Origin of the sequence: Francisella hispaniensis FSC454, assembly GCF_001885235.1 — a bacterium.
GTDB lineage: Bacteria > Pseudomonadota > Gammaproteobacteria > Francisellales > Francisellaceae > Francisella > Francisella hispaniensis.
Window position 1 is genome coordinate 749,731 of sequence record NZ_CP018093.1, and the last position, 57,671, is coordinate 807,401.

Here is a 57,671-nt window from a genome sequence, read left to right on the forward strand (position 1 = left end):
TTATATCTCTAAAAGTATATTTTCTAAGTTCTTTAGGTATTTTTGAAATATACTCTAGATAATTTTTATATGGTCTTTTCATTCTCCATGGTTTACCAGGACTACCAGCATAATGTATTATAGCTGGATTATTTTTAGCCTCTAACAACTCATCATCAGAATAAATTTCTTTTAAAAAGATATATTCTGGAGCTTCTTGTATAGTATTTAGATAATATATACTTTGTAGTGTTACATATTTAAATGGTAGCGATTTAATTTTATTACAAGTTAGATTTAGAACATCTAAGTCTCGAAACTTTAGCCTTGTGTTAAACTTATACATAGTATCAAAGCAACGGTTTATAAAATTATTTTCTCTCATTAGTTTTGTATTCATTACCATAAAACCTGGCCAGTATATATAAGAATTATTATTTTCCTCAAAATATTTATGCTGAATCATATTTTGTTGATGCTTTTCTGCGATAACACCAGCCCACTCATAACTAGTTAAGTCAGTATTATAGACTTCACTCATATCTGACTGAAAGAGCACGTCTACATCAGAGTATATGACTTTATCATATTGAGGTAAAAGTTTTGGTATTAATAATCGATAGAAAGTTATTATCCATCCTCTACGAGTATCAATAGGTACACCTTTAAAAATTGATTCATCTATCACGTCAAAAGAAATGGTATGTTTGGTATTTTCCACCATTCTGTTAAAAGCACTAATAGACTTTTTGCTAATATTAGGATGATACACATAAATATCATAACAAGTATCTGGGTTAGCATAGTCTATTAAGCTCTTGATTGTGACCGCGCCGCCTAAAATAATATTTTTATCAAAAGTAAAAACTATGGGTATTTTATTCATTGCTAGTGTATCCTTTGATTAATCTTTGTAAGTTAATTTTTGAATTTAGATATAATTGACTAGTATAGTCTTCTAAATTTTGTTTAATTTGTTTATATTGTCCAGCTGACATATTTATTGCTTTTATCATTGCATCACTGTATTGAGAATCTTGAGAATATAAAATAGCATTATTTGAATTAAAACCATTTATCGGCGCAAAATCTTCCCTAATAATTATTGGTTTTAAAAAACCATAGACAAGTTGAAAAGTACCACTGGTTTTAGATGTGATGTATTTTCTATGCTCTGGGTTATCTTCGTAAGCAGAGAGAATAAAGTCAGCATTCTCAATTTCATCATACATCTTATCGAAATCTAGACGTCTTTTAATGTCAAAAAAACCTTGTAACTGAACTGGTAAATCTTTTATATTTCCTTTGCCAATAACTGTGATTTTAAAGTTTGTAATACCTTTATCTAAAAGTTCTTTTGCAGCATTTGTGAGTAGTTTGGTGCTTTTTCTCTTCTCAGATAAAGCACCAATAGTTATAAATTTTGTAAGTTCATTTTTATCAGTTAATTTAACACTCCCAAAATAATGAGGGTTAACTGGAACTGTGATAGTATTTTTATAATCCATAGTCCTTAAAGTAATAATATCTTTGCGAGGGTTAGAATTGTTATCAATATAGCTATCAATTTCATGTTCAACAAAAAAAAGTTTACGCTTGTCAACTTGATTATGAAAAGAGTCATATACTTGGTTTAAATTTTTACCATCATAAAGTTTACCAATAGTCGTTATCAAAACTCCTTCGACATCTTCAAGAGAGTCTCTTTTAAAGTATTTATAAATCTGTCTTTTAGACATTTTATTATATGAAATATTTTCGTTATCAAATCTGTAAAAAAGACCTTCTTTATATCTTTTAGGATTTATAAGTATTGAAACATGGTAGCCTAAATCAAGTAAATATTTTGTAAATCCTGGAACAATTTCGGCATGACTATGAGAGCAAGGCTCCCAAATTAAGAAGGTATTATTCCCTTTGATTATTGGTTTTTTACAACAAAATAAGTTCTTAAGTTTTTTTAAAACTATCATAAAAAAAACATATCTAAAAAAGGTGATATGCTAAGTATTATAGCATTTAAAATAGAGAATAATTATAAACTAGGTTTCATGAACAAAATTTTTGCATAAATATGTTAAGTGTATTTAAATAGTTTTGCGAAACAAACAAAACACTTAACACAGATGAAATATTACATATCAGAATCTAACTGGTCAACTATTTTGACTTTTCTTAAATCTCAAAAAGGTCTACACACAAAAGATACCAAAAAACTTAGAGTATTTATCGAAGCTGTATTTTACATTCTGAAAACTGGAGCTCAATGGGGTTATCTTCATGAGGATTATGGTAATAGTAGAACAATCCATAAACGTTATAAATACTGGGCAGATAAAGGTATTTGGTCTAATTTAATGAGTTATATTTCTGTGAACAGTTCATGGTTGATTTATTATCTGTAAAAGCACATGCTTGTGCTAGTAGTTATGAGATAAATAGTAATAAAATACATGCTCTTGGTAGAAGTGCTGGAGGTTTTACAACTAAAATACATACTGTAACTGATGCACTAGGTAACCCTGTTAGATTTATATTATCAGTTGGTAATGTACATGACATAATTCCCTCACAAGATTTATTGAAAGGTATAAAAAATGCTCAAATATTGGCAGATAAGGCTTATTTTTCTGAAGATAACATAAAGTTTCTTATAAAAAATGGTAATATAGCTATTATTCCAGCTAAGGAAAATTATACTAAAGATCATAGTAGGTTCCATGAACAAAATTTTTTGAAAAAAGTTGTTAAGTATATTTAAATATTTTTTGCGAAAAAAACACACTTAACTATATGGAATATTATATATCAGAAACAAATTGGTCAACTATTTTAAAATTTTTAAAATCTCAAAAAGGTCTACATACAAAAAATGTTTTTAAACTTAGAAGATTTATAGAAGCCGTCTTTTACATTCTCAAAACAGGTGCTCAATGGAAATACCTTCATAAAGAATATGACTGTAGCAGAGCATTGCATAAGCGTTATAAATACTGGGCTGACAAAGGTGTATGGTGTGATTTAATGACTTATGTTTCAGAGGTTGACTCTCAACAATTTATGATTGATTCATTATCAGTAAAATTTCATGCTTGTGCATGTGGATATGAAATAAATGGTAATGAAATTCATGCCTTAGGCAGAAGTGTTGGTGGACTTTCAACTAAGATACATACCTTGACTGATGCTCTAGGAAATCCTGTGAAATTTATGCTTACAGCTGGTAATGTACATGACATTGTTCCCTCTTTAGAGCTTTTAGACGGCATAAAAAATGCTCATATTTTAGCTGATAAAGCTTATTTTTCTGAAGAAAATATAAAAATCTTAGCTGAAAATGGAAACATTGTTGTTATCCCAGCCAAATAAAATTACACAAAAAAGCATAATATTGATTGGCATATTTACAAAGAAAGACACTTAATTGAGAACTTTTTCTCTAGATTTGATAAGACTTGCTCTGCATTTCTGGGATTTATTGCTTTGGCAAGTACTCTTATTTGGCTAAGATATTTTTTTGTTCATGGAACCTAGTTTAGTTTAACCTCAGTTCGGAATTAAAAGTATTGTAAATTAAAGGCTTGAGAGTATTCTTAGGTTAAAATAAGCGAAAAACCTTTAAATTCTGACAATAATGATAGATCAACTTATCTTAACCTTTTGTCGTATAGACGACTTTTGTATTATTTATCATAAAGAATTACAAAGCAAGTCTATTAATTACAAAAAGAAAACAGTTGGCCTAAAACCAAGTTTATCTTTAAGTGAAATAATGACTATTTTGATCATGTATCAAGCTGTTAGATATAAAGATTTTAAAACTTACTATGTTGAGTTTATAAAAATTTACTGGAAACATTACTTTCCTACAGCTCCATCTTATAACCGTTTTGTAGAATTAATAGATATAGCAATGTCACCGTTAATAGCATTTATATCAAGCAACCGTGGCAAATATACAGTATAGATGCTACTAAATTACCTGTTTGTCATAATTTAAGAGAGTCAAGACACAAGGTGTTTAAGGGTTTAGCAGCTAAAGGTAAGACTAGTACTAGATGGTTCTTTGGTTTCAAGCTTCATTTACTGACTAACCATATTGGTGAAATTGTTAGTACCAATATTAGCCCAGGAAATAAAGATGATAGGAGTTTCTTGACTAAATTATGTCATGGACTTAAAGGAATAGTATTTGGTGATAGAGGTTATATTTCTAAAGACAAAGCTCAACTACTTGAGCAACAAGGCTTAAAGTTTATAACCACTTTAAAAAAAGAATATGAAAAAAGTTCCTAGATCTAGATTTGAAAAAACTATGTTAGCTAAAAGATCGATCATTGAGACTATTTTTGATTATCTCAAAAATAATCTAACCTTATGGCATACAAGACATAGATCTATTAATAATGCTTTTACTCACCCTCATGGCTGCTTTAGCTCAGTTTATTATTAAACCAATTAAAATCAATAATTATAAATATTTAGACATGAAATAATTATCGAACTGAGGTTAGTTTAAGTGTTATTGTGATTTATCTATAAGTTTTGATTAGCTTGTAAATATTCTAAGTTTGTTTTAGTATGGCACTAATAGAATATTTTAATATAGATAAATCGTGGAAACTAAAAATATCAAGGATGTTGATGTTATAGCTTTATCGCTAGGACGTAGATTCTCTGGGATTAATGCAAGTATGTTAGCTGTTATGCCAGCACAAACTAAACTAGTAAACATTGTTGGGATGGGCTTTAATATTGATTCTAAAGACATTAAGAAAATTAGATTTAGAGATTTTTTATTTAAATGTTGGCGTGATAAATGGCGTATTTGGCATGCACGTAGAAATATAGATATGCTTATAGGCATAATATTAAAGTATATTTTTAGATATAAGATAATATTGGTTTTTACTTCTGTAGCTCAGAGGCATCATAAAAAGCTTACAAAGTTTTATATAAACAGAATGTCAGCAGTTATATGCCCATCTGAAATATCAGCAAAATACTTAGAGAAAAAGCCCTATATAGTACCTCACGGAGTAAATACACAAGTTTTTTATCCAGCTGAAGATAGGCAACAACAATGGCAAGACAAAAAAATGCCTGGCAAACATGCTATAGGGATATTTGGTAGAATTAGGGAAACTAAAGGAACTAAAGAATTTATCGAGGCAACAATAGTAACTCTAAAAAAATATCCTGATTGGACAGCAGTAGTTATTGGTGAGGCAACTCCAAGAGATTTAGATTTTAAGAAAGAGCTAGAGCAAAAAGTAAAAGAAGCTGGATTAGATAAGCAGATAGTTTTTACTGGTTTTATAGCTGATAGCAATGAGATTCCTAGTTGGTATAGAGCTTTAGATATTGTCGTTTGTGCTAGCCATAAAGAGGGCTTTGGTTTGCCAGCTCTTGAAGCAATGGCTTCAAAATGCGCTGTAATTGCAACTAAAGCAGGTGCTTGGCCAGAGATTATCACAGATAGTCAAAATGGTTATTTAGTTGAACCCAAATCAAGCCAACAGATTGTAGATAAGTTAGATATTCTAATTTCTGATAGCCAGTTAAGATATACAATAGCACAAAATGGCTACGATTTGGTAACTACAAAATATAAGATTCAAAATGAAGCTGAAGGAATTCAGCAAGTTTATGATCGACTTTTAGCTAAAAAAAGAGTTTAGCTACTTGATAAGATTAGCCGATATATTATTATTTGGATAAGGTAATTTGTCTATATCAATAACGAACTGTTTAGAATTACTTTGATCTAATGTGTTTAAATCAATTTCCACAGCATTATTAGGGGAATTATAGCTTTTAATATAAAGTTTGTTATTGTTAAGGTCTTTTATTACTGTAAATGCAGTATGATCAAACATTGTCTGATTTCCAAGCTTTTCAGTAATTGTTCCTTTAGTTATATCAACGTTATTAAGGATATGGGTAACTTTAGTGACAAGATTTTCATTGTTATCACCTTTATTATTAGCATAATATCCAAGTATTGCCGTCTTGATAAATCTTGATGGTGGCGAGTAATCTCCAGGTAAGCCTAAAAAGCCATTACCCTGACCAAGTGAGTTTATATCTTGGATATCTTTGTTTTGTGAAGGATCTATAGCATCACTTATTTTCACTCTAATTATTGTTTGATTACTTAAATTTAAGTAGTTTCGCAAGTTTATAAGATGCCAATCATAAGTAGGAGCATTTGTCATTACTTTGACATTTGAATTGACATCATATAGTTTTACTTTTCCTTTTATATATTCAACAACTAGCCCTTTACCACTTCTATCAGTAATTAAAAAGTGTAATTGTGGCGCAACTCCATTAATCATAGTACTTTTATCTGACCAGACTTTGTATTGTTGTAGCGCTTGTTTGACTTGCTCTACATTGGTATACTCGCTTAAGATTAACGTACTAATTTGATTTATAGAGGCATATTTTTTATCTGTATTGGTTACTTTTTGATATTCGGCAAATCCTGGCATATAGTTTGCACTAATGCTAAGACCTTGATCATTCTGACCATCAACTAAAAATTCTTGATTAGCATTTACAAGGCCAGTAGCAATTATTGAGTATTTAGAAGAATAGCTAATTTTGGCTAAGTTTAAATTACTTGGCGCAGTTAGATAATGCTTGGTTCCTTTGGGTATATAAATGAGTTGCCAGCTCCAATTAAATCCCCACTCCATAGTTCTGCCAGAAACGGTGTGACCATTTTTAACTAATGTCAGAGCCGTACATGCTAATGATTGTGAAATTAGCATTAACAGAGTAGTACAACAGACAAAAAATTTTTTTATTATAATTTTCATGGTTATCTCTTTTGATATTAGTAATATGGACTACTTCTATACTAACATAGTTTGAATAACTAGATACTATTGATATTTTAATAACTCTCGATAATATTTAATAGCTAATTTAAAAGCCACATATAACTTTTACTAAGCTGCTTATTTATTTATAATCTATTTATCGTTAATTTTACTAGTTAATCAATGCAACAAAATTATCACTCGAGAAAACATCCTAAAGCTTTATGGTACATTATTGCGATATACATGTGGGAATATTTTAGCTTCTATGGTATGAGGGCGCTTTTGATATTGTACTTGGTAGATCACCTTAAACTTGGTGATACTACTTCGTATGCTATAGCAGGAGCTTATATAACTTTGGTATATTTGTCGCCTATAGTCGGTGGAGTTGTTGCCGATAGAGTATTAGGTTATAAAAAAGCAGTGATTTATGGTGCGGTACTTATGTCTATTGGCCATATTATTCTTGGCTTTGGCGGCGATACTAAATTATATCTTGGCATGGCATTTATAGTTTGTGGTTATGGCTTTTTTAAGAGTAATGTATCTTGCCTGTTAGGGCAGCAGTATAATTCTGATGATCCAAATAAAGATTCAGCTTTCACTCTACTATATTTAGGTGGAAATTTTGGTGGTATATTTGCACCTATGCTATGTGGTTTAGTAGCACATTATTATGGTTGGCATTATGGCTTTGGTATTGCTGGTATTGGTATGATATTTGGTTTGGCCGTATTTATACAAGGTTCTAAATATATCCCAGATATTCTTCCACAGAAAACCTTATCCAAACAGCTAGAAAATCTAGTTGTAGTTTTTAGTATATTTTTAATACTGACTTTAAGTTATTTGGCTTTAGAATATCTTTTTGATGGTTATCTATTAGCAGTAGTGACATGTATCGCGGTAATAGCTTTTGTGATCATCTTTATCAAAACAGATACTAGTACACGTAAATCATTAATTTCTCTATTGCCTTTTTATATTTTTGGCATAGTTTTCTGGGTATTTGACGAGCAGTTATATACTTCGGTAGAAATTTTTATACATAGAAATGTAGATACATATTTATGGGGAATTGATATTCCTGCGAGTACTTTTACTTCGATGAATTCACTTTCAATTTTGTTCGGTGGTCTAATTCTTGCATGGATTTGGAAAAAAGTAAAATCACTCGATGATGATTTTGGTAGAATGATAAAGTTCTCATTTGGTTTTATATTTCAACTATTATGTTTTGTTTTATTTTTTATAGCAGCCAAAAATGCCAGTGTAGATGGCACAACGTCAGCTTTACTTGTCATAATAGCTTTAGCTTTTTTAGGTGTATCAGAGTTATTTATAGATCCTATTGCGCTTTCAGAAATTACATCTGTAAAAGATAAAAAAGATACAGGCTTCTTAGCAGCATCTTATATGCTTTTTACAGGAAGTGTTGCTGGATTTATTGGTGCTAAGGTTGCTGATTTGGCAGCTTTTCAGGGTACTCCTAGTAACCTTGATCTAGTCAAACAGGCACAATTATTTCAAGGTTTATTTACCAATATAATGGCTATCTTAACAGTAACAATTATACTATGGTATATCGTTGCTTTGTTCATAAAGAAATTAAAGTAGTTTTAAAATCATTCACAAACAAAAAAAGGATACACAGCAATTATTTGCTGATCTTTTAAAATTATTTTTGCTTTTAATCTTTCAGTGGCAGGAATTTGTAGTTCTTGAAAGAGTATTTTGAGTTTGTTAGGCTTATTTCTGCCATGATATTTGCATTTATCATCAGGCTTTCTATCACGGATTACTATTTTAGTTAGATCGATTTCTTGATTAAGGTTTTTATTAAGCCAACTTATGATATCTTCTTTGTTTATATTATTTGTAGTAGCTGTATGCTTTATCATAAGCTGATTATATTGTATATGAATTTTGCAATTATTGCTTATATCAATTTTCCAACCGGTTGTTGGATTATTGACAGCTAGGTATACATCTTTTATTTGCTTACTTTTAAGAGTTTGCTGCGTATTTTGTTTAAACCAAAGATGCAGAAGACTTTTTTGAATATCATCATCTAACTTTGTCAACTCGCTAATTATTAGCGTAGTACCTTGAGATATTGATTGTAATTTTTCTACAAGTAGCTTGTGTAAAACATTATTACTTTCTGCACAAATATTTGCACTACGAGAGAGAGTTTGACTGATATTTGGATTTACTTGTTGTAGTATCGGGATTATTTCATTACGAATTAAGTTTCTGCGGTATTTTGTATCTTCGTTACTATCGTCATATATATATGTGATATTATTTAGTTTGGCAAACTCTTCTATTTCAATCTTAGTATAGTTTAGTAATGGACGTAGTACTCCGCCATGATGTAATTTTTTATAATAAGGCATACCAGCTAAGCCAGCTAATCCTGAGCCACGTATTGCTTGAATTAGGAATGTCTCGGCCTGATCATCTTGATGGTGTCCTAATAGAAGTAATGGCTTAGGATATTGCTGCATTATTTTTTCAAAAAAATGCCATTCTTTGTTTACTTGCCCAAGCCTCAAAACTTTCTCCTTTAGGAGCTTTATCTAATGCGTGGCTAATAAATTCTAGATTATATCTTTGACAAGTTTGTTGGCAGTGGACTTGCCATTTTAATGAGTCACGATGAAGATTATGATTAATATAAATTGCAATCAGTGGAATATCTAATTCTTTGCTGATATTTAGTAAAACACTTGAGTCAACGCCACCACTATAACCAATAATAATATGAGATGGCGAGATTTTTTTTATTTCATTTAAAACAAGAGATTTACTTATAGACATTTATACTAAATAACGAGCCTTTATTGTGGCTTTAACTTTTTTTAAACTCATCAATAAGATCTTTGGCTTGGTCAGAGCTTGATTTAATATCCATAACAACATAACCAATATTTTCTAGTGTTCTTAGATATTGCCCCTCAACATTAATATTCTTAGACGCTAAAATTCTATTTAGTTCATTAATAATACCTGGGATATTTTGGTGAATATGTAAGATTCGGTGAGTTTCTCTATGACTAGGTAAAGATAATTCAGGAAAGTTTACTGCATTTAATGTTGAACCATTATCTGAATACTTAATTAATTTTGCACTTACTTCAGTAGCAATATTTTCTTGTGCCTCTATAGTGCTACCACCTATGTGTGGGGTTAGAAAGACATTATCAAGACCTCGCAAAGGACTTTCAAAAATTTCACCTTTTGATGATGGCTCTTTAGGGAAAACATCGATTGCTGCACCTTTAAGCTTGGAGCTTGTTAGTGCATCAACTAAAGCATCAATATCTATTACATTACCTCTTGAAGCATTGATAAGCACTGCATTTTGCTTCATAAGAGCGAATTCTTTGGTTGATATCATATTTGCAGTAGTTGGCAGTTGTGGCACATGTAAAGAAACGACATCAGATTGTTGTAATAGTGTTGCTAAACTGTCAACTTGAGAAGCATTACCTAAAGGCAGCTTCTCTTCAATATCATAAAATATAACATTTAAACCAATATTCTCTGCTAGAACTCCAAGCTGCATACCGATATGACCATAACCAACAATTCCTAAGGTTTTACCTCTTACTTCATTGGCATTATCAGCTGACTTAAGCCATTCTCCTCTATGGGCTTTAGCATTTTTGTCGATTACATTACGAATCAGCAAAATAGCTTCTGCTAAGACAAGCTCAGCAACACTACGAGTGTTTGAAAATGGTGCATTAAAAACTGGTATACCTAAGCTTTGTGCAGTTTTCAGATCTACTTGGTTAGTACCGATACAAAAGCAGCCAATAGCTATAAGATGCTCAGATTGCTCAAGGACTTCTTTTGTCAGTTGTGTACGAGAACGTAAGCCGACAATTTTAAAATCTTTAAGTTTATCTATTAATTCTTGTCCTTCAAGCGCAGTATTTAGTAATCCGATATTTTCGTATCCCGCAGCTTTGAATGATTCAACAGCATTTGAGTGTATACCTTCTAAGAGAAGAATTGGGATTTTCTTTTTATTAAGAGATAGCTGACTCATTTTGGCATCCTTATACAGATATTTTTGCTTTGATGGCAGGGTGATGGTTATAGTTCTCAAATTCAAAATCTTCGTATTTATAATCAAAGATGGAGTTTGGTTTTCTTAAAATCTTTAATTTTGGTAGATCCAAAGGCTCACGACTAAGTTGTTCATTTACTTGCTCAATATGATTATTGTAAATATGACAATCGCCACCTGACCAGATGAACTCACCAACATCAAGATCACATTGTTGTGCAACCATATGTGTCAGTAGTGAATAACTTGCAATGTTAAATGGCACTCCAAGAAAAGCATCGGCACTTCTTTGCGTAAGCATGCATGATAGTTTATTATTGGCTACATAAAACTGAAACATTGCATGGCATGGTGGTAAGGCTGAATTACCTTTTACAACATTTTCTTGTGGAGAGATTTTTTCTGATGGTACAACACATGGATTCCAAGCTGAAACTAGAATTCTACGTGAGTTTGGATTTGTTTTTAGCATTTGAATTACATCAGCAATTTGATCTATACCTTGACCATTAAAATCACGCCACTGCTTGCCATAAATAGGACCAAGTTCGCCATCTGAGGTTGCCCACTCATTCCAAATTCTAACATTATTATCATTAAGATATTTGATATTTGTACTACCACTTAAAAACCATAATAGCTCATGAACAACACTAGGAATATGAATTTTTTTTGTAGTTACTAGCGGGAAGCCTTTTTGAAGATCAAAACGCATTTGATAGCCAAAGATACTTCTTGTCCCAGTACCAGTTCTATCACCCTTTAAAACTCCATTTTCTTTAATATAATTAAGGAAATTTAGATATTCTCGCATTTATTTTTCCTTGTTTTAATAAATACTGCGATTAGGATTATCGCGCCTAGTAATATCATTGGGATTGATAATATTTGCCCCATAGTCATCCAGTTAAAGAATATATAACCATACTGTGGGTCTGGTTGCCTAAAAAATTCACAGATAAATCTAGCACAACCATATAAAAACATGAAAAGTCCGAGCACAAGATAACGAGGTCTTTGCTTGATGGTAACAAGCCATAGAACAGTAAATAAAATAACTCCCTCAAAGAAAAACTCAAATAGTTGTGATGGATATCTTGGTAAAGGACCACCAGTTGGGAAAATCATGCCTAATGGTGAATCTGTAACTTTACCCCAAAGTTCGCCATTGATAAAGTTGCCTATTCTACCAGCGCCCAAACCAATTGGTATAACTGGCGCAACAAACTCACCTAAGTCAAAGAAATTAGCACCGATTTTACGTGCAAATAAGGCAAATGCTATAAGCACGCCAATAAATCCACCATGGAATGACATTCCACCATCCCATAAGAAAAACATTTGTGATGGGTTATGGAAATAATAAGGAAGATTATAGAAGATAATATAGCCGATTCTACCACCAAGAATAACACCTAGTGCAACATAAAATGTTAAATCGCCAACTTGCTCTGGTTTGATAGGCGCCCATGGTTTAACTTTTGCTCTATATCTAGTTAAGTACCAGCCGGCAAAAATACCGAGTAGGTACATCAGACCATACCAATGAATCTTTATAGGGCCAAGTTGCAATGCAACTGGATCAATGTGAGGATATTGTAGCATTGTAAAACCTTATTCTATATTAGTGCTTGAGATTCAAAATCAATTGCTGGTGAATAGTTTATGTATTCAGGCTTAGCTTGATTTTGCTTAATTTCTTTTTCAGCTGGCTTTTCTTTCTTATTATTTCTTGTAGTAGTTTGTTTTTCTTTTTTAGGTTTAGCTTCACTAGTTTGATTAATTTCTTTAACCACTTTCGCTGGCTTTTCTTGCTCTACTACAGCCTCTGTTATTGTTATCTCATCAACTTTATCAACAACACTTAAAGATTCTTCTGCTACAGCTGATATTTGCTCAGCTTCACTAGATTGATTTGATTTAGCGACTTCATTAAGAAGAGCTATTTCAGTATCTACAGATACAGTATCAAACTTTAAGTATTTGTTAGTTTTAATTTTCTCTTGGGTAGCTATCTTTGTAGCGCCATCATCTTTTAGGCTATCATAATTTTCTAAGACATCTTTGACCATTACAGAGATAAACTCATCAGGATTCTTCGAAATCACCTTTTTAACATTATCTGTTTTGGCAACAGCTGTTTGATTTTGATACTTAAGTTGCGTAATATCAATAACTTCTTCAGCATTGTTTAGATTTAGGTTATTGCTTCTGTTGTTGCGGTTATTTGATTTTTTATCAAACTTATCACTGTTTGGTTTAGTTTTATTACGCTCGTTTTTATCATTATTATTGCTGCTAGCATTGATATCATTGCGCTGGTTATTATCTTTTTGTGGCTTATTTTCTTGAGCCACTTGTGGTTTTGCGCCTTTATTATTTCTATTTTTATTACGCTCATTTTTATTATTGTTGTTGCGTTCATTACGCTGGTTATTGTCTTTTTGTAGTTTATTTTGTTGCTGCTTTTGGAAGCTTTGTTCTTTGTTTTGTTGTTTTTGACCTGGATTATTAGCTTGTTGAGTAGTTTTTGAATCAGTTGCAAATATACTACTAAAAAGTTTAGCAAAGAAGCCTTTTTTATTAGTTTGTTGAGTCACAGCATCTTGTTTTTTATCATTTTGCATAGCTGTATTTATTTGAGTATCTGTTTGAGGATTTTGCTCTTGAATACTGCTAGTAGCTTGATTAGTAACTTGATTTTCTATAGCTTGATTTAAATCCACAGCTGCAACTTTTTTCTTACCAGCTTTAGGAATTTCAATGTTATAAACATCTTCTATTAATTCTGAGCTAGTACGATTTGATTTATAGCTAGTACCCCAAATTCTTTGCATTTGGAATTTTGGTGATTCCATATTAAAGTTAGGGATAATCATAACTTTAACTTGAGAAATTCTCTCAATCTCAATAATACTATCTCTTTTTTCATTTAGTATATACGCTGCGATATCTACAGGAACTTGGACACGAATTTCGTTGGTATCTTCTTTGATAGCCTCTGCTCTGATTTTACGTAGGATAGTAAGTGCTGTAGCTTGAGTAGTTTTGATAAAACCATGACCATCGCAACGTGGACATTTTTGCATTACACTTTCGTTAATTGAAGAGCTTAAGCGTTGTCTTGATATTTCAACTAGTCCAAGTTTGGAAATACGTGACATTTGGATGCGTGCTCTATCTTGCTGTAGCGCTTCCATTAATTTCTCTTCGACTTGTTTTCTATTTGGGTAGAATGACATATCAATAAAGTCAACTATAACAAGACCACCTAAATCTCTAATTCTAAGTTGACGAGCGACTTCTTCTGTAGCCTCTAGGTTAGTTTTAAATGCTGTAGTTTCTACATCTTCAGCTTTGTTAGCGCGAGATGAGTTTACATCTATTGCTACAAGTGCTTCTGTAGTATCTATTACGATAGAGCCACCAGATGGTAGGCGAATTTCTCTTTTATAAGCATTTTCTATTTGTTGATCAATGCCAAACTGAGCAAATAAAGGTAATTCTTCGTTGTATAGTTTTACTTTATTTATATCAAAGCTTTGTCTTAGTAGGCTAAGCTGTCTTTTGACATCTTCAAAACATTCTTTAGAATCAACGATAATTTCTTTAACATCTTCTTTTAAGTGATCTCTCACTGTTCTAACAATAATATCACTCTCTTTATGTAATAGTGCTGGTTTTTTGATTCTATGATAAGCTTTAGAAATAGATTCCCACAATTCAACTAGAGTATCAAAATCATGTTTTAATTCTTCAAAAGAGCATTCAACACAAGCAGTTCTTGCTATTACGCTCATATTTTTTGGGATATTTAATTCTTTAAGGTATTTTTTTAATCTTTCTCTATCTTCACCTTCGACACGACGAGAGATACCGCCACCCTCAGGGTTATTTGGCAGTAACACCATGTATGAACCAGCCAAGGTAATAAATGTAGTTAATGCCGCGCCTTTATCGCCTCGTTCTTCTTTATCTATTTGAACAATTAATTCTTGTCCTTCTGAAAGCAAAGGTGCGATATTTTCACCATTTGGAACATCTTTTAGGTAATACTCTGATACTTCTTTAAATGGTAAAAAACCATTTTTTTCTTCGCCATAATTAACAAATATAGCATTTAAACTTGGCTCAATTCTTGAAATATAACCTTTGTAAATATTTGCTTTTTTTTGTTCTCTATCAACACTCTCAATATCTAAATCTATTAGTTTGCCATTATCTAAGGTGGCAATTCTTGTTTCTTCACCACTTTTGCTGTTTATTAGTATTCTTTTCATTTGTTATTAATTCCTTCAATAAATATAACTCATAGCTGACTGTTTAACGAGCCAGCTCGCTTTGTGACCGATTTTGGCCTTTCTTATAAATCGCGAGATTTTTAAGCTAATTTCTCTACGAAATTGACTAGATTTACCATCTCTAATCAGTTGCTTAATCTAGATGCGATTTTGTTAAAGTACTATGTACACAATTATTTGATATAATAGCAATATTAGCTATTAAATAAAAGAATTATTAATTTGTAATGAGTCTTATTTATTTAGATTATGCTGCGACAACTCCACTTAGCCAAAGTGTCAAAAACTCTATGCTAAATTCGATAACTAGTGATGATGATTTTTTTAATTCTGGATCATTGACATATCAGCAAGCAGAAATTGTTAGTAACAAAATTGAGCAGGCCAGAGCTGTAATTGCAGAAACTTTAGCAGTACTACCAAGAGAGATTATCTTTACTTCAGGGGCGACAGAGTCAAATAACCTTGCGATAAAAGGAGTAGCATATGCTTATAAACATAAAGGTAGACATATAATAACATCAAAAGCTGAGCATAAGGCAGTATTGGATGTTTGTAAGTTTTTAGAGACACAAGACTTTGATGTTACATACCTTGATGTTAACCAGTTTGGTGAGGTTGATTTGGAGCAGCTTAAAAAAGCTATTACACCACAAACCATACTTGTAAGTTTAATGGCTGTAAACAATGAGCTTGGGACAAAAAATAATCTTATAGAAATTGGTAAGATAACCAAACAAAAAGGAGTGTTATTACATGTTGATGCTGCCCAAGGTTATGGTAAAGTTGATATAGATATCAAAGCGATGAATATTGATCTATTATCAGTTTCTGGGCATAAGCTGTATGCACCAAAGGGTATTGGTTTTTTATATATAAGATCTAAACGACCAAAAGTTAGGCTTGTAAAGCAAATACATGGTGGGGCTCAAGAGTTTGATTTGCGTGCTGGGACATTAGCAACCTATCAAATATTTGCATTAGCTACAGCCGCTAGAGAGATGTTTGCTAAAAAACAACAAAACTTTGAATATGTGTTAGCAATGCGAGAAGTGTTTTTAGATATTATTCAAGAGTTAGCTAATATAAAGATTAATACAGATCTTGAAAATAGTTACCCTGGGATTTTAAGTGTGACATTTTTAGGAGTAAAAGTTGAAACATTATTAGCATTAGTTGATGGGGTTTGTATGTCAATGGGCTCGGCGTGCAATTCTCAGGCAGTTGAGCCTTCACATGTCTTAAGTGCCATAGGTTTGACAGCAATTCAAGCAGAATCAACGCTTAGAATATCTTTTGGGCTACAAACAACCCTAGTACAAGTTACCCAAGCAGCTAATTTGCTAAAAGAAAAAGTACAGCTTTTGCGAGCTTTATCTCCACAAGGAGAAATAAATGTATAATGATTTGACTCGACAACTTTTAAAACAAGTTAAGTTTGAAGATGGAATTATCTTAGCAGAACAGGCTAAATATAGCGTTAGTGATAGTTTTTCAACAGTTGAGATTTATATTTGTGATGAAAGAGTATCATATAGAGTTTATGGCGATGCTTATAGCTTAGCTATGCTTAAGTGGCTTCAGCTTAGCTTGCTAAACAAACAAAATCTAAGTCAAATTTCTTTAGAAAATCTAATATTGGATTTTGATTTACCACAAGCTAGATATAGAAACGCTTTACAAATAGTACAGCTTATTGAGAAAATAAATGCAGCAGCTATATGACTTTTATATACTACATCAACGCAAGTATAGAGAAAATTCATTACTTGTGTTCATATTTACGCGTGAGTTTGGTAAGGTCTCAGCACTAATAACAGTTAATAAAAAAACCGCAAATCTATATCAACCATTAGTTAAACTAAAAGGACAAATTAAACTTGCTAAAAAAGCTGATGGGCTAGCTAAAATTTATAATATTGAGTTTGTAGAGTCATTTTACCAAAAATCATATATAAACCTATTGTCACTACAGTATATTAATGAGCTTATATATTTACTTTTAAATTACTCTCATGAAGAAGATATTCTTTTTGATAAATATGATTTTATCTTAAGAAATATCGATGAAGCTAACTATAGATACTTACTGAGAATGTTTGAGCTTGAGTTATTAAATAGTCTTGGTCAAGGTATCTATGCTGATAGTGATATTGATGGAATCTCAATACAAAATGACTCTAGTTATACTATACTTCCTAATGGTTTTAGAAAAGATCTCGATTTAGCTACAAATTGTATTTCAGGTAGTAGTCTTAAGAAAATAAATCAACCGCTAAGCTCATGGTCAAATGATGATTTAAAAGCAATTTCTAGAGTTACTCGAGTGTGTATTGATTATGCTTTAGCGGGTAAGCAGTTAAAAAGTAGGAAACTTCTAATCGACTATTTAAACCTTAAAAAATAGATTCTAAACATGAGAATTGTTTTAAAAGCGATAATCAAATTATTAAATTAATAGATTTGCTGAATTGTATTAACGATCAAATAATTTGTTTTTGAAAGCTTTGATAAAAGATATTGTCGGTGGTATCAAAGAGACAACAACAATTAAAATGATAAATAAGCCAAAATATTTTTTAACAAAAGCATTATTACTAAAGAAAAACGCTAAATAAACAATAGAATAAACCCAGATAAAAGCACCAATAATACCCATTGCAACAAATTTAGTATATCGCATCCGTGCCATACCAGCTGTAAAAGGCATAAATGTACGCACAAGTGGTGTAAATCTAGCAAGTATAATAGCTGCAGGGCCGTACTTATTAAAGAATTCTTGAGCTTTTAAGAGATGTGCAGTCTTGAGAATTTTTGCATCATCTTTGAATATTCTTTTACCAATCATACGACCTAAGAAATAGTTACAAGAATCTCCACAAACAGCAGCTGCTACTAATATTGGGGCTACTAAGTGAACATTAAGGGTTGTTGCAGCTCCGGTAAGACCTATAGCGAAAAGTAACGAATCACCCGGCAAAAAAGGAGTTATGACAAGTCCAGTTTCACAAAAAATCACTAAAAAAAGCAATAAGTAAGTCCAGTCGCCTAGTATATTTATATAAGTACTAATAAATTGATCTAGATGCAAGACAATATTTAATAACGCCGCGATTGTATCCATGAGTTGTGCTTTTTAATGTTTTGTCGTTAGATTATAAAAAAATAATTTCTAAAGGTTAAGTTCTTTTTAGTTTTATTTTATTTATAATACTCTTAATAAGTATTTGGATAATTACAGCAATAACTACTATGGCAATTAAAAGACTTAAATTTTGTTTAACAAATTGGTTATCACTAAAGAAGTAAACTGTGTATGTTATTGAAAAAGACCATATGATTGCTGATATTGTTCCCAATGTGACAAATTTCAGATAATTCATTCTGCTTACACCTGCGACAAAAGGTGTGATCGTTCTAACAAATGCAATAAATCGTGAGAAAATTATTGCTTTTGTACCATATTTTTCCAAGAATTCTTTAGTTTTTATCAGATAAGCTTTTTTGAGAATCCGTGCGTGTGTACTGAAGAGTTTTTCTCCAATAAATTTGCCAGTAATATAGTTACATGAGTCACCGATTATAGCACCTAAGCATATCGCTAATACCGCTAGATGAATGTTAATACTTGTAGCAGCTGCTGTAATGCCAATCGTAAAAAGTAAAGAATCACCTGGAAAAAATATACCTAAAACAATTCCAGTTTCGCAAAAAATAATAAAGAATAATAATATGTAGAACCATACTCCTAAAAGATCAATAAAATAGTTTATATACTCATTAAAATGTATAATAAAATCAAACATTACATTCTTACTCCGGTTTGATCTTTATTGATAAAGCATGAATATATGGCATTAAATCTTCAACAGCTTTGAATATTTGTTTGTGTGCCTGAATTTTTGTTATGGTACTAAGTTTTTGTGAAGTTATATTCAGTATAAAATGATACTTGCCTTGAGTATAACCTCTATGTTTTACATGCTTATGTGTTTCGTCAATTATTTTGATTATAGCTTTAGGTTCAACTTTGGATAATATTTGAATTTTGATTTGTTGTGCTACAGTAGTACTATCCATAGTTATAATATCCTCGTAGGTGTGATAATTAAATCAAGCTTAATATCGTGTGTATCTATGATAATAGCATTATTTTGCTGCTCATCAAAGGCTATACCTATAGTTAATGGCCATTTATGTATTTTTTTAAAGCTTAGGTTATAGTCATAGAAGCCTCCACCCATGCCCATTCTAAATTTATCGCTAGTAAAACCAACAATCGGTACGATAATAATATCTAGCTCCCAAGCTGTAACTACATCTTTAATGGAATAAACCGGTTCTTTGATTTTATATTTATTTAGATAATATTTCTTAGAATCTCTAGCAAACCAAAGTCCATGTTTTACAAATGGATGAACTATAGGTAAATATATATTTTCAAAGTGATTATTAATAGTTTGGGTATCTATTTCATTTTTTAGTGACGCAAAACTAGCAATTTTAGGATTAGTGAAATTTGCTTGTATGTAATTTATTAATTTAGTGCTAATTTTTTCACTAAGATATTTTTTACTTATAAGAGAATTCCTAATATTTAAAAGCTCTCTACGTATTTGATTTTTATCCATAGCTGCAAATATAAATATAAAAATTAGTTATCCAGATTACCGTTTTAGCTCAATATTCTTGATCCCTATGGTATCAAGGTGGGTGCCATAGTTTCAACGTTGGGCTTCTTTGTCAATGCTAGAGCATCAAAGCTTGCTCTCTAGTCAAAACACCAAGGCTCCCCTTTCTAAGTAGTATCGGTACAAGATTGTAACTAAATCACCAATAACCCAGACAACTAAACTCTTGATTACATAGCCATTATAAATCACTATATATATTCTTTGAATAATTTACACTAAAAAGTTTATAGATATATTTCTTGACTTTTACCAATTTAGATTATTGATTTGGGCAATATATATTTCTTTTATTAAGTAAATCTTTTTTAACAAATACCTATAACTAATTATCTATATACAGTAAAATGTTTAACAATAATATATAAAATAAAACTAATTTCTATGAAAAATGAAAAACCTAATTTTGAAGATGTTGCTCAAGCATTAAAAGTAATGCAGGCTTTAAGCTCAGCTTCTGAAGCCCATGGATTACTTTGTGCTTTGTTTAGTTTTGGTGCTGAAGTTAAATTTACAGCTTGGTCAGATTCTCTAATGACTAAGCCGATTGAGGAAGGTGATTTAGTTGCTGGTTCAGCTTTAAAAACTATGAAAAAACTTTATGATTATACTAAATCTCAATTCGATGAAAAAAGTCTAAATTTTGATTTATTTATCCCAGCTGATGATGAGCCTTTGAGTTATCGAGCTGAGGCTCTTACATATTGGATAAAAGGATTTTTATCAGGCGTGGGTTTATTTGGTTTAGATTTTGAGAACTCAAAAGATAAGGAAATCAAGGAAGCAATTAGTGATTTGATGAAAATCTCATATATGGACTATGAGGCCTTGGGTGAAGATGATGCTTGCGAAGAAGACTTTATCGAGTTGTTTGAGTATACAAAAGTAGCAGTTTTACTTATTGATAGTGAAAAAATTTAGGTATCAGCATGAATACTAAATATGATGTGGCAATTGTTGGTGGAGGGATAGTCGGTTTATTTACTTCTTTAGCTCTAGCCAGGACTGGATGTAAAATTATCCATATTGAGAAAGATCAGCTGCAAGTAAAAAATGATAATAGAAGTATTGCAGTGTCTTATTCATCAATAGCTTTTTTAAATACACTTGGTTTGTGGGATAAGGTTGCAAGTAAAACTCAAGCTATTAAAAAAGTTCATGTTTCAGATAAGGGCAGATATGGACGAGCTGAGATTTTTGCTAAAGATGAAGATTTGCCATTTTTAGGAGCTATTGCGCCGATGCAAGAGCTTCTGACTGTTGCTTTGCAAAGTGTTGCTGCTAATCCAAATATTATCAAATTTTTTGAAACAAATGTTGTTGATTTAGATAAGCATAATGATAAGTATTCTCTAGTAGTCAAGCAACAAGGAGAGACTAAAACTATACAAGCACAGTTGATAATAGCTTGTGATGGTGCTAACTCAAGCTTAAGAAAAATGCTAAATGTCTCAGCTAAGACAACTGATTATCATCAAGATGCGCTTGTTTTTGATATTCAAACAGAGCTTGATAATGATAATACAGCTTTTGAAAGGTTTATGACCGATGGGGTACTAGCAATGTTACCTAAAGCAAAAACAACTATGGGCTGTGTTTGGACTATTGATAGAAATAATTCAAAAGCAAAATTGACCTTGGATAATAAAGAGTTTGAACAGTTGCTTCAAGATCGCTTTGGTTATAGATTGGGGCAGATTAGGCTTACTTCGAAACCAGCGGTTTTTCCTTTATATCTTGTCCAAGCTGAGCAAGTCTATAAAAATAATGTACTTTTTTTTGGTAATGCATTACATTTTTTGCATCCTGTATCTGGTCAGGGGATGAATCTAAGTATTCGTGATATTGGTTTTTTGTATGATTTGCTTGTAGAGAGTGATTTTTCTCAGAACTCAATTACAGCTGTTTTAGCAGAGTTTGCTAAACTCAGAAAACCAGATCATGATAGAACAATTTTTGTCACACATGGATTTGTAAAATGGTTTGTATCTAATGATACTAAGTTGGTTATAAGTAGAAATGCTGGTTTACACCTGTTACAAAGAAGTAAGTTGGCTAAAAAAGTTTTATCAAGAGTGATGATGGGTAAGCTTAGCAAAGGTTCAACTTTGATGAGAAAGGTGATTGAGGATGAGCGTTAGAAATATTCAAAAAGATGCTGTGATTGTCGGTGGTGGCATGGTAGGCTTAAGCCTTGCTTTGGCATTGCACCAGAATGGTTTTCAGGTTGCTGTTGTTGAAGCAAAAAAGATTAATCATAAGCCTTTGAGTGCTGATAGAGTTGAAACTAGAGTTAGTGCTATAAACCATACTTCAAAAAGTTTTTTGCAACAATTAGGTGTCTGGCATAATATAAAAAATAAGCGTATATCACCATATTATCAAATGCGTGTATGGGATGATATTCCTAGTGAGAGTATAAATATTACAGCTGAAGAAATAGCCGAGCATAGTTTAGGCTGCATTGTTGAAAATGACGTAATAGTTGAAGCGCTACTAGAGAAGATCAGAGATACAGGTATCGAGATCTTTGCTAATCAAAAAATACATAAAATCCAAAGAAATGGTAATACTGAAAAGCTCTTCCTAAAGACAGCCATGCCAGACTCTCACTTCGATAGTTCTAGTCAGAATAGTGGCGAGATCATGAATCAAGTTCAGGATGACAAGGATTTGTCAATCGAAACTAGTCTAATAATTGGTGCAGATGGCGCTAACTCTTTTATTCGTGATTATTTTAATTTTGAAACTAAAGTTAAATCATATGAACATGCTGCAGTAGTTGCAACAATTAAGCTTGAAAAAGACCATCAACAAACAGCATATCAACGTTTTTATGATAAAGGGGTATTGGCATTTTTACCTTTAGCAGATGCAAATAAAGTATCAATAGTTTGGTCTGTAAAGACTGATTATGCTAGTTTTCTGATGAGTTTGGCAGATAAGGAGTTTGAGATAGAGCTTACTAAAGCTATCAATAATAGTTTTGGTAGTCTTAGTCTGTTATCAAAAAGATTTAGTTTTGAGCTAATAGAGCGCCATGCTAAAAGTTATATACAAAACAATGTGGTATTGATAGGTGACGCAGCACATACGATTCATCCATTAGCAGGGCAAGGTGTAAATATAGGCTTTAAAGATGTTATCACGCTAGCTAAAGTTTTGAGTGAAGCCTTTATAAAAGGTCGTTTGATTGGTCATATTTCAACACTGGATAAATATCAGCGTGAACGTAAGCTTGATAATACTAAGATGTTAGCTTTGATGAAAACATTTAAAGAAGTCTTTGCAAGCGATAATCAATATCTTAAAAAAGCGCGTAGAGCAGGGTTTGAGTTTGTTGATAAGAATAATATTGTTAAAAGTATAGTTGTGAAGCAAGCTTTGTAAGCTCAAGAAAAAGGGAAGAAATATGGAAAACGAAATATTAGACATAAAAAAGCTATTCTTAGAATTTGATAAGCACGATGGTTTGGAAGAGATTGTTAAAAATATCAATATACTAGTAACAAAGTTTAATAGAGAGAAGAAAGTTACTATGTTTGATTTACTCAAGATGAATATTCTCACAAGTAAACTGCTTGCAGATCAAATTATTCAAATGAATACGATGATAGATGAAAATTTTGATCCTGAAAATGATGAAAGTGAATTACTTAGTAAATGTTTTGAATATGCTAGTTTTTGTCTAAGTTTGAAAAATAGAAGTTCGCTTATTTATGGTAAAGGGCTAAATGATTTATCAGATAAAGATTTATTGAAAAAGATGTTTGATATTGATGATGAGCAATTTCTTAACGAAGTTCTCAATGATTATGAATCAAAACAGATTCTAAAAGAAATAAAAGCAAATTTTAAAAGCACTAAAAAATAGTAATTTTTACAGTATAAGGTTATTTATGAAAACAGATGATTTTGATTATAAATTACCAGAAGGGTTGATCGCTAGCTATCCATTAGAAAATCGTGATGCTAGTAGGTTACTAAAGTTAAATAAGAAAACAGGTGAAATAGCTGATCATAAGTTTACTGATCTTATTGATTTTATAACACCAAAAGATTTACTTGTTTTTAACAATAGTAAAGTAATGTTAGCGCGTTTGTATGGCAGTAAAACTACCGGAGCAAAACTTGAATACCTTATAGAAAGGATCAAAACACCAAAACTATTTGAAACACATATCAAAGCTAACCGTTCACCAGCTATTGGTAGTGAAATATATGTTGAGGATACTCTAGCAAAAGTTTTAGACAAAGATGGCGGTATGTATCTGCTTGAGATACAAGGCGACAAAGATATTTATCATCTGATGGAAGAATTTGGACATATTCCATTACCACCATATATGAAACGCGAAGATGAAGAGTTTGATGCTGAGAGATACCAAACTGTATATGCTAAAGACCTTGGTTCAGTTGCAGCTCCTACTGCAGGATTACATTTTTCACAACAGCTAATGCAACAGATAAAAGATAAAGGTATCGATATTGCTTATATAACTTTGCATGTCGGCTCTGGAACTTTTAAACCAGTACAAGTTGATAATGTTGAGAGTCATAAAATGCACGCTGAGGTAATATCTGTACCAGCGGATGTTTGTGAGAAAATTAGGCAAACAAAAGCAAATGGTGGGAGAGTCATAGCTATAGGTACAACTTCTGTGCGTTCACTTGAAACAGCGGGACAAAATGGTCAGATTGAACCTTATCAAGGTGAGACAGATATTTTCTTATATCCCGGCAAGAAATTTAATGTTGTAGATGCGATGATTACAAACTTTCATTTACCAAAATCTACTTTGATTATGCTTGTAAGTGCTTTTGCTGATAAACACAAAATTATGCAAGCATATCATCATGCTATAGCTCAAAAATATAGATTTTTTAGTTATGGTGATGCGATGTTTATCTATTAATCAATTACTAAAAGAAGCTTTTATGGCAGTAGTAGTTTTATATCGAGTACTTTGATGAATATCCTGCCATTTGTCTTTATTGTTGATGTTGTTAAACATAAGAAATATTCTTGGCTGGTGCTAATATTATACTTATCATTAATATCCACAGTAATTAACCAAAGTTTAGAGTATTTTTTATGTAGTAGCATCAAATATGCTAGAAATTACAGTAGCCTTAATTATCGAAAAAATTAAATAGTTATATCCTTTTATCTTTTACTCATTTATCATTAAGAGTATCAAATAAAATTTATATAATTTAAGTATGAAAAAAGCATTCTTTTTTGATATCGATGGTACTTTAGTGCATGAAAATATGGGAAAACTTTTTGTTTCAGAGAGAAATATTCAAGCAATAAAAAATCTTAGAAAACAGGGTTATAAAACTTTCATAGCTACTGGGAGGACACAAGGCTTTATTCCTTCAGCAGTTCTTGAACTACCTATGGATGGTTTTATTACTGCTAATGGTTCAGTTGTAAGAGTTGGTGATAAGCTTGTCTACGAGAAACTTTTCCCACAAAGTGCTATAGATAGTATTTTAGAATTCTGTGAGAAACATAATCATGATTGGCTCTTTGAGGGTGAGTATGCCTATGTAAATAACCTTGAGTCAGAAGATCTTAGCTATTTTTATGATAACGTTATTGTTAATAAAGATAAAATTATTACTACGCATAACCTGTACAATGTCACAATTTATAATGCTTTGGTTTTAGGTAGGAATGTTGACGTTGTTGCCTTACAGCATACACTTGGTGATGATTATGTTACAGCACCGCATAATGAGCATGGTTATGTTGATTGTTATTTAGCGGGTCATACAAAGGCTAATGGTATTGATAAGGTGGTCGAGTATCTAGGCTTAGAAGATTATGAGACTTATGCTTTTGGTGACGGAAATAATGATCTTGAGATGTTTGATCGAGTGGATGTTGCTATTGCAATGGAGAATGCATCTTCTCAACTAAAAGAAAAAGCTGATTTAATCACTAAAACAAATTATAATGATGGAGTATATTACGGTTTATTGAAATTAGGCTTGATTTAGATTTTATTCTTCTGTAGTTTATTATTTGGTGCGATGCTAAAATTTGTAGATAAAGGAAGTAAAAATGAAAAAAAAAGTTATATTAGTGTTAGGTTTACCATTAATAGCATTTGCAGCAGATAATCAGCAAGTATCTCTGAACGGAAGTGATTATATTACAACAGATGTTGGAGCTACTTATACTTATGTTTATAATCATTTAGATAAGCCTGCTAAGCTTACCCCAGCATTTGATCTAACTGTTAAAAACTGTAATGAAAACAAAACAAAATGTGTCTATGAGACAAAAACATCATTAGGCCGAGATAAACCATATATTTCAAATGAGTCTGTTTATGAAGTTAAAGATGGTGCAGTTTATTTTGGTAACAGTAAGGTAGCAGATCGAGATGGCAAGTTACAAAGTTTAGATCTCAAATTACAGCCACTATTCCCTAAACATATTATCCTAAATAAAGTTGATAAGATAAATAGTTCTAATGATATGTCGCATACTACAGGAACTTCAGAGTTTACAAAAGTAATACCAGAAATTGTAGTTAATGATAATACCTACAAAGACTGTATTCGTATGGATAATAATACTAAGCAATGTTACAAAAAAGATTATGGTGGAGATTGTTATCATATAATAGACTACGAGATTTACTGTAAAGGTATAGGTTTAGTTACAGAAAATGTTGATGGCGATACTTTATTACTTGAGAAGATCACTAAAAAATAATCTACTTAGTTTTAATCATTATTCTTCAAAGGCTTAGTAAATGCTAGTATGTAAAACAGCGGCGCATTTATTAAAGCAATCGTATATTTTATTACTAAAGTTGAGATTATTATTTCAAAAGCATAATCAAGTGGTAAAACTCCAGCAAAGCCAAACCCATAAGTAATAAGAGTTGTATCAAGTATTTGTGATATTAAAGTTGAGCCAGTATTTCTTAACCATAACCATTTTATATCGGAGCTATAGCTTTTTATTTTTGAGTAAATAAGTACATCAAAAAGTTGAGATATCAGATATACCATATTGCCGATAATCACAGCTTTCAAAGCACCACCATCAATAGAGAAAAATAAGTTAAGTGCTTTATTAGCATCATTATAGAAAGGATCATTTAAGCTAGTAAATAATGTTGAGATAAACATAAAAATCATAAATGATATACCAAAAAAAATTGACTTTAATACAGCTTTGCGTGCCTCCTGTCGACCATATTTTTCATTGAGTAAATCATTAGCGGTAAAAATACCTCCAAACATTACATTACCTAATGTTGCGATAATATGAAATCCGGCAATATCATAAGCAACACCTTTATTAACTTGGATATTTGCAGCTATTACACTTATAACAATAAATACATAAATTCCTTTTTTACCAAAAAGCTTGAAAGATAAAAATAGAATTGAAAAATCAATAAGTGTGAATAATATTAAAAGTTGAAAATTAGTCATTTGCTTTCCTATAGTTTTGTTAACCCTGGATAGTTGCGAACAGGGGATTAAAAATCTGCTATAATATAGCAAAATAGTTCATCAATAACAAATAAATTTTTTATAAGGAGTTTAGATGCGTTTTGCTCATGTAATGTTACGAGTAAAAGACTTAGATAAGTCTATCGACTTTTACACAAATGTACTAGGAATGACTGTGCAGAAAAAAATTGATAATGTAGAGTATAAGTATACTTTAGCATTTCTAGGTTATGGAGATATCTCTAATCATACGGTTCTAGAACTGACATATAATTGGGGTGAGCATGAATATAATCATGGTAATGCTTTTGGACATTTATGCATGCAAGTAGAGGATGTCTACAAAGCTTGTGATGATGTCAAAGCAAAAAGTGGAGTTGTAACTCGTGAGGCAGGTCCAGTAAAAGGTGGTACCCAAATTATCGCATTTATAAAAGATCCAGATGGTTATCAAATAGAACTTATTGAAAAAGCTTAATGAATAAAGACAGATTAAATATATTAGTTATAAGAGGCTATTACAGTAAGGGTGATAGTGTTGAGCATGTTGATGTTGATGGTATAAAAGTTAAGGTAACTACAGTAGCCTTAGGTCGTCCTATATTTGTCAGAAGAAAATTAAAACGGATTATCAATAAGTATAAGATTAGTGCTGATAACTATGATCTAATCTATGCAATATCAATGTCAGCTGGTATATCATCTTTGATTGATGAAGCGTTATATCAGAAACTCCATTTAATTACTCCATTTTTTATCCATCATAAAACTATGCGTGTACTCAGCAAGGTCAAGATTAGAAAAATGCTTGGAGCATACTTGCTTTTACTGTTTAATGGTAAGCTTGGTAAATTTCATGAGGCTATACGTGTTACTCTAGCAGAGAATGATAAAATCGTTGATAATAAATTTTTTGAAAGCAAATGGGGTAATGTAGGTTGTATTAGAGATATTGATCATACTCTTACTAAAGAAGTTGTTGAAGAGATTATTCGTAAAGATATTGATAATCTAAGAAAAGAAGTTTTTGGTGAGTTAGCTTTACCCTCGTGAGAAAGTTGAGTGATGAAATAGCCAATATACTAATAATCCCCATATGCCAAATACTAAACCAACTAAAATCCAAATATTTTTTGGTAATAAAATAGTTGTAAGTCTTCTATCTAAAATTTTGGGTATATCTTTAGCTATTCCTAGACCGCAGAAAATATGAATCAAAAGATTAAAGGCTGCGATTATTGGTAGTGAGTTGTTTATTAATGTTGCTGAAATAGTATTGATATCCATATGATTAAAACCTTTAAAATACAATTTTTTCGTGTGCTTTTGAACTATATGTATGCATATAGTGCTCGGCAATTATTTCTATTGTTTCATCGATGCTATCAACAAGAGTTAGTAGATTTACCTCTTCTTTGCTTACTACACCTTTGGTGACTAATGTTGTTTTGATCCATTCCATCAAGCCACCCCAAAAGTCTTTACCATATAATATAATTGGCATTTTGACTTTTTTACCAGTTTGAATAAGGGTAGTAATATCAAAGAGTTCATCTAAGGTGCCAAAGCCACCTGGCATGACAATATAAGACATCGAGTGCTTAATAAACATTGCTTTACGTGTAAAGAAATATCTATAGATTAAGAAAATGTCTTGATATTGATTTGGGCGCTGCTCATGTGGTAGGGTGATATTTAGGCCTATACTAGAGCATGAACCTTGTTGGGCGCCTTTATTACCAGCTTCCATAATACCTGGACCTCCGCCTGTTATTACAGCGAAACCATGATCTGACAATGATTTGGCAAGTTTTACAGTGTCTTTGTAGTATCTATCATCTTTTGAAATTCTCGCAGAACCAAATATGCTAATAGCAGGAGCTATCTTGCCTAATCTTTCATATCCCTCAACAAGCTCGGATGATATTTTCATGATATCCCAACTTGCTTTAGCTTTATCAAAGCCCATATCGCTAGATGGTGCTGATACTATCTTTTTTCCTTTCCATAGCATATGAAATCACCTAAAATTAAACTAGTGTTTTATTTTTTGATTAACTATAATTATATATTAGTTTATGTTGCTAATACTAGAGAGTGTTGACTTAAATAATCTAAGTAGTAGATAAAGGTCAACCAGATTTAGTTATGTAGTTTTGAGCTAAAAAGCTGATAAAAATTATCACAAAAATTATGGTCAATTTTGTGATTTAAATAGAAGAGCTTTTTAGAACTATTATAAAATTATTTAGTAACTAAAATTTTGACAATAAATCCACAAAGGAGATGTAAATATGGGTTTTCTAGCAGGAAAAAAAATATTAATCACAGGACTTTTAAGTAATAAATCAATTGCTTATGGTATCGCCAAAGCTATGCATAGAGAAGGAGCTGAGCTTGCTTTTACTTATGTTGGGCAATTCAAAGATAGAGTAGAAAAATTATGCGCAGAATTCAATCCAGCAGCGGTTTTACCTTGCGATGTGACTTCTGATCAAGAGATTAAAGATTTATTTGTAGAGTTAGGTAAAGTTTGGGATGGTCTAGATGGTATTGTTCATTCTATAGCTTTTGCGCCGCGTGATCAGTTGGAGGGTAATTTTATTGACTGTGTAACTCGTGAAGGTTTTAGTATTGCTCATGATATCAGTGCTTATTCTTTTGCAGCACTAGCTAAAGAAGGTCGTAGTATGATGAAGAATCGTAATGCTTCTATGGTTGCACTTACTTATATTGGAGCAGAAAAAGCTATGCCAAGTTATAACACTATGGGTATTGCTAAAGCATCTCTAGAAGCTACAGTTAGATATACAGCTTTAGCTTTAGGTGAGGATGGTATTAAGGTAAATGCTGTATCAGCTGGTCCTATCAAAACTCTCGCAGCTTCTGGTATATCAAACTTTAAGAAGATGCTTGATTATAATGCTATGGTTTCTCCACTTAAGAAGAATGTTGATATTATGGAAGTTGGTAATACTGTGGCGTTTTTATGCTCAGATATGGCAACTGGTATCACTGGAGAAGTTGTCCATGTTGATGCTGGATATCATTGTGTCTCTATGGGTAATGTTCTTTAAACAAAATTATCATCTCAATAAATTCTATTTAAATAACTTCTTTATTTATCACTAATTAATTTAGCTTTTCATACTCATACTATACTATAAGTTAAAGCTAATAATTTTGAATTTTAAGGATTGTTGACCTGTAGCTAACTAGACACAAAAAGGTCATGCTGAATTTATTCTAGAATCTCACTATAAGCATTGATTCTATTGAGATCTTGAAACTAGTTCAGGAAGAATATACTACTTTTATACCTAGTAGGCTATAATTAGATTAAGATATTTAGTACTTTGATAAGTTCATCACTAGTTAGTTTTTAATCTGATATATAAGCTTCACGTCTGGCAAATATTTTTACTAATGATTTAAACTATTGCATGTGTTTTATCTAAGTCCAAGTTTGATAAGATCATGCATTGTTATTATACCTAGTATATTATAGTCATTGTCGACTACTGCTAGACTTGTGATTTCATATTTTTCCATTTTTTCGAGGGCAGTTATTGCCATTTCTTCTTTCGAAATTGTTTTAGGATTTTTTGTCATAACTTCTGAGATACTTCGCTGCGAATTAAAATTCTCTGCTTCAAACATTCTTCTTAAGTCACCATCTGTAAAAATACCTAAAAGCTTGCTATTTTCGATAATTAGGGTACTTCCAACACCTTTATCACTTATTTCTAATATTGCTTTACGGATATTATCGCTCGGTTTAACTATTGGTATCTCATTACCTTTACGCATGATATTTTCAACTTTTAAAATTAGCTTTCTACCTAAGGCACCATTAGGATGTGAAAAAGCAAAATCTTTTACTGAGAAGTTTTTTGCCTTAAGTAATGCAACCGCTAAAGCATCACCTAGTACTAAAGTTGCTGTAGTGCTCGATGTCGGAGCAAGATTAAGTGGGCATGCCTCTTTGTCAACATGTAGATTAAGAGTGACATCACTATTTCTAGCAAGTATTGATTTTGGGTTACTAGTAATAGCAATTATTGGAATATCAAGGTATTTTATCATTGGCATTAATCCCATGATCTCAGAGGATGTACCAGAGTTTGAAATAGCTATTAATACATCATTTTTAGTAATCATGCCAAAATCACCGTGACCAGCCTCACCCGGGTGTACAAAAAAAGCAGGTGTGCCAGTACTAGCGAATGTTGCAGCCATTTTTTTACCGATATGACCTGATTTACCCATACCTGTTATTATTACTCGACCTTTATCACGATTATTTTTTAAAATAATCTCACACGCTTTTTCGAAATTCTCATCAATAGAGTTTTTTAATTTTTCTAATGTTTCTATCTCTAAACGGAATGTTTCTACAGCATTGTAAATATGGTTAGTCATCCTAATCTCCAAAACTAATAAGTGATAAATCTTTTTAACTAAGATTTATTGACACAAATTTATATTATATAACCAAATTTTACTTTCAATATGATAGAATTTTCAAGTATATTAAGATATTAAAACTAGCTATATGAAACATATTCAAATAAATCCTTCTATACTCTCTGCGGATCTTGCTAGACTGGGTGATGATGTCAAGGCCGTTTTAGCAGCAGGTGCAGATAATATCCATTTTGATGTTATGGATAATCACTATGTGCCTAACCTGACATTTGGACCGATGGTACTTAAAGCGTTGAGAGATTATGGTGTAACCGCTGGTATGGATGTTCACCTTATGGTTAAACCTGTAGATACTTTGATTGAAAGTTTTGCTAAAGCTGGAGCAACTAGCATTGTTTTTCATCCTGAAGCGAGTGAGCATATTGATAGAAGTTTACAACTAATTAAATCTTTTGGTATCCAAGCTGGACTTGCTCTAAATCCTGCTACTGGTATAGATTGTTTGAAGTATGTTGAGAGTCATATTGATAGGGTGCTGATAATGTCAGTAAATCCTGGTTTTGGTGGGCAAAAATTTATTCCAGCTATGCTTGATAAAGCCAAAGAGGTTTCGCAATGGATTAAGTCTACAGCTAGAGATATCTTGCTAGAGATAGATGGTGGTGTAAATCCGCACAATATTGCTGAAATAGCAGCTTGTGGTGTAAATGCCTTTGTTGCGGGTTCAGCTATTTTTAATTCTGACAGCTATAAACAAACTATTGATAAGATGAGAGATGAGCTCAATAAAATTTAATTTAGCATTCACTCTCAAAACAATAGAGCTAGTAATATCTGTAATAATTGTATTACTGAGTTACTTTATACCTTTGCATCTACTACATTATGATACTAGTAATTTTAGTAGCTTTAATTTTATGGTAGTTTTTATAGCAGCAACATCTTTACTAGTTTTTCTTATCGCTGAGTATACTAATGGTGAAAAAGTATCTAAATCAAGAAATGTTCTAAAAGTTTTATTATGTGGATTAGCTATCGCGATTATTATAACATCGCTAGCATTCTTTTTAAGAGGATTCTCATTTCCACGTAGCTTGATTATTTTGGGCTTTTTACTACAACTTGTTATGCTATCTATATCACGTAATCTTTTTAGATGGTTGATAAGAAATACTAGCTATAGCAAAATCCTAATTATTGGTTTAGATCAGGAAAGAGAATGGCTTTTTGCTAAAGCTGCGACTGCTAAGTTACCTAGGGAAATAATTGCTGGGTACTTGAGTATAAATATCAATGGTTTTAGCCTAGCTGATGTGGCATATAGTTATAAAAAGGCATTTATTTCAGATAAGGCATTAAAACTATTAGCTGATAATGATTTATCAATCCTAAGCAAATATAACCTTGAAGTAGTTCTTATTCCAAGAAAATATGAAATATCAATTTGGGGAGCGGTACTAGTACCTCTTGGCGATAGCTTAGCTATGAGTGTCAAAAACTTTGGTTTATCTTATGAAGCACAAATTATTAAGAGAATTTTTGATATCTTGTTTAGCCTAGTAGTTATTATCTTAACATCACCAATCATGTTGCTAATAGCTGTACTGATTTATTTAGAGGATAGAAACTCACCATTTTTTATCCAAGAGCGAGTTACAAGAAATGCAAAAAGATTTAATCTAATAAAATTCCGTAGTATGAAAGTAAATGCTGAAATACAAACTGGGGCAGTTTGGGCTGTTGATAATGATAACAGAATTACAAAAGTTGGTAAAATAATTCGTCCAATATGGTTAGATGAGTTACCGCAGTTTTTTAATGTTCTAAAAGGTGACATGTCTATAGTAGGACCACGACCAGAGCGACCAGAACTGATAGATAAATTTAGTCAAGAAATTCCAGAGTTTTCTTATAGGACAAAAGTTAAGGCAGGTATTACCGGCTATGCGCAAGTTTTGACAAGTTATGCAACTCTACCAGAAAATAAGTTAAAACTTGATCTTGCCTATATCAGAAGATGGAATTTTGTATTTGATTTACTTATCATTATAGAAACTATGAGAGTTATTGCTATGAAAATTTTGCGACTATTTATAAAAACTAAAGAGCAAACTCAAGCACATTTTGTAGAGAAAAAAGACAAAAACTATATAGAGTATATTTATGAATAAAAAAATCTTAGTAACAGGCGGTACAGGCTATATAGGTAGTCATACAGTGGTAGAACTTCTTGATAGGGATTATCAAGTTGTAGTAGTTGATAATCTTTCAAATAGTAAACTATCTGTAGTAGATAGGCTTAAAAAAATTACAAATAAAGATTTTGATTTTTACCAATTAGATCTTTTAGATAAACCTAAGCTAGCAAAAGTTTTTCAAGAACATGATATTGATGCGGTGATTCATTTTGCTGGCTTTAAAGCTGTAGGTGAGAGTGTTGATAAGCCATTGGAGTATTATCATAACAATATCCAGGGAACACTAAATTTACTTGAGCTAATGCAAGAGTATCAAGTTTATAACTTTGTCTTTAGTTCATCAGCGACCGTATATGGAATGAACAATAAACCACCATTTACAGAGGATATGCCTCTAAGTACAACTAACCCTTACGGTGCAACTAAGCTGATGTTAGAAGATATTTTGCGAGATTTGCAAAATGCTAATAATAATTTCAATATCACATGTCTTAGGTATTTCAATCCTGTAGGAGCTCATAGCAGTGGGATGATAGGCGAGGATCCACAAGGTATACCTAATAATCTCATGCCTTATGTTGCACAAGTAGGTGCTGGTAAATTAGCTAAACTCAGTATCTTTGGTGGTGACTATGAGACTAGAGATGGTACTGGAGTGAGAGACTATATACATGTGGTAGATTTAGCAATAGGACATATATTAGCATTAGAAAAATTATCACAAGATAAACCTAGTTGGCGAGCTTATAACCTTGGTTCTGGAAATGGCTACTCTGTATTAGAGATTGTCAAAGCTTATCAAAAAGCACTAGGTAAAGAGATTCCATATCAGATAGTAGCTAGAAGAGCAGGTGATATTGCAGCGAGTTTTGCTGATGTTGCTAAGGCTAAAAGAGAGCTAGGTTTCGAGACACAAAAGTCTATAGAGGATATTTGTCAAGATATGCTTAAATGGCAAAAGTACACAAAAGAGAATAATATCTAGATCTAGAAATGAAAATCTTACATGTGTTTAAATCATTTTATCCATATACTTATGGCGGTATAGAGAAGTTTATACATGAGCTATCTATTGCTACGGCTAAAAAGTATGATGTTGAAATACATATACTTGCAATGGGTAAAAAAAATCAAACTATGCATAAAGATTTTTACACATTATATTTTGCTAAAACAAATTTAAATATTGCATCGACAACTTTTTCATTTTCAGCGATTAAAAAATTCAAAGAATTAGCTAAGCAAGTCGATATTATCCATTATCATTTTCCATATCCGTATGCTGATTTGCTGCAGACTATTTGTAGACCAAATAAGCCTTACATAGTCACATATCACTCAGATATTATCAAGCAAAAAAGATTGATGATGTTATATAAACCCTTAATGAGAAAATTCCTTAAGGGTGCAAAGTATATATTACCAACATCACCAAACTACCTTGAGACTAGTGAGATTCTAAAGCAAATACAAGCTCCTAAAAAAGTTATTCCAATGAGTTTAAATAAATCAGATTATAATATTGATGAAGAAAATTATCTCTATTGGAAAAAAAATATAGGTTTTGAAAAATTCTTTATTCATATAGGTGGCTTGAGATATTACAAGGGCTTAGATGTCTTGATTGATGCAATGCAGGGGGAGGATTATCCACTTGTTATAATTGGTGACGGCGATCAAAAGGAGTTACTTGAGCAAAAAGTTAAGCAAAATAATCTACAAAATGTAAAATTTGTTGGTGCTTTAGATGATAAAGATAAATTATCTTTGTTGAAATTAAGTTATGCTTTAGTGTTACCTTCAAATATAAGAACAGAAGCTTTTGGATTAGTCTTGCTAGAGGCAGGTATGTTTGCTAAGCCAATGATAACTTGTGAGATTGGTACAGGCACAACTTTTGTAAATATTGATAAGGTAACAGGATTAGTAGCTAAGCCAAATGATAATCAAGATTTAGCTAGAAAGCTCAAAGAGCTTTGGCAAGATGATCAAAAAGCTCAAGAGTATGGAGCTAATGCTAAAGCAAGATTTGATGATGTTTTCAGCTTGGATAAAATGTTTGTCAGTTATAAGTCAGTTTATGATGAAGTGGTACAAAATGACCATTAATTTGAAACTATCAGAAGGGTTTAAAAGATACTTCTTGAATACCGGATGGTTATTTATTGGTAATATATCAAGAATGCTAGCATCTCTACTAGTAGGGATATGGGTTGCTAGATATCTAGGACCAAAAGAGTTTGGTGTTTTGAGTTATGCTAGTAGTTTTGTAACACTTTTTAGTGTGCTAACAACTTTGGGACTAGATGGTATAGTTGTCAGAGAATTAGTGAAGGATTCAAGTAAATCAAATAATATTCTGGGAACCGCTTTTGGTTTGAAATTATTGGGTTTTTTTGCTTTGCTGATAATACTATTGGGAGTTCTTTATTTTGCAGAAGAGAGTTTATATACAAAGAGTATAATTTTTGTAGTGGCACTATCTACTATGATGCAGAGTTTTAACGTCCTTGATTTTTATTTTCAGAGTCAAGTAAAGAGTAAATTTGTAGCGTTGGCGAACTTAATCTCTCTTGTAATATCATCAATTACAAAAATAATACTTATTTTATGTGGTGCTGAGCTAATTTATTTTGCTGCAGTTGTTGTTCTAGATAGCTTTACTTTATCGTTAGGATTTATATATTTTTATCAATCTAAAAAGTTTGGTGATATTAAAAATTGGCGCTTTAAGTTTGCTGTTGCAAAATCATTATTAAGAGATAGTTGGCCTTTGATCTTGAGTGGTTTGGCAATATCTATATATATGAATATAGATCAGGTTATGATAAATCATATGCTTGGATCACAAGAGGTGGGGCAATTTGCTGCAGCTGTAAGAATTAGTACGGTTTGGTATTTTATACCAGTAGTTATATCATCATCACTTTTCCCTGCTATTATCAACGCAAAAAAGGTAAGTGAACAACTATACTATACAAGGCTTCAAAGGCTTTATGATTTAATGGTGTGGATGGCTATAGCTATTGCACTTCCTATGACATTTCTAAGCGATTGGGTAGTTAATTTGCTTTATGGGCAGCAGTATAATCAAGCAGGTAGTGTGCTTATGATTCATATTTGGGCTGGGGTTTTTGTAGCACTTGGGGTTGCTAGTGGAAAGTGGTTTTTGACTGAAGATTTGCAGAGATTAGCCTTATATAGGACTTTATACGGAGTTCTAATAAATGTATTTCTTAATGTTGTATTGATTCCTGAATATGGAATTATAGGAGCTGCAATATCTACTTTATTTAGTCAAATTGTAGTGTGTTATGTTTCTGATTTGTTAAATTCAAGAACAAGAAAAACTTTTTATGTTAAAACAAAATCTTTAGTTTTAATTGGATGGATATCTAAATGAAAATAACAATAGTTGGCTTAGGTTATGTAGGTTTAAGCAATGGTATTTTATTAGCGCAAAATAATCAAGTTTGCTTTTTAGATGTTGATGAAACTCGAGTTAATTTGCTTAATAAAAAAATTGCGCCAATTAATGATGATCTTATAAAACAGTTTTTGTCTGAGAAGCCACTAAATTATTTTGCAACTACTGATAAGCATGTAGCCTATAAAAATGCTGAGTATATTGTTATATCTGTACCGACAGATTATGATGATACTAAAGATACTTTTGATGTTTCTATTCTAAAGGCTGTTATCAAAGATTGCTTAGAAGTATCGTCAAATTCAACGATTATTATTAAATCAACAGTTCCAATAGGATTTACAAAGTCTTTAAAGCAGGAGTTGGGTGTAAGTAATATTATATTCTCACCAGAGTTCCTAAGAGAAGGAAAGGCGCTATACGACAATCTCTATCCTAGTAGAATTATAATGGGAGAGAAGTCAAAAGCTGCAGAAAGTTTTGCTAGTATGTTAGGAAAAGGAGCACTAAAAAAAGATGTCCCAATTTTGTATATGGATTCTACAGAGGCAGAGGCTGTGAAACTTTTCGCGAATACCTACTTAGCAATGCGAGTAGCATACTTTAATGAGCTTGATACCTATGCTGAATCACATAATTTGAATACTCAAGATATTATCAAAGGTGTTTGCTTAGATCCTAGAATAGGGGATTATTATAATAATCCTAGTTTTGGCTATGGAGGCTATTGTTTACCTAAAGATACTAAGCAGCTAAAAGCAAACTATTTAAATATTCCTAATAATTTGATTAGTGCAATTGTACAGTCTAACCAAACACGTAAAGACTTTATCACACAGCAGATATTAGATAAAAATCCAAATGTTGTTGGCATATATAGGCTAGTAATGAAAGAAGGTAGTGATAATTTTAGAAATAGTGCAATCCAATCAATAATACAGAGCCTACAGAAGCAAAATATAAAAGTTGTGATATATGAGCCAGTTTTGAAGCAAAAAAAATTCAATAGACTTAGTGTCATATCCAATATTGATGAATTTAAATTAACCTCAGATCTTATAATTGCCAATAGATTCGATGATGTACTTTCAGATGTGATAAATAAGGTCTATACTAGATGTATTTTTAGGAGCGATAATTAATTCTAATCATGAAGAAAGTATTAGTAACTGGTGGAGCAGGTTTTATTGGTAGTCATCTTTGTCAAAGACTTAGTGAAAAGACAAATAGCGAAGTTTATAGCTTAGATAACTATTTTACAGGTAATAAATCAAACCATATTAAAAATGTGACTTATATCAGAGGTAATACTAAAGATATAGACAAATTAATCAGTTTCAAACCGGATATTATTTATCATCTTGGTGAATATTCAAGAGTAGAGCAAAGCTTTGATGATATCAAAAAAGTGATTGATTTTAATAAGTTAGGAACTTTTTCAGTTTTAGAATTTGTTAGGAAAAATAATTCTAAACTAATATATGCTGGTAGTAGTACTAAGTTTGGTGATGATGGCAATAATTCTAATGCTAGTCCATATGCTTGGAGTAAATCATCAAATACATTACTTGTTGAAAATTATGCAAAATGGTTTGATATTAATTATGCAATCACTTATTTCTATAATGTATATGGTTCAAGAGAGATAAGCACTGGCAAATATGCAACATTGGTAGCTTTATTCAAAGAGAAAATGAGAAAATGTGAGCCTCTTACTGTCGTATCACCTGGAACTCAAAAAAGAAATTTTACTCATATTAATGATATTATCGATGCTCTATTATTAGTAGGTGAATTAGGCTATGGAGATGAATACGGTATAGGTAGTGATGAAGCTTTTAGTGTTTTAGAAGTTGCTAAAATGTTTGGAAGTCATATTGAAATTTTACCAGAAAGGCTTGGGAATCGTATGAGTGCTAGAGTAATTAGTGACAAAACAAAATCACTTGGATGGCAGCCAAAAAGAAAACTCAGAGATTATATAGAAGAATGTAGAAAAAATAATTGGGAATAAAATGAGTATAGTAGAAAAATTCATTCCACCATATCCGCTTAAAACACCAGTATTGTTTTTAGTATTTAATCGGCTTGATACTACAAAGCAAGTATTTGAAGCTATCCGACAAGCAAAACCGCCCAAACTTTATGTGGCGTCAGACGGCGCAAGAAAGTCTAAAGAAGGAGAAACTGAAAAAGTTCAAAAAGTTCGTGATTACATTATGAGTAACATTGACTGGAATTGTGAAGTTAAAACTCTATTTCGAGATGAAAATTTAGGTTGTAAATATGCTGTAAGTGGGGCGATAAATTGGTTTTTTGAAAATGAAGAGATGGGAATTATCTTAGAAGATGATTGTTTGCCAAGTCAGAGCTTTTTTTGGTTTTGTGAGGAGTTGTTGGAGATATATAAGAATGATACTAGGGTGTGGCATATTGGAGGTACGAATCCAATTGATAAAGAATTAACTTCAAATGAGTATTATTTTTCCAAATATAATCGAATTTGGGGCTGGGCATCGTGGCGAAGAGCATGGATACATTATGATGTTGATATTGGTATTTGGCCTAAAATTAAGAGAGAAAAAATATTATTCGATATATTAGAACAGAAAGAGGCAAAAATTTTTGAAAAAATATTTGACAATGTTTATGAAGGTAAAGTTGAAACTTGGGACTACCAATGGTTTTTAATAAGACTTTTAAATGCAAAAGCTATAATCCCAAATGCAAATCTTATTTCGAATCTTGGTTTTGGCGAAGAAGCAACTCATACAACTGATGAAGAAAATTATTTAGCAAATTTAGCTAGAGGAGAAATGAGTTTCCCCTTAGTTAAGAAAAGCATCATGGTAATTGATCATAAAAAAGATAGTAAGTGGAGTAAGGAGTTGTCAAAAGATATTTCAATAATTAGAAATATTATAAGGAAAATTATAAAATGAGAATTGGCATATTAACATTTCACGAAGGTATTAATCATGGTGGTTTTTTTCAAGCTTACTCAACATATTCATATCTTAAAGAAAAAAGTTATGATGTAGAAATTATTAATTACAAAAATAAAATTCATTGGTTTTTAGAATATAAAGCTTTTTTATGGACAAAAACCCTATAAAACTTTTTAAAAATATTATAAAAATAATAATGTTTAAAAAAGCTCATGCTAAACTCAAAATGACAAACTTTAGTAAAAATATTAATAATATAGACACTTCAAGATATGACATTATCATTATTGGAAGTGATATAGTTTGGAATTATGAGTGGAGTTTTTTAGGAAATGATCCTGTCTATTTTGGAGAAAATCTTAAAGCAAAAAAATTAATATCTTATGCACCAAGCTGTGGATCTGTTAATTTGTCTAATCCAATTCCCACATTTGTAAAAGATGGATTAAAAAAATTTAGTCATATCTCAGTAAGAGATGAGAATACTGCTTTACTTGTAGAAAAAGCTATAGCTAAAAAGGCAAAAATTGTTCTCGACCCAACATTTATATATGATATTCAAGGTGAGGAAATAGAGCCAAATGAAAAAGAAGAATATATTTTAGTGTATGCTTATCGTCTTGGAGAAAATGAGAAAAATACAATTATTAAATTCTCAAAAGAAAAAAAAATGAAATTAATCTCAGTTGGTTATTCAAATTCATGGTGTGATAAAAATATTATTGATATTGGCCCTTTTGAATGGCTTGGATATTTTAAGAACGCAAAGTATGTGTTAACAAGTACATTTCATGGAACTATTTTTTCATTAAAATACAAAAGAAACTTTGTTACTAGTGCAAATTCTGGGATAGAAACAAAAATAAAAACTATGTTGGAAAATATAGGTTTGAGTTCTAGAGTTGTAAATGATACTGATGTAAGTGAAGTCCTAAATAATTGTATTGAGTATAATGTTGTAGATAAAAAGCTGGACATATTGATTAAAGACTCAAGAAACTTTTTAATAAAGGCTATCGATGATTAAAGAAATAATAAAGATAATTCTACCTAAATCAACAAAGATAAAAATAAGAAACTTTTTAAGCTTAATAAGGTTTTACTCCAATTACTTCTATGACATGAAGAGATATTTAACATATTCCGCAACTTTTGTTAATAAGGAACCTAACCAACTACTTGGAAAAATAATTGCACATTATCATGTTATTGAAAAAGGTTTAAGTTATCAAGAGGTTAGACTTGGATTTGCTAAGGATATTGTCATTAGTTTAATTTCAATGTTAAAAATATATTCTAATAAAAATTTTGATGTTTTTAATAATCAATACTTAACGGCTATATCTGTAGTTAGAAAATATATTGATTTACATGAGCAAAAAGAGTTTGATATAACTCCTATTAAAAGTATGTTTGAAAGAGTTAAATTTTCAGAAAACTCTAGTAAAGGAGGTAGTATTCAATTAACTAAAAATGAAATAAATAAAAAAAGTAAACTAGATTTTAAAGAAATGGCATTTTCTAGATATTCTATAAGAGAGTTTACTGAGGAAGAAGTTACTTTGAATGTTCTTGAAGAAGCTATAAGAATAGCTCAAAAATCTCCTTCAGTTTGTAACAGACAAACGGTTAGAGTTCACATAGTACTATCAAAGTCAACTATCCAGAAGTACCTTATCTATCAAAATGGTAATAGAGGTTTTGGATTTAAGATTAATAAATTACTAATAGTCACTTCAGATTTGAATTTTTTCGAAGGCGTTAATGAAAGAAATCAATCATTTATAGATGGTGGTATTTTCAGTATGTCATTATTATACGCATTACATTATCTTGGCTTAGGAGCAGTAACTTTAAATTGGTGTACTGATCGAGAAAGAGATAATGAGTTTAGAAAAGTGTCAAAAATAAGTAATAATGAAAATATAATACTAATGATTGGAGTTGGTAATCTACCAGATAGATTTAAGGTTCCAAAATCAGAAAGAAAAAATTTAAACGAAATAGTTAATTATATAGAATGAAAATCCTAATAGTTAATACCTCAGATATTCAAGGTGGTGCAGCAAGAGCTGCGTATAGATTACACAGATCACTACTGGATGCTAATATTGATAGTCAAATGTTAGTCCAAAGTAAAGTTAGCGATGATTGTACAGTTATTACAGAAGATAGTAGAGTAAGGAGATATCTCAATAAGCTTCGTCCTATCATAGATGGTTTACCTGTTAGAAAATATAAACATAGAATAAAAACATTATTTAGCCCTTCATGGTTTGGGTTTAATAATATTGTTACAAAGATAAACAAAATAAATCCCGATATTGTCCATTTGCATTGGATAAATGGTGGAATGTTAAAAATAGAAGATATTGCTAAAATTAAGGCTCCTATTATTTGGTCTTTACATGATAATTGGGCTTTTACTGGGGGATGTCATATAAAATGGAATTGTGATAAATACAAACAGCATTGTCAAAGTTGCCCAAATCTTGCTAGTAAAAAAGAAAAAGATTTGAGTTTCAAAGTGTTTAGAAGAAAGAAAAAAGTTTTTACTAAAAAAGATTTTATTATCGTTGGGTTAAGCTCTTGGCTTAATAACCTATCAAAACAAAGTTTCTTGCTAAAGAATAACAAACATATAAATTTACCAAATCCGATAAACATAGATATATTTAAACCATTTGATAAAGAATTATCAAGAAAGCTTTGGAATCTTCCTAAAGATAAAAAATTAATACTTTTTGGCGCTATGGATGCTACCAGAGATATTAATAAAGGCTTTAAACAGTTAAATGAAGCTTTAGAAAAAATAGCAAAAACAGATGATATTGAATTGGTTGTATTTGGCAGTACCAAACCTAATTTAGTACCTGATTTTGGCTTTAAAACTAACTATTTAGGTCAACTTAATGATGATGTAAGTTTGGTAACTTTATATAGTGCGGTAGATGTAATGGTAGTACCAAGTTTACAAGAGGCTTTTGGTCAAACAGCTAGCGAATCATTATCTTGTGGTACTCCTGTAGTATCTTTTGATACTAGTGGATTAAAGGATATAATTGATCATAAGAAAAATGGCTATTTAGCAAAACCTTTTGATAGCCAAGATTTAGCTAATGGTATAGAGTGGATTTTAGCTAATGATAGCTACGTATCTTTATGCGAAAACGCTAGGGATAAAGTTTTAAGAGAGTTTGATAGTAAAGTTGTTGCTAAGAAATATATACAATTATATAAGGAAACTTTAGGCAGATGAAAAAAGCACTGATAACAGGTATCACAGGTCAAGATGGTAGTTATTTGGCTGAGTTTTTACTTGAAAAAGGCTATGAAGTTCACGGTATAAAAAGAAGGTCTTCATTATTTAATACTCAAAGAATAGATCATATTTACCAGGACCCTTATACTGAAAATCGTAGATTTAGATTACATTATGGAGATCTTACTGATAGTACAAATTTAATTAGGATTATCAAAGAAATACAGCCAGATGAAGTTTATAACTTAGCGGCGCAATCTCATGTTGCGGTTAGTTTTGAGTTGCCTGAATATACTGCGGATGTCAATGGCTTAGGAACACTAAGGATACTAGAAGCTATTCGATTGCTAGGCCTAGAGAAAAAAACTAAGTTTTATCAAGCATCAACTTCGGAGTTATATGGATTAGTACATCAGATACCACAATCAGAAAAAACTCCATTTCATCCTCGCTCACCATATGCAGTGGCAAAATTGTATGCATATTGGATTACAGTTAATTATCGTGAGGCTTATAGAATATATGCTTGTAATGGGATCTTATTTAATCATGAATCGCCAAGAAGAGGAGAAACATTTGTAACGCGTAAGATAACTCGAGGATTAGCAAATATTGCTCAAGGCTTAGAAAAATGTTTATATATGGGTAATATCGATGCACTCAGAGATTGGGGGCATGCTAGAGACTATGTGCGTATGCAATGGATGATGCTTCAACAGGATAAACCGCAAGATTTTGTAATAGCTACAGGTAAACAAATTAGTGTGCGCGAATTTATCAAGCTTTGTGCAACAGAGATTGACATACAACTAGAATTCAGTGGTAAAGGCTTAGATGAGATTGCTAAGGTAGTATCAATAACAGGTGATAAAGCGCCGGCATTAAGTGTAGGGGATGTTATACTAAGAATTGATCCAAGATATTTCAGACCAGCTGAAGTCGAGACTCTTTTAGGAGATGCTACAAAAGCTAAGTTAGAGCTAGGTTGGGAGCCTGAAATCTCATTGCAACAGATGTGTAAAGATATGATAGATGAGGATCTTAAAGAGGCAAGAAAACAGGCGTTTTTGCAGGCTAATGGTCATAGCGTAAGTTTTTCTCTAGAGAGTTAGTATGAAAAAGATATTTGTAGCAGGGCATAATGGTATGGTTGGTTCTGCAATAGTTCGGCAATTACATAATAATAACAATATAAAAGTTGTAGTAAAAGATAGAAAAGAATTAGATTTGTTGAGTCAGAAACAGGTTTATGATTTTTTTCAGCGTGAAAAAATAGATGAGATTTATCTAGCAGCAGCTAAAGTTGGTGGTATCCATGCTAATAATCAATATCCAGCTGATTTTATTTATGAAAATCTAATCATTGAAGCTAATGTTATCCATTCTGCACATATGGCAAATATTCAAAAACTTTTGTTTCTAGGTTCATCATGTATTTATCCCAAATTAGCTAAGCAACCAATTAGCGAAGAAGCGTTATTAACTGGGACTCTAGAGCTTACTAATGAACCCTATGCAGTTGCTAAAATAGCGGGAATCAAGCTTTGTGAAAGTTATAATAGACAATATGCTAGAGATTATCGCTCAGTAATGCCAACTAACTTATATGGAATTAATGATAATTTTAATTTACAAAATGCTCATGTTGTACCAGCACTTATTAGGAAGTTTCATGATGCTAAACAAAATGGTTATCAGCAAGTGCAAGTATGGGGTTCAGGTAAACCGATGAGAGAGTTTCTCCATGTTGATGATATGGCTAGTGCTTGCGTTCATGTTATGAGTATTGATAGAGATGTTTATGCAAAATTTACAGATCCAATGTGCTCACATATTAATATCGGCACAGGTATCGACTGTAGTATAAAAGAGCTAGCAGAGCTTATTTCTAAGATTGTCGGTTTTAATGGTGATATTATCTTTGATAAAACAAAACCTGATGGTACACCAAGGAAGCTATTAGATGTAAGTAAAATTAATAAGCTAGGTTGGCAAGCCTCTATTTCTTTAGAGCAAGGGCTTAGAAATACTTACAATTGGTATTTACAAAATCAAAATAATTTTAGAAATTAAGCAATGCTGCGTAAAGGTTAGATAATGTCACAAACTGATCAAAAGATAAAATTTAGTGTAATTACTGTTTGTTATAATTCAGAAAAAACTATACAAAAAACTCTACAAAGTATCAAAGATCAAACTTATAAAAATATTGAGTATATTATTATTGATGGTGGTTCAACGGATAAAACTTTGGAAATTATTAACAATTATAAAGATATAGTAGATATATTAATCTCAGAACCTGATAACGGTATCTATGATGCTATGAATAAAGGGATAAAATTAGCTACTGGTGATTATATTGGTTTTTTAAATTCAGATGATTATTACACAAAAGATATTTTTGAGATTTACGCTTCTGTGCTAAAAGATAAAAGTAATATTTCCTATATTTATGCTAATGTTTTTGTTGTTGGTGATAACTGTATAAGACCTGATTTTGCGATATCTAGAATAGTTAATAAAGTCTATCAAAATATGCCATTATGCCATCAGAGTTTATATGTAGATAAAACTATAGCAAAACAGCTAACCTTTGATACTAATTACAAAGTCGTTGCAGATTTAGATTTTTTTAATCGACTAATTAAGCTAAATAATAATTATATATATATAAATAAGGAAGTTTGCTATTTCTTAGCTGGTGGAATCAGTTCAGCTTCAGTAATGGCAGAGTTTGAAAAATAGAAGAGTAGCTTTAAATAATGGCAAAAACTATATTTTGACTAGTATGCATTTTATTTATAAATTACTAAGAATTTATTTATATCTATTAGCAGGAAATACTAAAATCTATAGTCACATTAAAAAATATTTTTTGAAAATAAAATATAAGAGTAAAGTATGAGTCGGCTAATATCCATAATCATACCAATATACAATACTCAAGAATATCTAAGTAGATGTTTAGAATCTGTTATTAATCAAACATATAAAAATTTAGAAATTATACTTATAAATGATGGATCAACAGATAACAGTCTATCAATTTGTGAAAAATATAAATCTAAAGATAATCGGATTGTATTGCTAAACCAGCAAAAATCCGGGCAGGCATTAGCTAGAAATAGTGCTTTAGATATGGCACAAGGCGATTATATAGCATTTATAGATAGTGATGATTGGGTTAGTTTAGATTATATTCAAGCATTATATAATCATGTTTTTAGCTATTCAGCAGATATCGCCATATCAGCAACGGTTGGATGTAATAAGCAAATAAAGGCAGCTAAAATTATCCTTAATAATATAAGCATTTTTGATAACAATAATTCTATAATGAAGGCTTTCTTATCAAAACAATTATCATCAATGGCATGCGGAAGTTTGATTAGTCGTAAACTCATAGATAATTATCGTTTTAGAAATTTTATAGCATATGAGGATTTAGATTTTTTTTACAAAATTTACTCTCAGGCTCAAGTCATAGTTAAAGATAATAATATACGTTATTTTTATTATCAGCGTGATGATGGTATTATGGGAACTAACAGATTAAATTTCTCTTTACAGCATTTGCAAGCATTGAAGAGTGTTATAACAGATTACGAAAGTTTTTTTATTGAAAAATATTCGCAGTTTCGTGGTTTAATTTATATGAATATTTTAAGACATCTTGTAGATAATTTTTCAGAAGCAGCAGCGCGAAAAAATATTTTAGCGAATGATATTTTAGTGCTTTATAAAACTTTATACCTAAATTGTATAAGTAGAGGATTTAAGCTTAGCTTACCATATAAGTTATTTTTCTACTTTCCTAATCTAGTTGCAAAATGTTATTTGAAAGCGAAAAAGTTTAAACTCTCACTCAAAGAAAAAAGAATTACTAAAAGTTAATTATGCCAAAATTATTAATAGATACACGCTGGCAAGGCAACCATGGAATAGGTAGATATGCTTGTGAAATAATCAAATATTTACCACAGAATTTTATTGCTACTTCCAAGCATATAAAACCATTTTCTCTAAAAGATTTATTTTATCTAAGTTTTCTGATTAGAAAAAAGCATATTCAAGGCTATTATACTTTTGCTGCTAATGTTCCATTGCCTATATTTTTAAGAGCAAATAAACCAATACTTATAACTATCCATGACCTTATACCTATTACATCTAAATATGAGAGTAGCTTTATAAAGAAAATCTATTTTGAAAAAATACTAAAGCCGATTATTAAGAGAGAAAATGTCAAAATTATCACAGTTTCAAACTTTTCAAAAAATCAAATATTAGAGTGGTCAGGTATTGACAGTAATAAAGTTACAGTTGCTTATAATGGCATATCATTAACTTTTGATTATAAGCCAACTACACTTAAACAAAAATATTTTTTATATATTGGTAATAGACGTCCTCATAAGAATATCGAGATAATATTTAAAGCGTTTAAAAACTTTAAGCATTATGATGAGTATAACTTAATATTCTCAGGAGAGATGGATCATAATCTGCGAGATTATGCCCAGAAATATAACATTTGCCTCTCAAAGATACAAACTATAGGATTAGATGCTAATGATGAAATTTTAGCTAAATATTATCAATCAGCAACAGCAACGATACTACCTTCTTTTGAAGAGGGGTTTGGTTTACCTTTAGTTGAGTCTATGGCTTGTGGAACTCCTGTTCTAGCTTCTAAAATAGAAGTTTTACAGGAAATAGCAGCACAGGCAGGATTGTATTTTGAGCCTTATTCACCAGCTGAGCTACTAGACAATATGCAAAAAATTGTTGATGATAAAGTTTTATATAGTCAAAAAGTATTACAAAGCTTACAGCGAGCAAAACAGTTTAACTGGGATCAAACAGCAAGTATTGTTCAAGATGAGCTTAAAAAGCTTAATTTATTATAGAGAATTTTAAGGAATGAAATGAAAACTTATATCTTTGATCTTGATAACACACTTTATTCTTACAAAAATGGTTTATTTGATAGCCAGATGGCAAGAATGAGTGAGTATATTAAAATAAAACTAAATATCTCGGATATCGAAAAAGCAAATGCAATCCGTGATGAACTATACTATGAGTTTGGTTCAACTATGCTTGGGATGATGCGTTATCATAATATTGACTATCAAGAATTTCTAAATTATATCGATAATATTGAGATTAGTCATTTTGAGCCTAATCAAAAGCTAAACAAATATATTAATGATTTAAGAAAAAATAATCGTACTTATATTTTTACTAATGCCTCTGATTTCCATGCTAGTAGAGTACTTAAACAGCTTGGTTTAGATAAAAGTTTTGATGGTATCTTAACAATACAAGATACAGGTCTAGTTTCTAAACCAAAGAGCAAATATTTTGAAATAGGTAGAGATAAGTTTGATATTGATTTTACTAATGCAATTTTCTTTGAAGATTCATCGCATAATTTAGTACCAGCAAAACATTTAGGTATGCAGACAGTATTAGTCCATGCTGATGATCATAAATCAGAAGCTAATTTTTATGATAATCAGGAGATTGATTATTATGTTGCAGATGTCGAGTCATTTTTTGAGGGTAAGTATTTGGCTAGGAGATGATTGCTGTAGTCTAAAAGTTTACCTTTAGCAAGAGAATAACAAAACAACAACAGTCATCAGCTAATGACTATGTATAAAAGTAGCATACTTTTTGTTGTTTAAGCCATGTCATATTCACATCACTTATAAAAAAGATTCTAAAGTTAAAATCAGAATGGATCAGTTTTATAAAACTACAATATAAGTCCTAGAAGTATCCAAGTAGCTTAAGGACAAATACTATTTAGTTGATGATTAAAGGCTTATTGCTGAATATTTATTTTGTGATTTGTCATATACAAATTAATTAAAACCGGTACTACGATTAAAATTGCAAAAAAATAAATCATAGAAGTTAAGTATGCCCCAACAATTAAGCCAATAATGAAACTTAAGATTGTGGTGCTTAATATTCTTATATCATGATATCTCTTCTCTGCAATCATATGTGAAAGATTTAGAAGATTCATAGTATAAGCAACTAAATTTATTTTTGTAGAATGGAATCTATAAAATATATTATTCATTATTACACTCATAATAGTAGCAATATTAGCAAGGATAAGAAAACCAAAACTATTATCATGTAAAGCATTTATATGTAATACAAAAGTACCACTAAAACAATATATAAGAACAAATAATAAAGATATAATAATACGAAACTTAATAGTCCTTTTTGCTATAAAGCCATGGACAATAACTCCAGAAATAACAAAGTTAAATAGGAGAGTTATTCGCACAAAATCAGAAAATTGTGGGTTTGTAATAATATCAGCAATACTATATATAATGTTACCTGTCATTAATACAACAAATACTTTGTATAATAAAATCACTGAAATTGCATCATTGACTCCATTGATAAAAGCTAGCTGATAGTAGTTTCTTAGTTCTTGTTTTGTCATTTTAAACCTTTTGCTTGAATTCTATGGTTGATACTTAGTTTTTTCATAGAACTTGATAGTATATAAAAGTACTATTGTAATTAAGATAATAGTTAATTGCTGTAAAGGTAAGTTTGATACAAGCATAGAGCCAACTGAAAAGCTCATTACAAAGTTAGCAAAGCCAGCAAGTGAAAATTTGAAAAAGTTATTTACAGCTGTAGCTGCACCAAAATGATTAGATATTAGCTGCAAAGACTGACTCAATAGTGAAGTTGAGCTTAGACTTAAACCATAGCAAGTAACCAGCATTAACAACATAAAAATATAACCATGCTTGAATTGTGTATGACTATATATAACCATAACAAAAACGCTAAAAAGTGATATACCAAGACCAAGGCGTGTAAATACCTTAAGTTCAACTGATTCACTAAATTTCTTCAATGTAAGGTTTGCTAAGATAACACCAATAATTGTTAAAGCGAAGTATAACATATAAAGAGTGTAGCCAGTATCGTAGACATTTAGGTAAATTATAGAAGAAGCGCCAATATAACTAAAAAATGCAGCAAACAATAGACCCGAACAAATTGTATATATAGTAAAAGGTAAATTTCGTAAGTGGTAGAAGTAGGCTATAAATAATTTTTTGATAGATTTTTCTCTTTGCTCTTTTGCATGTGTTTCTGGGAGTTTGCTACAGAGAATTAAAAGTACTATACCAAACCCAAATAAAAAGTAAAAAGAGCTTTTCCAACTTTGTGTCGATACAATTAGTCCGGTCCCAATCATAGGAGAAATAATTGGTGAAATCAACATTATTATCGCTAGAGTAGAGATGATATTTGTCAGTTTTTTGCCACTATAGCAGTCTCTAGCAATTGCCAAAGCAATCACTGTTCCTGAGGAATCTGTTAAACCTTGAATTAGCCTAAAAATTGCAAGTTGTGAAAAATTTTGGCTATGAGCACATAGTAAAGTACTCGCGGCATATAAAAACATACCTAAAATTAGACTAAGCTTTCTACCGAACTTATCTGAAAAAGAGCCCCAAAAAAGCATACCTATAGAGAAGCCAATAAAATAGGTTGTAAAGGTAAAAATCACATCGTTTGCATGAATCCCGAAATGCTCAGCAATATTTGGAATAGCTGGAGCATAAGTATTTACTGCAAATGGTGGTAGCATTGCCAAAAGCCCAAGAGTAAGGATAAAAAGCTTACTATCTTTTTTAATCATGATGAAAATCCTTTAAACGTTTTGATTCAATTTACTTTACTTATAAATATACATTAGAAATATAGTTGTTTATAACATAAAAAATTATATCTATTATTAAGAAAACTAATATATTATTTTTAAATAGTTTTATTCTAAATATTATTCCTTTCAAAATCTAGAAATATTATGATTAATTATTGTTGTTTATAAATCTAGTAATGATCAATTTATGCTAGAATACTATGAATGAAAATTTACCATATCACTAAAATTAAATGCAATTTGCTTTTTTAAATAGTAATAAATATGCCGCGATAAATGCTTTTAAAGCTTGCATAGCTATAGTTATTGCTTATCTAATGGGATCTTTTTTAGGTCATATCTTTGGTATAGAGCGAATGTATTTATGGATGTCTGTTACAGTTATGGTTGTAATGTCAACGCAACCTAATTTAGGTGGCGCGGTAGATAAAGCATTAATGAGGTTTTTGGGTACAGTCATAGGTGCTATAATTGCAATAATAATTGTTGGGTTTATAAAAAATTATATCTATGAACTTCTACTTATATTACCATTTATTTTTTTAGCAGTATATTTTGCTGGTGCCACTAAGTATAGTTATGCTGGTACTTTAGCCGGGATTACATTAATTATTATAATGTTTAATCAACAGCCTGGGGTCCAGGTTGCAATATACAGGGCTGTAGAAATATCATTAGGAATTATAATTTCTCTTATAGTCAACAGATTTATTTTACCGATTAGAGCTGAGACTCGATTAAAAGAAAGTTATTCAAAAACAATTGCTCAAATACATGATTTTTTTAATATTCTTTTTATTGAGCGTAATCAGTCGCATGATAAGCTTAGAGAAGCTATTTTTCATGAGTTTCCCAAACATCTTGCGCTTATCAAAGAATTAAAGTATGAGAAAACTGCAAAACAAGTACAAGAGTTTGAAAAAATTAGCCTATATATTCGTAGATTATATAGATATATGATTGTTATGTATGAGTATATAGAGTTTTTCTTAGATAAGCCTACTATTGCAAAACTTGACAAAGATCCTACTTTTGTAGAGTTTAAAAAGTATATAATGAAGTCTCTTGATAGCGTATCTAATGATATTAAAAAAACTAAAAGAATAAGTTATAAAGAGCTGTTGCGCTTTGAAAGGCATATTTTACCACTACTTAATGAAGTGGAAGTACTAAACTATAAAGATGAAAGTTTTATCTTTTACATAAAAATGTTTCTTGATGCCCTCAAAAAATTAGCATTAGAGCATAACTATATCTTAAAGATTTCTAAACATTGATAAAAAAGCATCGTTACGGTAGTATATAACGTTGAATTTTTCTTAATACTATTAGTATTTTTATAATATGAGGTCTACAATGAAATTGCAAACAAAAAATATTTTAATTCCCGTACTTATTACAACAATTATCATAGATATAATGGGTGCAGGGCTTGTTTTTCCTATTATGCCATCGTTATTTTTTGGTCAATCATGTATCACTTTTGGTGATCCAGGTGGCAACTTTCAAAACTGGTATTATTCGATAGCCTTAGCATGTTGGCCATTAGGATTAATGATTGGCTGTCCTATTATTGGTGAATTATCGGATAAATATGGACGCAAAATTATACTGATCGTTGCTTTATCAGCTACATGTATATCATATATTTTATCAGCATATGCGATATACTCACATCACTATTTACTATTTGTCGCAAGTAGATTTGTTTGCGGGTTAGCTGGAGGAGCTTTCGAAATCGCTCAAGCTGCGGTGATTGATATATCTACAGAAGAAGATAAATCTAAAAATTTGGGTTATATTACCATGGCAGCATCTCTAGGCTTTGTAGTTGGTCCAATAGTTACAAGTTTTGTTTCAGTAATGAATATTAGTTATACTTTACCATTTATCTTTGCAGCAGTATTATCAATGCTGAATATTATTTTTATAGTTATTATCATGACAAAAGATTTACCAAAGAATCCTGGTTTAGTTATTCAACTTGGTACAATCTACAAGACAATATCATTTTTGCTATCTGATAAGCGTGTTAGATTAATAGGGATAGTGTATTTGTTAGTTCAATGCGCGTGGGGTTTTTATGGTCAGGGTATAGCATTATTTTTAAATTTGACTTATAGCTATACAGTTTCACAAACAGGCGCTTTTTACGCTGTTATGGGATTATCTACAGCGCTTGCAAGTATTATTATTCAGCCGATGATCTTTGCAAGATTATCTAATCAGGTTGCTTTTGTGAGAGCTGCAGTTATTTGTGGTATAGGTTTTATTTTTGTAGCTATTTTAACTAATCAAATCGCACAATGGCTCTTAACAATAGTTTTATCATCATCTCAACTTATCTGCTATACGGCTCTTTTAGCGATGATTTCAGGAGCAGTTACTGACAAAGAACAAGGTAAAGCGATGGGTGCTGCTGGTGCAGGTTTTGGTTTGGCTTGGTTTTTAAATGATATTATGATGGGGCATCTTGCATCAATATCTCCAAGTTCACCAATTTCATTTGGTGGAGGGATGTATTTTATTGCAGCGATTATATTTGTATTTTCTATTAAAATCTTGCGTGAAAGGGTACAATAATAATCATTGATTAAATTTGATTATTTTTCTTAAATGCAATTAATATCTCTTAAAAATATAAGCCTAAATTTTGGTACACAAATAGTCCTTGATAATATTAATTTAGAAATCTCAAAAGGTCAAAGAATTTGCCTAATAGGTCGTAATGGTACAGGTAAATCATCGTTGCTAAAAATTATCGAAGGTAAGGTAATACCAGATGGTGGTGAAGTTATCTTGCATAATAATGTAATTATTGCAAGCATGATTCAGGAAGTTCCTAATGATATGCAAGGAAGTATCGCGGATGTTATACTCCAAGGCTTAGGAACACTTGGTGATTATTTGATCGAATATCAACAAACTTTAGTCTCAAATCCAGAATCTACTAAACTTGAGCAATTACATAGTTATATCGATGAAAATCATGGTTGGTCATATCTAAATGATGTTGAAGTATTAGCATCTAAGCTTAATCTTAATCCAATAGCATTATTCAAAGATCTCTCTGGAGGAATGAAAAGAAGAGTTATCTTAGCTAGAGCTTTAATAAAAAAACCGGACTTACTTCTTTTAGATGAGCCGACTAACCACCTTGATATAGATTCTATTAATTGGCTTGAAGAATTCTTAGCTAGTTTTAATGGGGCGATACTCTTTATTACTCATGATAGAAAATTTCTCAATAATATCGCTAAAAGTATAATCGAATTAGATAGGGGACATTTGTATTGTTTTGATGGCAACTATACTAAATTTATTGAGAAAAAAGAGCAAATACTTGATGCCCAAGAAAAGGCTAATAGTGAATTTGATAAAAAACTAGCTCAAGAAGAAGCATGGATTCGTCAAGGAGTTAAAGCACGACGTACAAGAAATGAAGGGCGAGTCAGAGCTCTAGAGCAGATGCGTCGAGAACGTAAGCAAAGGCGTGAAAATATTGGTAAAGCAGATATTAAAGTTGCTCAAGCTGAGAAATCATCGAAAAAAGTTATTCAAGCTGAGAATATTGGTTTTGAATATGCTGGTAAGTATTTATTTAAAGATTTTTCTACAGAGATTCAAAAAGGTGATAAGATCGCAATTATTGGCCAGAATGGCTGTGGTAAAACTACTCTTTTAAACTGTTTACTTGGGTTAGATAAGCCAACTCAAGGTCGAGTTACTCTAGCAGATAATATTAAAATTGCTTACTTTGATCAATTAAGGGATCAATTAGATGAAACACTTAGTATTATCGATAATGTTAAAGAAGGCTCAGATTTTATTAACCTTAATGGTAAAGAGACCCATGTGATAACTTATCTTCAGAAGTTTTTATTTACACCAGATAGGTTACACGCTCCGATTACTCATCTATCAGGCGGTGAAAAGAATCGACTTTTGCTGGCAAAAATTCTATCAAAGCCTAGTAATATTATAATTCTTGATGAGCCGACAAATGACCTAGATATCGAGACTTTAGAAATACTTGAGGAAATGCTTATAAATTATCAAGGAACTGTAATTATAGTAAGTCATGATAGGGAGTTTATAAATAATATTGCAACAAGTACTATAGTCTTTGAAGATAGTTGTTTGGAAGAATTTGTTGGTGGATATGATGATTGGTTATCACAACGCAAACAACCACAACAAATTAAAATTGCCAAAAATAATACTGCTCTGCCGAAGAGTAAGCTGACTTATGAGCAGAAAAAACAATTACGTAATCTGCCAAATCAGATAGAAAAACTCGAGGCTAATATTACAACTATACAACAACAAATGTCGCAACTGGATTTTTATCAAAAATCACAGCAAGAGGTTGCCAAAGTGCAAAAACAATTAGAAGATTTAAACCAAGATCTTGAGCAAAAATATTTGCTCTGGGAAGAGCTTTTAGAACTAGAATAATCAAAATATAATTAGGCATTTATGCTATTATAGAGCTTATATGAGTTTAATTTAAACTGTTTAGTATAAATATGACTGTCAAAGATATTAATTCTAGAGATCTTAGAGAAGAGAAAAAAGTTTTAGCAATTACCTCACTAGCCGAATTTGCTGAGCGTTATGGCTATTATATAATTCAATCATTGTTAATATTTTATCTAATAGATAAGTTTCAAATTTCTCAAGATTTATCAGCGTCTTTAGTTGGTACAACTCTTTCAATGGTTTATATCTCAGCTATTCTAGGTGGTTTTGTTGCTGAGAAGTATTTAGGCTATTATCGTGCTGGTTTGTTAGGCTCACTTTTTATGTTAGGGGGATTTTTTATACTAGCTTATTCAAGTAGTCAGAGTATGCTGTATTTAGGCTTAAGTTTTGTTTCTGTTAGTACTGGGCTTATAAAATCAAATATGTCAGCTTTCATAGGCAGATTTTATGATAAGTCTAGATTGAATGATTCAAAGAGGGATTTTGGTTTTAATATCTTTTACATGGGAATTAATTTAGGTAGTTTTGGAGCATTATTTATAGCTAGTTGGTTAAAAGATAATTATGGTTATGGTGCCCCTTTCTATAGTAGTATGGCAGTTAGTGCTTTTATGCTTTGTCTTTTGCTTTTTGGTTTTAGGCTACTAAATAAGCATATTATTGATTTTAAACTAACTTTGACTATAGTTATAAAAGTAGCTTTGTTATTAACAATTTACATTATAGTTTTATTCTATATTTTTAAGCAGCCATTGATTGCGAATTTTTCTATTATCATAGCTTTAACAATATCTGTGATAATACTTTTTTTATCAATAAAAAAATCTAGTTATCAAAAAGTTCTTGTTGCAGGGATATTTTTCTTGTTATCGATTGTATATTGGGGTTTATATTTTCAAATCTTTATAAGCGTATTACTTTTTACTCAATACTCAGTTGATAACTCACTATTAAATCCTAGCCAGTTTTTAAGCGTAGAATCTGTGAGTGTGTTATTTTTTGCGGGGATTCTTGGCAAATTTTGGGTGTATTTGGATAATAAACAAACAAAAATAGGCGATATTGATAAATTTAACATAGCTTTTATTTTGCTGATAGTAACATTCTTAATTATATTGACCTCAATACTTATTTCACCACAGGGCGTCAAGGTAGCTGCATATGGAATTATTTTTGCATATATTGTGCTAGGAATTTCTGAATTATCACTATCAGCAATTGGCTTATCGATGATTACAAAAATAGCCCCTAAAGGTTTTGTAGCTTTATACATGGGTATTTGGTTGGTTACCTTGGGTGTGGGAGGTAAATTAGGCGGATTTATTGCTAGTTTCTTTTATATTTCAGATAATGATTTAGGTCTAGCTAAAGCAAACATGTGTGATGGTTTAGATACATTTATAGCTATAGCGGTATTAACAAGTTTAGCAACATTATTACTAAGAAAATTTGTCAATAAGTACTCATCGTAATAAAAAAATATCAGCAAAAATATAAATTTTAGTTTTGTTGTTTCTCTACTAGATAAAAAGATAACTTAATATCTGTATTTCTAAATTTATCTATAGTTTTAATCGTCGTACATTGATATGCCTGAATGTTAAAACTATTTTGTTTTAAGATCGCGGTATTTTTTTGTTCATCACAGTCTGCAAACACAGCAAGAATCTCTTGATTGTATGGTATGTTATGATCATTAAATTTGAGAAATACATAGGGTTTACTTTTTAATAATGCTCCAACCGATAATGACATTTGATTATAATTAGGACTATCACCTATGACATAGTTTATGTCATGGTTTAAATTATTTTTGACAAATTGCTC

General features: G+C 31.1%; 56 protein-coding genes, 1 other RNA gene and 4 pseudogenes (2 of these 61 only partly in view). 41 read left to right on the forward strand and 20 right to left on the reverse strand.

Features of this window, described 5'->3' with window-relative positions:
• Together FSC454_RS03665 and FSC454_RS03670 are read right to left on the reverse strand one after the other, a co-directional pair.
• A protein-coding gene (locus tag FSC454_RS03665; protein WP_071794779.1) for a glycosyltransferase family 8 protein crosses the window boundary here: on the reverse strand, nucleotides 1-865 show its 5' portion. 26 nt of this gene lie to the left of the window's left edge; only the first 865 of its 891 coding nucleotides appear in the window; its start codon is at nucleotides 863-865; its stop codon lies off the left edge, out of view.
• Nucleotides 858-1,952, reverse strand: a complete 1,095-nt coding sequence (locus FSC454_RS03670) for a hypothetical protein (RefSeq protein WP_066045393.1) — start codon at nucleotides 1,950-1,952, stop codon at nucleotides 858-860. Before FSC454_RS03670 ends, FSC454_RS03665 begins: the two co-directional genes overlap by 8 nt.
• A 153-nt stretch (nucleotides 1,953-2,105) precedes the next feature.
• On the opposite strand from FSC454_RS03670, the gene FSC454_RS03675 reads away from it, so the two are divergent.
• From FSC454_RS03675 to FSC454_RS03695, 5 genes and pseudogenes are all read left to right on the forward strand, one after another.
• Nucleotides 2,106-2,384: a transposase gene (locus FSC454_RS03675; RefSeq protein ID WP_156860526.1), complete on the forward strand. Its 279-nt coding sequence runs from the start codon at nucleotides 2,106-2,108 to the stop codon at nucleotides 2,382-2,384.
• A complete protein-coding gene (locus FSC454_RS03680; protein WP_071794781.1) occupies nucleotides 2,363-2,740 on the forward strand; it encodes a transposase in 378 nt (125 codons plus the stop codon). Before FSC454_RS03675 ends, FSC454_RS03680 begins: the two co-directional genes overlap by 22 nt.
• Nucleotides 2,741-2,772: 32 nt before the next feature.
• Nucleotides 2,773-3,513: pseudogene (locus tag FSC454_RS03685) on the forward strand (IS5 family transposase).
• Nucleotides 3,514-3,613: 100 nt separating this feature from the next.
• Nucleotides 3,614-4,475 (forward strand): annotated as a pseudogene (locus FSC454_RS03690) (IS982 family transposase).
• 120 nt (nucleotides 4,476-4,595) lie between these two features.
• Entirely contained in the window at nucleotides 4,596-5,660 is a 1,065-nt protein-coding gene (locus tag FSC454_RS03695; RefSeq protein ID WP_066044633.1) for a glycosyltransferase family 4 protein, read from the forward strand.
• On the opposite strand, the gene FSC454_RS03700 is transcribed toward FSC454_RS03695, so the two are convergent.
• Complete coding sequence (locus FSC454_RS03700; RefSeq protein WP_066044635.1) at nucleotides 5,661-6,806, reverse strand: choloylglycine hydrolase family protein; 1,146 nt, start codon at nucleotides 6,804-6,806, stop codon at nucleotides 5,661-5,663.
• Between the two features lie 186 nt (nucleotides 6,807-6,992).
• Here FSC454_RS03700 and FSC454_RS03705 point away from each other — a divergent pair, with 186 nt between their 5' ends.
• Nucleotides 6,993-8,429 (forward strand): peptide MFS transporter, encoded by a 1,437-nt coding sequence (locus FSC454_RS03705; protein WP_071794783.1) that lies wholly within the window; start codon nucleotides 6,993-6,995, stop codon nucleotides 8,427-8,429.
• Nucleotides 8,430-8,437: 8 nt separating this feature from the next.
• Here the strand turns inward: FSC454_RS03705 and tilS are convergent.
• The 5 genes and pseudogenes from tilS to FSC454_RS03730 form a co-directional block, all read right to left on the reverse strand.
• A pseudogene (gene tilS / locus FSC454_RS03710) lies at nucleotides 8,438-9,635 on the reverse strand (tRNA lysidine(34) synthetase TilS).
• Nucleotides 9,636-10,872: pseudogene (gene serA, locus FSC454_RS03715) on the reverse strand (phosphoglycerate dehydrogenase).
• 10 nt (nucleotides 10,873-10,882) lie between these two features.
• Complete coding sequence (locus FSC454_RS03720; RefSeq protein WP_066044642.1) at nucleotides 10,883-11,707, reverse strand: thymidylate synthase; 825 nt, start codon at nucleotides 11,705-11,707, stop codon at nucleotides 10,883-10,885.
• Entirely contained in the window at nucleotides 11,692-12,498 is an 807-nt protein-coding gene (lgt, locus tag FSC454_RS03725; RefSeq protein WP_014548607.1) for a prolipoprotein diacylglyceryl transferase, read from the reverse strand. Before lgt ends, FSC454_RS03720 begins: the two co-directional genes overlap by 16 nt.
• 14 nt (nucleotides 12,499-12,512) lie before the next feature.
• Nucleotides 12,513-15,173, reverse strand: coding sequence for an Rne/Rng family ribonuclease (locus FSC454_RS03730; RefSeq protein ID WP_066044644.1), 2,661 nt, complete (start codon nucleotides 15,171-15,173; stop codon nucleotides 12,513-12,515).
• A 248-nt stretch (nucleotides 15,174-15,421) separates the two neighbouring features.
• On the opposite strand from FSC454_RS03730, the gene FSC454_RS03740 reads away from it, so the two are divergent.
• The 3 genes from FSC454_RS03740 to recO are packed head-to-tail and all read left to right on the forward strand — an operon-like array spanning nucleotide 15,422 to nucleotide 17,601.
• Complete coding sequence (locus tag FSC454_RS03740) at nucleotides 15,422-16,597, forward strand: cysteine desulfurase family protein (protein WP_066044646.1); 1,176 nt, start codon at nucleotides 15,422-15,424, stop codon at nucleotides 16,595-16,597.
• Nucleotides 16,590-16,919, forward strand: a complete 330-nt coding sequence (locus FSC454_RS03745) for a hypothetical protein (RefSeq protein ID WP_066044648.1) — start codon at nucleotides 16,590-16,592, stop codon at nucleotides 16,917-16,919. Before FSC454_RS03740 ends, FSC454_RS03745 begins: the two co-directional genes overlap by 8 nt.
• Nucleotides 16,903-17,601, forward strand: coding sequence for a DNA repair protein RecO (recO, locus tag FSC454_RS03750; protein WP_066044650.1), 699 nt, complete (start codon nucleotides 16,903-16,905; stop codon nucleotides 17,599-17,601). Before FSC454_RS03745 ends, recO begins: the two co-directional genes overlap by 17 nt.
• A 69-nt stretch (nucleotides 17,602-17,670) precedes the next feature.
• Here the strand turns inward: recO and FSC454_RS03755 are convergent, their stop codons facing one another.
• The 5 genes from FSC454_RS03755 to ssrS form a co-directional block, all read right to left on the reverse strand.
• Entirely contained in the window at nucleotides 17,671-18,318 is a 648-nt protein-coding gene (locus FSC454_RS03755; protein WP_066044652.1) for a VTT domain-containing protein, read from the reverse strand.
• 55 nt (nucleotides 18,319-18,373) lie between these two features.
• Nucleotides 18,374-19,000: a VTT domain-containing protein gene (locus tag FSC454_RS03760; protein ID WP_066044653.1), complete on the reverse strand. Its 627-nt coding sequence runs from the start codon at nucleotides 18,998-19,000 to the stop codon at nucleotides 18,374-18,376.
• A gap of 7 nt (nucleotides 19,001-19,007) precedes the next feature.
• A complete protein-coding gene (locus tag FSC454_RS03765; protein WP_066044655.1) occupies nucleotides 19,008-19,274 on the reverse strand; it encodes a BolA family protein in 267 nt (88 codons plus the stop codon).
• A 2-nt stretch (nucleotides 19,275-19,276) separates the two neighbouring features.
• Complete coding sequence (locus FSC454_RS03770) at nucleotides 19,277-19,825, reverse strand: 5-formyltetrahydrofolate cyclo-ligase (RefSeq protein WP_066044657.1); 549 nt, start codon at nucleotides 19,823-19,825, stop codon at nucleotides 19,277-19,279.
• Nucleotides 19,826-19,849: 24 nt separating this feature from the next.
• A non-coding RNA gene (gene ssrS, locus FSC454_RS03775) (6S RNA) lies at nucleotides 19,850-20,045 on the reverse strand.
• Between the two features lie 224 nt (nucleotides 20,046-20,269).
• On the opposite strand from ssrS, the gene FSC454_RS03780 reads away from it, so the two are divergent.
• The 7 genes from FSC454_RS03780 to FSC454_RS03810 all read left to right on the forward strand — a co-directional run bounded on the left by FSC454_RS03780 (nucleotide 20,270) and on the right by FSC454_RS03810 (nucleotide 26,618).
• A complete protein-coding gene (locus FSC454_RS03780; RefSeq protein WP_066044659.1) occupies nucleotides 20,270-20,806 on the forward strand; it encodes a UPF0149 family protein in 537 nt (178 codons plus the stop codon).
• Nucleotides 20,807-20,814: 8 nt separating this feature from the next.
• Entirely contained in the window at nucleotides 20,815-22,026 is a 1,212-nt protein-coding gene (locus tag FSC454_RS03785) for an FAD-dependent monooxygenase (RefSeq protein WP_066044661.1), read from the forward strand.
• Nucleotides 22,016-23,275: a UbiH/UbiF/VisC/COQ6 family ubiquinone biosynthesis hydroxylase gene (locus FSC454_RS03790; RefSeq protein ID WP_066044663.1), complete on the forward strand. Its 1,260-nt coding sequence runs from the start codon at nucleotides 22,016-22,018 to the stop codon at nucleotides 23,273-23,275. Before FSC454_RS03785 ends, FSC454_RS03790 begins: the two co-directional genes overlap by 11 nt.
• Nucleotides 23,276-23,297: 22 nt before the next feature.
• Nucleotides 23,298-23,759, forward strand: coding sequence for a hypothetical protein (locus FSC454_RS03795; protein WP_066044665.1), 462 nt, complete (start codon nucleotides 23,298-23,300; stop codon nucleotides 23,757-23,759).
• A 25-nt stretch (nucleotides 23,760-23,784) separates the two neighbouring features.
• A complete protein-coding gene (gene queA / locus FSC454_RS03800; RefSeq protein ID WP_066044667.1) occupies nucleotides 23,785-24,801 on the forward strand; it encodes a tRNA preQ1(34) S-adenosylmethionine ribosyltransferase-isomerase QueA in 1,017 nt (338 codons plus the stop codon).
• A 307-nt stretch (nucleotides 24,802-25,108) separates the two neighbouring features.
• Complete coding sequence (locus FSC454_RS03805; protein WP_066044668.1) at nucleotides 25,109-25,894, forward strand: Cof-type HAD-IIB family hydrolase; 786 nt, start codon at nucleotides 25,109-25,111, stop codon at nucleotides 25,892-25,894.
• A 64-nt stretch (nucleotides 25,895-25,958) separates the two neighbouring features.
• Nucleotides 25,959-26,618: a hypothetical protein gene (locus tag FSC454_RS03810; protein ID WP_066044670.1), complete on the forward strand. Its 660-nt coding sequence runs from the start codon at nucleotides 25,959-25,961 to the stop codon at nucleotides 26,616-26,618.
• An 11-nt stretch (nucleotides 26,619-26,629) separates the two neighbouring features.
• Here FSC454_RS03810 and FSC454_RS03815 read toward each other — a convergent pair whose 3' ends face one another.
• Nucleotides 26,630-27,349 (reverse strand): queuosine precursor transporter, encoded by a 720-nt coding sequence (locus FSC454_RS03815; RefSeq protein ID WP_014548591.1) that lies wholly within the window; start codon nucleotides 27,347-27,349, stop codon nucleotides 26,630-26,632.
• Between the two features lie 115 nt (nucleotides 27,350-27,464).
• On the opposite strand from FSC454_RS03815, the gene gloA reads away from it, so the two are divergent.
• Entirely contained in the window at nucleotides 27,465-27,848 is a 384-nt protein-coding gene (gene gloA, locus FSC454_RS03820) for a lactoylglutathione lyase (RefSeq protein WP_014548590.1), read from the forward strand.
• A complete protein-coding gene (locus FSC454_RS03825) occupies nucleotides 27,848-28,423 on the forward strand; it encodes a hypothetical protein (RefSeq protein ID WP_014548589.1) in 576 nt (191 codons plus the stop codon). Before gloA ends, FSC454_RS03825 begins: the two co-directional genes overlap by 1 nt.
• Here the strand turns inward: FSC454_RS03825 and FSC454_RS03830 are convergent.
• A complete protein-coding gene (locus tag FSC454_RS03830) occupies nucleotides 28,412-28,657 on the reverse strand; it encodes a hypothetical protein (RefSeq protein ID WP_014548588.1) in 246 nt (81 codons plus the stop codon). The two genes, FSC454_RS03825 and FSC454_RS03830, sit on opposite strands and share 12 nt — an antisense overlap.
• Before the next feature lie 13 nt (nucleotides 28,658-28,670).
• Nucleotides 28,671-29,384, reverse strand: coding sequence for an LOG family protein (locus FSC454_RS03835; protein ID WP_066044672.1), 714 nt, complete (start codon nucleotides 29,382-29,384; stop codon nucleotides 28,671-28,673).
• Between the two features lie 280 nt (nucleotides 29,385-29,664).
• On the opposite strand from FSC454_RS03835, the gene FSC454_RS03840 reads away from it, so the two are divergent.
• Complete coding sequence (locus tag FSC454_RS03840; RefSeq protein ID WP_014548586.1) at nucleotides 29,665-30,447, forward strand: enoyl-ACP reductase FabI; 783 nt, start codon at nucleotides 29,665-29,667, stop codon at nucleotides 30,445-30,447.
• Nucleotides 30,448-30,820: 373 nt separating this feature from the next.
• Here the strand turns inward: FSC454_RS03840 and FSC454_RS03845 are convergent, their stop codons facing one another.
• Complete coding sequence (locus tag FSC454_RS03845) at nucleotides 30,821-31,792, reverse strand: KpsF/GutQ family sugar-phosphate isomerase (protein WP_066044673.1); 972 nt, start codon at nucleotides 31,790-31,792, stop codon at nucleotides 30,821-30,823.
• A 133-nt stretch (nucleotides 31,793-31,925) separates the two neighbouring features.
• Here FSC454_RS03845 and rpe point away from each other — a divergent pair, with 133 nt between their 5' ends.
• The 18 genes from rpe (at nucleotide 31,926) to FSC454_RS03930 (ending at nucleotide 49,227) form a co-directional block, all read left to right on the forward strand.
• Nucleotides 31,926-32,594, forward strand: coding sequence for a ribulose-phosphate 3-epimerase (gene rpe, locus FSC454_RS03850; protein ID WP_066044676.1), 669 nt, complete (start codon nucleotides 31,926-31,928; stop codon nucleotides 32,592-32,594).
• The gene (locus tag FSC454_RS03855) at nucleotides 32,575-33,969 is read left to right on the forward strand and encodes a sugar transferase (RefSeq protein ID WP_066044678.1); all 1,395 of its coding nucleotides are present in this window, start codon (nucleotides 32,575-32,577) and stop codon (nucleotides 33,967-33,969) included. The genes rpe and FSC454_RS03855 overlap by 20 nt, the downstream gene beginning before the upstream one ends.
• On the forward strand, nucleotides 33,962-34,981 hold the full coding sequence (gene galE / locus FSC454_RS03860; RefSeq protein WP_066044680.1) for a UDP-glucose 4-epimerase GalE: 1,020 nt from the start codon (nucleotides 33,962-33,964) through the stop codon (nucleotides 34,979-34,981). Before FSC454_RS03855 ends, galE begins: the two co-directional genes overlap by 8 nt.
• A gap of 8 nt (nucleotides 34,982-34,989) precedes the next feature.
• Complete coding sequence (locus FSC454_RS03865) at nucleotides 34,990-36,105, forward strand: glycosyltransferase family 4 protein (protein ID WP_066044682.1); 1,116 nt, start codon at nucleotides 34,990-34,992, stop codon at nucleotides 36,103-36,105.
• Nucleotides 36,011-37,399, forward strand: coding sequence for a flippase (locus FSC454_RS03870; protein ID WP_244148266.1), 1,389 nt, complete (start codon nucleotides 36,011-36,013; stop codon nucleotides 37,397-37,399). The genes FSC454_RS03865 and FSC454_RS03870 overlap by 95 nt, the downstream gene beginning before the upstream one ends.
• The gene (locus FSC454_RS03875) at nucleotides 37,396-38,565 is read left to right on the forward strand and encodes a nucleotide sugar dehydrogenase (RefSeq protein ID WP_066044686.1); all 1,170 of its coding nucleotides are present in this window, start codon (nucleotides 37,396-37,398) and stop codon (nucleotides 38,563-38,565) included. The genes FSC454_RS03870 and FSC454_RS03875 overlap by 4 nt, the downstream gene beginning before the upstream one ends.
• An 8-nt stretch (nucleotides 38,566-38,573) precedes the next feature.
• On the forward strand, nucleotides 38,574-39,437 hold the full coding sequence (locus tag FSC454_RS03880) for an NAD-dependent epimerase/dehydratase family protein (protein WP_066044688.1): 864 nt from the start codon (nucleotides 38,574-38,576) through the stop codon (nucleotides 39,435-39,437).
• A 1-nt stretch (nucleotide 39,438) separates the two neighbouring features.
• The gene (locus FSC454_RS03885) at nucleotides 39,439-40,365 is read left to right on the forward strand and encodes a nucleotide-diphospho-sugar transferase (protein WP_066044690.1); all 927 of its coding nucleotides are present in this window, start codon (nucleotides 39,439-39,441) and stop codon (nucleotides 40,363-40,365) included.
• A complete protein-coding gene (locus FSC454_RS09650; RefSeq protein WP_156860527.1) occupies nucleotides 40,362-40,538 on the forward strand; it encodes a hypothetical protein in 177 nt (58 codons plus the stop codon). Before FSC454_RS03885 ends, FSC454_RS09650 begins: the two co-directional genes overlap by 4 nt.
• Before the next feature lie 29 nt (nucleotides 40,539-40,567).
• Complete coding sequence (locus FSC454_RS03890) at nucleotides 40,568-41,398, forward strand: polysaccharide pyruvyl transferase family protein (protein WP_167359442.1); 831 nt, start codon at nucleotides 40,568-40,570, stop codon at nucleotides 41,396-41,398.
• Nucleotides 41,391-42,395, forward strand: a complete 1,005-nt coding sequence (locus FSC454_RS03895; RefSeq protein WP_071794784.1) for a nitroreductase family protein — start codon at nucleotides 41,391-41,393, stop codon at nucleotides 42,393-42,395. Before FSC454_RS03890 ends, FSC454_RS03895 begins: the two co-directional genes overlap by 8 nt.
• Nucleotides 42,392-43,630, forward strand: coding sequence for a glycosyltransferase family 4 protein (locus tag FSC454_RS03900; protein ID WP_066044697.1), 1,239 nt, complete (start codon nucleotides 42,392-42,394; stop codon nucleotides 43,628-43,630). Before FSC454_RS03895 ends, FSC454_RS03900 begins: the two co-directional genes overlap by 4 nt.
• A complete protein-coding gene (gene gmd, locus FSC454_RS03905; protein WP_066044699.1) occupies nucleotides 43,627-44,745 on the forward strand; it encodes a GDP-mannose 4,6-dehydratase in 1,119 nt (372 codons plus the stop codon). The genes FSC454_RS03900 and gmd overlap by 4 nt, the downstream gene beginning before the upstream one ends.
• A gap of 1 nt (nucleotide 44,746) precedes the next feature.
• Nucleotides 44,747-45,706, forward strand: a complete 960-nt coding sequence (fcl, locus tag FSC454_RS03910) for a GDP-L-fucose synthase (protein ID WP_066044701.1) — start codon at nucleotides 44,747-44,749, stop codon at nucleotides 45,704-45,706.
• Nucleotides 45,707-45,730: 24 nt separating this feature from the next.
• On the forward strand, nucleotides 45,731-46,381 hold the full coding sequence (locus FSC454_RS03915) for a glycosyltransferase family 2 protein (RefSeq protein ID WP_244148267.1): 651 nt from the start codon (nucleotides 45,731-45,733) through the stop codon (nucleotides 46,379-46,381).
• Nucleotides 46,382-46,537: 156 nt separating this feature from the next.
• Complete coding sequence (locus FSC454_RS03920; protein WP_066044704.1) at nucleotides 46,538-47,530, forward strand: glycosyltransferase family 2 protein; 993 nt, start codon at nucleotides 46,538-46,540, stop codon at nucleotides 47,528-47,530.
• Nucleotides 47,531-47,532: 2 nt separating this feature from the next.
• The gene (locus tag FSC454_RS03925; RefSeq protein ID WP_066044706.1) at nucleotides 47,533-48,546 is read left to right on the forward strand and encodes a glycosyltransferase family 4 protein; all 1,014 of its coding nucleotides are present in this window, start codon (nucleotides 47,533-47,535) and stop codon (nucleotides 48,544-48,546) included.
• Between the two features lie 18 nt (nucleotides 48,547-48,564).
• Complete coding sequence (locus tag FSC454_RS03930; RefSeq protein WP_066044708.1) at nucleotides 48,565-49,227, forward strand: pyrimidine 5'-nucleotidase; 663 nt, start codon at nucleotides 48,565-48,567, stop codon at nucleotides 49,225-49,227.
• A 242-nt stretch (nucleotides 49,228-49,469) separates the two neighbouring features.
• On the opposite strand, the gene FSC454_RS03935 is transcribed toward FSC454_RS03930, so the two are convergent.
• Nucleotides 49,470-50,114 carry a YoaK family protein gene (locus tag FSC454_RS03935; RefSeq protein ID WP_066044710.1) on the reverse strand — a complete coding sequence of 215 codons (645 nt, stop codon included), beginning with the start codon at nucleotides 50,112-50,114 and terminating at the stop codon, nucleotides 49,470-49,472.
• Between the two features lie 21 nt (nucleotides 50,115-50,135).
• The gene (locus FSC454_RS03940; protein ID WP_066044712.1) at nucleotides 50,136-51,335 is read right to left on the reverse strand and encodes a multidrug effflux MFS transporter; all 1,200 of its coding nucleotides are present in this window, start codon (nucleotides 51,333-51,335) and stop codon (nucleotides 50,136-50,138) included.
• Nucleotides 51,336-51,592: 257 nt separating this feature from the next.
• Between FSC454_RS03940 and FSC454_RS03945 the strand changes: the two genes are divergently transcribed.
• From FSC454_RS03945 to FSC454_RS03960, 4 genes are all read left to right on the forward strand, one after another.
• Nucleotides 51,593-52,636: an FUSC family protein gene (locus tag FSC454_RS03945; RefSeq protein WP_066044714.1), complete on the forward strand. Its 1,044-nt coding sequence runs from the start codon at nucleotides 51,593-51,595 to the stop codon at nucleotides 52,634-52,636.
• Nucleotides 52,637-52,715: 79 nt separating this feature from the next.
• Nucleotides 52,716-53,942, forward strand: coding sequence for an MFS transporter (locus FSC454_RS03950; RefSeq protein ID WP_066044715.1), 1,227 nt, complete (start codon nucleotides 52,716-52,718; stop codon nucleotides 53,940-53,942).
• Between the two features lie 33 nt (nucleotides 53,943-53,975).
• On the forward strand, nucleotides 53,976-55,817 hold the full coding sequence (locus FSC454_RS03955) for an ATP-binding cassette domain-containing protein (protein WP_066044717.1): 1,842 nt from the start codon (nucleotides 53,976-53,978) through the stop codon (nucleotides 55,815-55,817).
• A gap of 71 nt (nucleotides 55,818-55,888) precedes the next feature.
• Nucleotides 55,889-57,316, forward strand: a complete 1,428-nt coding sequence (locus FSC454_RS03960; RefSeq protein WP_066044718.1) for a peptide MFS transporter — start codon at nucleotides 55,889-55,891, stop codon at nucleotides 57,314-57,316.
• A gap of 28 nt (nucleotides 57,317-57,344) precedes the next feature.
• Here the strand turns inward: FSC454_RS03960 and FSC454_RS03965 are convergent, their stop codons facing one another.
• Nucleotides 57,345-57,671 carry the final stretch of a glycosyltransferase family 39 protein gene (locus tag FSC454_RS03965; protein ID WP_066044720.1) on the reverse strand. Its footprint extends 1,131 nt past the window's final position, so 327 of the gene's 1,458 nt are visible here — the last part of the coding sequence; its start codon lies off the right edge, out of view; it ends in the stop codon at nucleotides 57,345-57,347.

What these genes read in the sequence shown, in the direction of transcription:
- FSC454_RS03745 (WP_066044648.1), top strand. Translation starts at nt 16,590, where the DNA reads ATGTATAATGATTTGACTCGACAACTTTTAAAACAAGTTAAGTTTGAA.
- FSC454_RS03675 (WP_156860526.1), top strand. Translation starts at nt 2,106, where the DNA reads ATGAAATATTACATATCAGAATCTAACTGGTCAACTATTTTGACTTTT.
- gmd (WP_066044699.1), top strand. Translation starts at nt 43,627, where the DNA reads ATGAAAAAAGCACTGATAACAGGTATCACAGGTCAAGATGGTAGTTAT.
- FSC454_RS03810 (WP_066044670.1), top strand. Translation starts at nt 25,959, where the DNA reads ATGAAAAAAAAAGTTATATTAGTGTTAGGTTTACCATTAATAGCATTT.
- FSC454_RS03880 (WP_066044688.1), top strand. Translation starts at nt 38,574, where the DNA reads ATGAAGAAAGTATTAGTAACTGGTGGAGCAGGTTTTATTGGTAGTCAT.
- FSC454_RS03935 (WP_066044710.1), bottom strand. Translation starts at nt 50,114, where the DNA reads ATGACAAAACAAGAACTAAGAAACTACTATCAGCTAGCTTTTATCAAT.
- FSC454_RS03940 (WP_066044712.1), bottom strand. Translation starts at nt 51,335, where the DNA reads ATGATTAAAAAAGATAGTAAGCTTTTTATCCTTACTCTTGGGCTTTTG.
- FSC454_RS03895 (WP_071794784.1), top strand. Translation starts at nt 41,391, where the DNA reads ATGATTAAAGAAATAATAAAGATAATTCTACCTAAATCAACAAAGATA.
- FSC454_RS03740 (WP_066044646.1), top strand. Translation starts at nt 15,422, where the DNA reads ATGAGTCTTATTTATTTAGATTATGCTGCGACAACTCCACTTAGCCAA.
- FSC454_RS03795 (WP_066044665.1), top strand. Translation starts at nt 23,298, where the DNA reads ATGGAAAACGAAATATTAGACATAAAAAAGCTATTCTTAGAATTTGAT.
- FSC454_RS03915 (WP_244148267.1), top strand. Translation starts at nt 45,731, where the DNA reads ATGTCACAAACTGATCAAAAGATAAAATTTAGTGTAATTACTGTTTGT.
- FSC454_RS03670 (WP_066045393.1), bottom strand. Translation starts at nt 1,952, where the DNA reads ATGATAGTTTTAAAAAAACTTAAGAACTTATTTTGTTGTAAAAAACCA.
- FSC454_RS03770 (WP_066044657.1), bottom strand. Translation starts at nt 19,825, where the DNA reads ATGGATAAAAATCAAATACGTAGAGAGCTTTTAAATATTAGGAATTCT.
- FSC454_RS03930 (WP_066044708.1), top strand. Translation starts at nt 48,565, where the DNA reads ATGAAAACTTATATCTTTGATCTTGATAACACACTTTATTCTTACAAA.
- FSC454_RS03960 (WP_066044718.1), top strand. Translation starts at nt 55,889, where the DNA reads ATGACTGTCAAAGATATTAATTCTAGAGATCTTAGAGAAGAGAAAAAA.
- FSC454_RS03835 (WP_066044672.1), bottom strand. Translation starts at nt 29,384, where the DNA reads ATGCTATGGAAAGGAAAAAAGATAGTATCAGCACCATCTAGCGATATG.
- FSC454_RS03765 (WP_066044655.1), bottom strand. Translation starts at nt 19,274, where the DNA reads ATGGATAGTACTACTGTAGCACAACAAATCAAAATTCAAATATTATCC.
- FSC454_RS03920 (WP_066044704.1), top strand. Translation starts at nt 46,538, where the DNA reads ATGAGTCGGCTAATATCCATAATCATACCAATATACAATACTCAAGAA.
- fcl (WP_066044701.1), top strand. Translation starts at nt 44,747, where the DNA reads ATGAAAAAGATATTTGTAGCAGGGCATAATGGTATGGTTGGTTCTGCA.
- FSC454_RS03700 (WP_066044635.1), bottom strand. Translation starts at nt 6,806, where the DNA reads ATGAAAATTATAATAAAAAAATTTTTTGTCTGTTGTACTACTCTGTTA.
- FSC454_RS03730 (WP_066044644.1), bottom strand. Translation starts at nt 15,173, where the DNA reads ATGAAAAGAATACTAATAAACAGCAAAAGTGGTGAAGAAACAAGAATT.
- FSC454_RS03830 (WP_014548588.1), bottom strand. Translation starts at nt 28,657, where the DNA reads ATGGATATCAATACTATTTCAGCAACATTAATAAACAACTCACTACCA.
- FSC454_RS09650 (WP_156860527.1), top strand. Translation starts at nt 40,362, where the DNA reads ATGAGAATTGGCATATTAACATTTCACGAAGGTATTAATCATGGTGGT.
- FSC454_RS03760 (WP_066044653.1), bottom strand. Translation starts at nt 19,000, where the DNA reads ATGTTTGATTTTATTATACATTTTAATGAGTATATAAACTATTTTATT.
- FSC454_RS03870 (WP_244148266.1), top strand. Translation starts at nt 36,011, where the DNA reads ATGCTAAAGCAAGATTTGATGATGTTTTCAGCTTGGATAAAATGTTTG.
- recO (WP_066044650.1), top strand. Translation starts at nt 16,903, where the DNA reads ATGCAGCAGCTATATGACTTTTATATACTACATCAACGCAAGTATAGA.
- FSC454_RS03755 (WP_066044652.1), bottom strand. Translation starts at nt 18,318, where the DNA reads ATGGATACAATCGCGGCGTTATTAAATATTGTCTTGCATCTAGATCAA.
- FSC454_RS03900 (WP_066044697.1), top strand. Translation starts at nt 42,392, where the DNA reads ATGAAAATCCTAATAGTTAATACCTCAGATATTCAAGGTGGTGCAGCA.
- galE (WP_066044680.1), top strand. Translation starts at nt 33,962, where the DNA reads ATGAATAAAAAAATCTTAGTAACAGGCGGTACAGGCTATATAGGTAGT.
- lgt (WP_014548607.1), bottom strand. Translation starts at nt 12,498, where the DNA reads ATGCTACAATATCCTCACATTGATCCAGTTGCATTGCAACTTGGCCCT.
- FSC454_RS03955 (WP_066044717.1), top strand. Translation starts at nt 53,976, where the DNA reads ATGCAATTAATATCTCTTAAAAATATAAGCCTAAATTTTGGTACACAA.
- FSC454_RS03945 (WP_066044714.1), top strand. Translation starts at nt 51,593, where the DNA reads ATGCAATTTGCTTTTTTAAATAGTAATAAATATGCCGCGATAAATGCT.
- FSC454_RS03875 (WP_066044686.1), top strand. Translation starts at nt 37,396, where the DNA reads ATGAAAATAACAATAGTTGGCTTAGGTTATGTAGGTTTAAGCAATGGT.
- FSC454_RS03950 (WP_066044715.1), top strand. Translation starts at nt 52,716, where the DNA reads ATGAAATTGCAAACAAAAAATATTTTAATTCCCGTACTTATTACAACA.
- FSC454_RS03890 (WP_167359442.1), top strand. Translation starts at nt 40,568, where the DNA reads ATGTTTAAAAAAGCTCATGCTAAACTCAAAATGACAAACTTTAGTAAA.
- FSC454_RS03815 (WP_014548591.1), bottom strand. Translation starts at nt 27,349, where the DNA reads ATGACTAATTTTCAACTTTTAATATTATTCACACTTATTGATTTTTCA.
- FSC454_RS03780 (WP_066044659.1), top strand. Translation starts at nt 20,270, where the DNA reads ATGAAAAATGAAAAACCTAATTTTGAAGATGTTGCTCAAGCATTAAAA.
- FSC454_RS03885 (WP_066044690.1), top strand. Translation starts at nt 39,439, where the DNA reads ATGAGTATAGTAGAAAAATTCATTCCACCATATCCGCTTAAAACACCA.
- gloA (WP_014548590.1), top strand. Translation starts at nt 27,465, where the DNA reads ATGCGTTTTGCTCATGTAATGTTACGAGTAAAAGACTTAGATAAGTCT.
- queA (WP_066044667.1), top strand. Translation starts at nt 23,785, where the DNA reads ATGAAAACAGATGATTTTGATTATAAATTACCAGAAGGGTTGATCGCT.
- FSC454_RS03855 (WP_066044678.1), top strand. Translation starts at nt 32,575, where the DNA reads ATGAGCTCAATAAAATTTAATTTAGCATTCACTCTCAAAACAATAGAG.
- FSC454_RS03840 (WP_014548586.1), top strand. Translation starts at nt 29,665, where the DNA reads ATGGGTTTTCTAGCAGGAAAAAAAATATTAATCACAGGACTTTTAAGT.
- FSC454_RS03845 (WP_066044673.1), bottom strand. Translation starts at nt 31,792, where the DNA reads ATGACTAACCATATTTACAATGCTGTAGAAACATTCCGTTTAGAGATA.
- FSC454_RS03705 (WP_071794783.1), top strand. Translation starts at nt 6,993, where the DNA reads ATGCAACAAAATTATCACTCGAGAAAACATCCTAAAGCTTTATGGTAC.
- FSC454_RS03805 (WP_066044668.1), top strand. Translation starts at nt 25,109, where the DNA reads ATGAAAAAAGCATTCTTTTTTGATATCGATGGTACTTTAGTGCATGAA.
- FSC454_RS03680 (WP_071794781.1), top strand. Translation starts at nt 2,363, where the DNA reads ATGGTTGATTTATTATCTGTAAAAGCACATGCTTGTGCTAGTAGTTAT.
- FSC454_RS03925 (WP_066044706.1), top strand. Translation starts at nt 47,533, where the DNA reads ATGCCAAAATTATTAATAGATACACGCTGGCAAGGCAACCATGGAATA.
- FSC454_RS03790 (WP_066044663.1), top strand. Translation starts at nt 22,016, where the DNA reads ATGAGCGTTAGAAATATTCAAAAAGATGCTGTGATTGTCGGTGGTGGC.
- FSC454_RS03785 (WP_066044661.1), top strand. Translation starts at nt 20,815, where the DNA reads ATGAATACTAAATATGATGTGGCAATTGTTGGTGGAGGGATAGTCGGT.
- FSC454_RS03720 (WP_066044642.1), bottom strand. Translation starts at nt 11,707, where the DNA reads ATGCGAGAATATCTAAATTTCCTTAATTATATTAAAGAAAATGGAGTT.
- FSC454_RS03865 (WP_066044682.1), top strand. Translation starts at nt 34,990, where the DNA reads ATGAAAATCTTACATGTGTTTAAATCATTTTATCCATATACTTATGGC.
- FSC454_RS03825 (WP_014548589.1), top strand. Translation starts at nt 27,848, where the DNA reads ATGAATAAAGACAGATTAAATATATTAGTTATAAGAGGCTATTACAGT.
- rpe (WP_066044676.1), top strand. Translation starts at nt 31,926, where the DNA reads ATGAAACATATTCAAATAAATCCTTCTATACTCTCTGCGGATCTTGCT.